Consider the following 57056-nt stretch of genomic DNA (forward strand, 5'->3'; position numbering starts at 1 on the left):
CGCGCCACGCTGCTGGCGGTACTGGCGGCGCTGGGCGTGTATCTGATGGTGACGCTGCTGTCGCTGGGTGTGGTCGCGCGTCCTGAACTGGCCGAAATGCGTAACCCGTCGATGGCGGGCCTGATGGTGAAAATGTTCGGACCGTGGGGTGACGTGGTGATTGCCGCGGGGCTGATTATCTCCGTGTGCGGCGCGTACCTGAGCTGGACCATTATGGCGGCAGAAGTGCCGTTCCTGGCCGCAACGCACAAAGCATTTCCACGCCTGTTTGCTCGTCAAAACAAAAACAGCGCGCCGTCGGCCTCACTCTGGCTGACCAACATCAGCGTTCAGGTCTGTCTGGTGCTGATCTGGCTCACAGGTTCAGACTATAACACTCTGCTGACCATCGCCTCGGAGATGATTCTGGTACCCTATTTCTTAGTGGGTGCATATCTGTTAAAAATCGCCACACGTCCGGCGCACTATGTGGTGGGTGTCGGAGCCTGTATTTACGGCCTGTGGTTGTTGTATGCTTCCGGGCCTATGCATCTGCTGCTGTCGGTGGTGTTGTATGCACCGGGTCTGCTGGTGTTTATCTACGCCCGCCGCACGCATCAGTTAGAGAACGCGCTTAGACGCCGTGAGATGGCCTTAATCGGGCTGTTACTGGTTGCTGCCGTACCGGCAACCTGGATGTTAATGGGATAGAATCGCCTTTCCCATTGTTGAACTGAAAAGGAGAACACGATGGGAAACGCGCAGCAACGCCCAATACTGATTACTGGTGGAGGCCGTCGTATCGGCCTCGCCCTTGCCCATCACTTTCTCAATCTTCGCCATCCGGTCATCATCAGTTATCGCAGCGAATATCCCTCGATTGAGGGGCTACGCAAAGCCGGTGCGATCTGCATTCAGGCCGATTTCTCAACCGATGACGGTATTCTGGCCTTCGCTGATAAAGTGAAATCTACCACCCCCGGGTTGCGCGCCATTATCCATAATGCCAGCGCCTGGCTTCCCGAAAAATCCGGTACGCCACTCAGCGAAACGCTCTCCTGCATGCTGCAGATCCACGTCAATGCGCCCTATCTGCTGAACCATGCCCTGCTCGACCTGCTGCGCGGTCACGGACATGCGGCGGGTGATATTATTCATTTCACCGATTACGTCGTGGAGCGCGGCAGCGACAAGCACATCGCCTATGCGGCCAGTAAAGCTGCACTCGATAACATGACGCGCTCGTTCGCCCGTAAACTTGCCCCTGAAGTTAAGGTGAACGCCATCGCCCCGGCGATGATTTTATTCAACGAAGACGATGATGCGGAGTATCGCCAGCAGGCGCTAAATAAATCGCTGATGAAAATTGCGCCAGGTGAAAAAGAGGTTATCGATCTTATCGATTATCTGCTCACCAGTTGCTATGTCACTGGCAGAACCTTTGCCGTGGACGGCGGTCGACCGCTGCGCTAGTGAAAGCGGCTCCAGAAGAAGATAAGCACCCAGGCGCTGAGCCCCCAGCAGACAACGGCCCCGCTCAGCGCCAGGGGAAGTCGCATAAAACCGGTGAAGTACCACAGCGAAAGCAGATAAAGAAAATAAGGGATGATCGACCACATCCCGAACACGATAGTCGTACGCAATGCTTCCGTGCCTCGTTCTGAGGCGACAATATAGTGCGCTATTAACGCAAAGGTCGGGAAGAGTGGGATCAGCCCGGCAATATAATAATTCCTGGTTTTAGCCAGAACACCAATCAGTAACACCACCAGCGCACCCAACGCGGCTTTTATCACCAGCCCCATCTTTTTCCATATAACAATCAAATAACAATATGAGCCAGAATAACGGAACTGGCGTTAATTATGAAAGATTAATGGAACGTTAAGGTTGTGCAGTGTATGTTGGCTTTTTTCACGATAACAGACGTTGTATGAATAAGATTGTTTATGTTGAAGACGAGCCCGAAGTGGGGCAATTGATCGCCGCCTATTTGGGTAAGCATGATATGGACGTCATTGTTGAGCCTCGTGGCGATCGTGCCGAAGAGGTGGTCTTACGTGAAAACCCGGACCTGGTGCTGCTGGACATTATGCTGCCCGGCAAAGATGGCATGACGGTCTGCCGCGATCTGCGCGCCCGGTGGGAGGGCCCTATCGTGCTGCTGACCTCGCTGGACAGCGACATGAACCATATTTTGTCACTCGAAATGGGTGCCAATGACTACATTCTGAAAACCACGCCCCCTGCCGTCCTCCTTGCTCGTCTGCGCCTTCATTTACGCCAGCGTGCCAGCGTTGAACGAGAAGCGCCTGCTCAGTCGCTGACCCCGCACAAAGCGATGCGTTTTGGTACCTTGTCTATTGATCCGATTAACCGTCAGGTTCTGCTTTCTGGCGAGCTTATCGCCCTTTCCACGGCAGATTTTGACCTGCTCTGGGAACTGGCAACCCACGCCGGGCAGATCATGGATCGCGATGCATTACTGAAAAACCTGCGCGGCGTCAGCTACGACGGAATGGATCGCAGCGTTGACGTGGCTATTTCGCGCCTGCGTAAAAAACTGCAGGATAATGCCACTGAGCCGTACCGCATTAAAACCGTGCGTAACAAGGGCTATCTGTTCGCGCCTCACGCCTGGGAAACCTGATGCCGGTTCCCCGAACGACACTGTTTAAAACATTACGCAGACGAGGTCTGACAGTTGCATAAAATAAGAACACTCAGTCTGATCTGCTGTTTTGGGTTAACCGGATGCGTTGTCGCAGATATGGATTCAAGTCATTATGACTATGTTCCGTATATTCAGACTATCCAGAATCCCAGGACCCCGGGCCATACCAATGTGCAACAACGCCGTGAGGATTTGTACGCCTGCGGCGTTGATCGAAAGTATTCGCTCAATTCATGGGACGAAAACTTCAGTCGTAACCGCCTGCTGCCGGGCGAAACGATAGAACAGCAGGATTCCAGGATCAAAAAAATAGAAGACTGTATGAAATCAAAAGGGTACGTTCTGTGGGATTACTCACAATGCGGGCCCCGTAAAAAACCGAGCGGTATGTGTAACTAGTTTGGGTTTGCGTGTTTGTCTTCGACGCAGGTTGTTAACGTATTGATTTTCGGTGAGATTGAATGAAAAAGCTGTTCGTACAGTTTTACCTCCTGCTGTTTGTCTGCTTCCTGGTGATGACCATGCTGGTTGGACTGGTCTATAAATTCACCGCCGAACGTGCGGGCAGGCAGTCACTGGATGATTTAATGAAAAGCTCGCTCTACCTGATGCGCAGCGAGCTGCGAGAGATCCCGCCACACGACTGGGCCAAGACCTTAAAAGAGCTGGATCTGAACCTGTCGTTTGATCTGCGCATCGAGCCGATGAAGGATTTCGATTTAGAGCCACCCGCCATGCAGCGACTGCGTGACGGGGACATTGTGGCGCTGGATGAGAAATATACCTTTATCCAGCGCATTCCACGGAGCCATTACGTTCTGGCCGTGGGGCCGGTACCTTATCTCTATTATCTGCACCAGATGCGCCTGCTGGACCTTGCCCTGCTGGCTTTCATTGCCATTTCGCTCGCGTTCCCGGTCTTTATCTGGATGAGGCCACACTGGCAGGACATGCTGAAACTGGAATCAGCTGCGCAACGTTTTGGTGACGGGCATTTTACCGAGCGCATTCACTTCGACAGCGGTTCCAGCTTCGAACGTCTTGGCGTGGCGTTTAACCAGATGGCTGATAACATCAATGCGCTGATTATCAGTAAAAAACAGCTCATTGACGGAATTGCTCACGAGCTGCGTACGCCACTGGTACGCCTGCGCTATCGGCTGGAGATGAGCGAAAACCTGACGGAGGCCGAGTCTCAGGCGCTGAACCGCGACATTGGTCAGCTTGAGGGCCTCATTGAGGAGCTCCTGACCTACGCGCGCCTCGATCGCCCGCAAAACGAACTGAACCTCAGTACGCCGGACCTGCCCGGCTGGTTACAAACCCATATCGATGATGTCCAGAGCGTAAACCCGCAACGTACCCTGCTGACACACGTCACGCCCGGCGATTATGGCGCACTGGATATGCGTCTGATGGAACGCGTGCTGGATAATCTGATGAACAACGCCATGCGCTATAGCGAGAGCACGCTGCAGATTGGCTTAGATTTACAGGGTAGTCAGGCCTGTCTGACGGTTGAGGATGACGGACCGGGCATCGCCCCGGAAGCGCGTGAAACGGTGTTTGAGCCGTTTGTACGCCTCGACCCCAGCCGCGATCGTGCCACGGGGGGATGTGGCCTCGGGCTGGCAATTGTTTACTCCATTGCGCAGGCGATGGGCGGCACGGTGCATTGTGAAGAGAGCGCGCTCGGCGGCGCGCGCTTCTGCTTTAGCTGGCCGGTATATCACAACATCACCCTTCCCGTCCCTGCCTGACCTTTATCGCACGCTGGCCTGACCCGGCGTGCTGTGCTATATGTTAAGTATGTTGTAACTAATGAAGAGTTATCATGGCGACGTACGATCTCATCGAAAGGCTGAACAGCACGTTCCGCGACATTGAACACGAGTTACTGACCCTGACCGAACGTTTGCAGACCTGCCGTCTGTTAGCCGCGCGCGTCTTTACCCTGCCGGATGTGGTGAAAGGCGCTGAACACGACCCGCTGGAAACCATAGAGGTACAGCAGCATATCGGCAAAGCGGCGCTGGAACTGACGCTGCGGCACTACCGTCGCCTGTTTATCCAGCAGCAGTCAGAAAACCGCAGCAGTAAAGCGGCCGTTCGTCTGCCGGGCGTAATCTGCCTGCAAACTGATGCAACAACGCGAGAAGCGCTGGAAAACCAGATTGCGCATATCAACACGCTTAAGGCGACGTTTGAAAAGATCATCACTGAAGAGTCGGGTCTGGCCCCTGCCGCCCGTTTTGAATGGGTACACCGACAGCTACCGGGATTAATCACCCTGAATGCCTACCGTACGCTGACGGTACTGCGTCATCCCGCCACGCTTCGCTTCGGCTGGGCCAACAAGCACATCATTAAAAACTTCACCCGGGATGACATTCTGGCACAGCTGGAAAAGAGTCTGAAGGCACCGCGAACTGTCGCACCGTGGTCACGCGAGCAGTGGATTGAACGGCTTGAGCAGGAGTACCACAGCATCGCCTCACTACCGGCGGATACCCGGCTTAAGATTAAGCGTCCGGTGAAGGTGCAGCCTATCGCGCGCGTCTGGTATTCCGGCCAGCAAAAGCAGGTACAGTATGCCTGCCCGACGCCGCTGATCGCACTTTATGATGCCGATCAGGGGGCCATTGTGCCGGATATTGGCGAACTGCTGAATTACGATGCTGAAAATGTCCAGCATCGTTACAGACCTCAGGCGCAACCGCTGCAGCTGATTATTCCGCGGCTGCACCTGTATGTGGCGCAGTGATTATTTCAGGCTGCCGACCATCGATTCCGGGCGTACCCATGCATCAAACTCAGCCTCCGTCAGGTAACCCAATGCCAGAGCGGAGGCTTTCAGCGTCAGCCCCTCTTTATGCGCTTTTTTCGCAATCTCGGCGGCTTTGTCGTAGCCGATATGGGTATTCAGCGCGGTCACCAGCATCAACGACTCATTGAGCAACTGGCTGATGCGCTCGCGGTTTGGCTCAATCCCTGACGCACAGTGCTCGTTGAAACTCTCCATACCGTCCGCCAGCAGGCGTATGGACTGAAGCACGTTGTGAATCACCATCGGGCGATAGACGTTCAGCTCAAAGTTACCGGATGCGCCGCCCATGTTAACGGCAACGTCGTTACCCATTACCTGGCAGCAGAGCATGGTCATGGCTTCACACTGGGTTGGGTTTACTTTGCCCGGCATGATAGAGCTACCCGGCTCGTTTTCCGGAATGCTAATTTCACCGATACCGCAACGGGGACCCGAGGCCAGCCAGCGCACATCATTGGCGATTTTCATCAACGACGCTGCCAGACCCTTGAGGGCTCCGTGGGTATGAACCAGCGCATCACAGGTGGCCAGCGCTTCAAACTTATTCGGCGCCGTGATAAACGTCTGCCCGGTGATGGCCGCCAGCTCGTCGGCAACGCGCACCGCATATTCCGGATGGGTATTTAACCCCGTACCGACCGCCGTTCCGCCCAGCGCCAGCTCTGCAAGATGCGGCAGGCTGTACTCGATGTGCTTGAGGTTATGTTCTAGCATTGCCACCCAGCCGGAAATCTCCTGGCCGAGCGTCAGCGGCGTAGCATCCTGCAGGTGAGTACGTCCTATTTTGACGATATCGCTGAAAGCCTGCGCTTTCTCGCCAAGGGTGGTTTTAAGCACGTTGAGCTGCGGGATCAGCTGTTCACGAAGCGCAATCACCGCCGCCACGTGCATCGCCGTCGGGAAGACGTCGTTCGAACTTTGGCTTTTGTTTACGTCATCGTTCGGGTGAACCTTACGCTCCATACCGCGCACGCCGCCCAGCAGTTCGCTTGCCCGGTTCGCCAGCACTTCGTTCATATTCATGTTGCTCTGGGTGCCAGAACCGGTCTGCCAGATGGCGAGGGGGAATTCATCAGGATGCTTGCCGGCCAGCACTTCATCGGCAGCAGTGATAATCGCGGTGGCCTTTTCTGCCGCCAGCAGGCCTAAATCCTGATTCACTTTGGCTGCCGCACGTTTAGTGAGCGCCAGCGCCTGAATCAGCGAGACGGGCATTTTCTCGGTCGAAATACGGAAATGTTCCAGCGAACGCTGGGTTTGCGCGCCCCATAGCTTGTCAGCCGGGACATCGATCGCGCCCATAGAGTCTTTCTCACGGCGTACCGTAGTCATTACTTTCTCCTTGATAACACTGTCGGGATTGCTCACATGCTTCAGAGATAAGTATTGATTGCTTTACAGAAAAGATATGGCGCTTTGTGCGCTCTTTGATGTGCCGGGTGACGTGAACGCCACCCGGCTATAGTAGATTACTTCACACACGCCGAACATTGAGAGGACTGGATCTGCCTGAAGAAGTCGTTACCTTTGTCATCCACAAGGATAAACGCCGGGAAATCTTCCACTTCAATTTTCCAGATAGCTTCCATACCCAACTCCGGGTATTCAATGCACTCCAGGCTCTTGATGCTGCCCTGCGCGAGTACGGCAGCCGGACCGCCGATGCTGCCCAGGTAGAAGCCACCGTGTTTATGGCAGGCATCTGTCACCTGCTGGCTACGGTTTCCTTTTGCCAGCATGATCATGCTACCGCCGTTGGCCTGCAGCTGGTCAACATACGAGTCCATACGGCCTGCGGTGGTCGGGCCTAACGAGCCAGAGGCGTAGCCTTCTGGCGTTTTGGCCGGGCCTGCGTAGTAAATCGGGTGATCTTTGATGTACTGCGGCAGCCCTTCACCATTGTCCAGACGCTCTTTCAGTTTCGCGTGAGCGATGTCACGACCAACGATGATGGTTCCGTTAAGAGAGAGACGGGTCGACACCGGATACTGAGACAGCTGCGCCAGAATCTCTTTCATCGGACGGTTCAGGTCAACATGAACGGCTTCACCCTCGCCCGCTTTGCGCAACGCTTCAGGAATGTACTTCCCTGGGTTGTTTTCCAGTTTTTCGATCCAGACGCCTTCGCGGTTGATCTTCGCCTTGATGTTACGATCCGCAGAACAGGAGACCCCCATCCCGACCGGGCAGGAGGCGCCGTGGCGCGGCAGACGGATCACACGCACATCATGGGCAAAATATTTACCGCCGAACTGCGCGCCCAGGCCGAGGTTACGCGCTTCTTCCAGCAGTTCCTGTTCAAGCTGAACATCGCGGAACGCCTGGCCGTGCTCGTTCCCTTCGGTAGGCAGGCCGTCGTAGTATTTGGTCGACGCCAGCTTCACCGTTTTCAGGGTGCTCTCTGCTGACGTACCGCCAATCACAAAGGCAATATGGTACGGTGGGCAGGCAGCGGTGCCGAGCGTGCGCATTTTCTCAACCAGGTAATTCTTCAGCTTGCCCGGCGTGAGCAGCGCTTTGGTTTCCTGGTAGAGATAGGTTTTGTTCGCTGAACCGCCACCTTTGGCGATGCAGAGGAATTTGTATTCATCACCGTCCACGCTATACAGGTCAATCTGCGCAGGCAGGTTTGTGCCCGTGTTGACCTCTTTGTACATATCCAGCGCCGCGTTTTGCGAGTAGCGCAGGTTGTCTTCGGTGTAGGTGTTGTACACGCCGTGCGCCAGCGCCGCTTCGTCGCCGCCGCCGGTCCAGACGCGCTGGCCTTTTTTACCCACAATGATGGCCGTGCCGGTGTCCTGGCAGGTAGGTAAAATACCCTTCGCCGCGATATCCGAGTTACGCAGGAACTGCAGGGCGACGTATTTGTCGTTTTCGCTGGCCTGCGGGTCGCTCAGGATATCGGCCACCTGCTGCTGGTGCGCAGGGCGGAGCATAAACGAGGCGTCGTGGAAAGCCTGCTGCGCCAGTAACGTCAGCGCCTGCGGATCGACCTTGAGGATCTCCTGCCCTTCGAATTCAGAGACGGAGACGTGATCGCGGGTTAACAGGTAATATTCGGTTTGATCCTTACTGAGGGGGAAAGGATCCTGATAATGAAAGGGTTTGTTCGACATTGTTCTCTCACTTACTGCTTCAGTCTGATTATTTGGGCAGATGTTCCGCTGCCCGCTTAAAAGCGAGTCAGCTTATCCTACACAATTTTTTAACAAAAACTGAGACTAGTACGACTTTTTACATCCACAGGTTACTTCCATGTGGTTTATTGCTTTAATACCCGGAGTTAACTCCACCATTGAATCAGGGCTTGATAATGCAAAAACTCATTAACTCAGTGCAAAACTACGCCTGGGGAAGTAAAACTGCGTTAACGGATCTCTACGGTATCGCGAACCCAAACAACCTGCCAATGGCAGAGCTGTGGATGGGTGCGCACCCGAAGAGCAGCTCAAAAATTGAAGACGCAAGCGGCCAGGTTCGCTCTCTGCGCGACGTGATTGATGCCGACAAAGCTACCCTGCTGGGTGACAAGGTTGCCAGCCGTTTTGGTGAGCTGCCGTTCCTGTTTAAAGTGCTGTGCGCCGACCAGCCGCTCTCCATCCAGGTTCACCCGAATAAAAAAGCCTCTGAGATGGGCTTTGCGAAAGAGAACGCGGCCGGTATTCCGTTAGATGCGGCCGAGCGTAACTACAAAGATCCTAACCACAAGCCGGAGCTGGTCTTTGCGCTGACCCCCTTCCTGGCGATGAACGCGTTTCGCGAGTTCTCAGAAATTATCTCCCTGCTGCAGCCGGTGGCGGGTGCTAACAACGCGATCGCCCACTTTCTGGAAAACCCGAATGCAGCAGGCCTGAGCCAGCTTTTCGCCAGCCTGCTGAACATGCAGGGTGAAGAGAAATCTCACGCCCTGGCGGTGCTGAAAGCGGCGCTGGACAGCCAGCACGGTGAGCCGTGGGATACCATCCGCCTGATTTCTGAATTCTACCCGGACGACAGCGGCCTGTTCTCCCCTCTGCTGCTGAACGTGGTGAAGCTGAACCCGGGCGAGGCGATGTTCCTGTTTGCTGAAACCCCGCACGCCTACCTGCAGGGCGTGGCGCTGGAGGTGATGGCCAACTCAGACAACGTACTGCGTGCAGGCCTGACGCCGAAATACATTGATATCCCTGAGCTGGTTGCCAACGTGAAGTTTGAGGCGAAGCCTGCGGATCACCTGCTGACTCAGCCTGTTAAACAGGGTGCGGAGCTGGACTTCCCGATCCCGGTGGATGATTTTGCCTTCTCACTGCATGACCTGAGCCCGGCAGAAACCGCCATCGCGCAGGAGAGCGCAGCAATCCTGTTCTGCGTTGAGGGTGAAGCAACGCTGCATAAAGGTGGCGAGCGTCTGGTGCTCAAGCCAGGCGAATCGGCATTTGTAGCGGCAAACGAGTCGCCGGTGAGCGTGAGCGGTACCGGTCGTCTGGCGCGTGTTTTTAATAAGCTATAAGCACTTACTGAATTTTTTAACAACTCTTGCTAAGCTAGTTGAAGACTTTACATCACCGGGCGGTTTCTACCGCCTGGTTTCATTTTAGGGATAGTCGCAATGAAAAAATCGGTCGTAGCGGTAGGAGTGATTGTAGCGTTAGGCGTGGTCTGGACAGGTGCCTCCTGGTTTACCGGGAAACAGCTGGAAAGCCGTCTGGCTGAGATGGTGGCACAGGCTAACGGAGAGCTTAAGCGTGGCGCGCCGGAAGCAGGCGTGGAGCTTGCCTACCAGAACTATCAGCGTGGTGTCTTTACCAGCCATATGCAGGTGGTTGTCAAGCCTGTTGCCGGTAATGAAAATGGCTGGCTGAAACCGGGCCAAAGCGTGGTGCTGGATGAAGTGGTCAGCCACGGTCCGTTCCCGCTGGCACAGTTAACGTCTTTTAACCTGATCCCGTCGATGGCGTCCGTTCATACTGTACTGGTGAATAACGACTTAACCAAACCGCTGTTTGATCTGGCAAAGAATGAGTCACCTTTTGAGGTTAACACCCGCATCAGCTACGCCGGCGACACACGTTCCAGTATCGATCTGAAAGCACTGAACTACGAGAAAGATAACGAGAAAGTGACCTTTAGCGGGGGGAATTTCAAGGTTGATGCTGACCGCGATGGAAATGTCTTCTCCCTGACCGGTGAAGCAGAGAGCGGCCTGATCAATGCCGTCAATGAATACGGTCAAAAGGTTCAGCTGACGTTCAATAACCTGAAAGCCGACGGCGACAGCAAGATGACCGATTTTAAAGAGCGTATCGGTAATCAGAAACTCTCTTTTGACAAGATTGCTATCGCGGTTGAAGGGAAAGAGATGGCCGTGCTGGAAGGCATGGAGGTGGACGGCAAATCCGACGTGTCTAAAGACGGTAAGAGCATCAATACCCAACTGGATTACGCCCTGAAGAGCCTGAAAGTGCAGAACCAGGATCTCGGGACCGGCAAACTGTCGCTGAAGATTGGCAATATCGACGGTCAGGCGTGGCATGAATTTAGCCAGAAATACAGCAAAGAGAGCCAGGCACTGCTGAGCAATGCCGCGCTGCAGCAGAATCCGGAAGTTTACCAGCAGCAGGCCATGGCGGTGCTGATGAACAACCTGCCAATCCTGCTGAAAGGCGAGCCAGTTATCACCGTGGCCCCGCTGAGCTGGAAAAACAGCAAAGGCGAAACCAACTTTAACCTGTCCCTGTTCCTGAAAGACCCGGCAACCGCAACGGGTGAACCTCAGACGCTGGCGCAGGAAGTGGATCGCAGCGTGAAGTCACTCGACAGCAAGCTGACCATCCCTGTGGATATGGCAACCGAGTTTATGACCCAGATTGCGAAGCTTGAAGGGTATGGCGATGAAGATGCCGGCAAGCTGGCGAGCCAGCAGGTGAAAGGCCTGGCGGCAATGGGCCAGATGTTCCGCATCACGAAGATGGAAGACAACACCATTTCCACCAGCCTGCAGTATGCCAACGGTCAGGTCACGCTGAACGGCGATAAAATGCCGCTGGAAGATTTTGTCGGGATGTTTGGTATGCCTGCCCTGGGGATGCCGGAACCGGCTGAACCTGCAGCGCCGGCCGTGCCTGAAGCACCTGCTGCACCACAGCAGTAATCATCAAAACCCCTCTCTGATGAGGGGTTTTTTATTACCGGTTGCAGGTACTCAGCCTGGTGCCACGAATACTATTTCACCGTCACTAACCGTGCCGACACAATCTGGTGCCCGGCCTGCACGTCTGCTTTTTCGATGCGCTGCATAATCCTGTCCGCCAGCGTGTAACCCATCTCCCGGGCAGGTGTGGTGGCCCAGACAATGGGCAGATCGTCCAGCGCGTTTTCACCAACATCTGCAAATGCCCCTAACGCCACCTGGTGGCCGAAGAAGGTTTCAACCCCACCCTCGCCGCTCTGACGCCCGGCGCGGATCAGGCCAAACCAGGCCCCCATCGCAATCACCTCGTTATAGCAAATCACGGCGCTTATCGTCGGGCTACTCCGTAATAACGCGTTTATCGCTTCCGCGGCTTTCTTCTGGCTGGATTCGCATTCCACCACCCATTCGCTGTGGAACGGGAGGCCGTATTTAATCAGCGTCGCGCAGTAACCGCCTACCCGCTCGGCTCGCGTCAGGGACGAGCTTTTTCCGCCAAGCCAGGCAATGCGCTGATGCCCCCGATGAATAAGATGCTCCGTCAACATTTGTGCGGCCTGCATGTTGTCCGGTCGCAGGGTATCGGCTTCGTCCAGATAACTGGCGCGCGAGGCAAACACCAGCGGCACGCCTTTTTCGGCGGCGCGCTCGCACAAGTCATTACTCACACCCGACGCGCCGGCGACGATCACCCCGTCGACGCCCTGCGTAAGCAGCATATCCAGACGGGAAAGGAGCTGATCGGCCTCGCGACCGCCGTGAAGCAAAAAGACCATCCGTCCCTGCGCTTCAAGCGCTTCGGTCAGGCCAGCGGTCAGTTCGGCATAAAAGGGAGAGGTCAGGTCACGCACAATCAAACCGATCACACCGCTTTGGCCGCCGCGCAGCGCTGATGCCTGGCGGTTACGTACAAAGCCCAGTTGCTCAACCGCCTCGTTAACCCGTTGCCCGGTCGCGGGAGAAATGCGTCCTTTCCCGCTGAGCACCAGTGAAACGGTGCTGACGGAAACCCCCGCCGCCAGCGCGACATCGTTGATGGTGATTTTTTTCGCTACAGCCATGTGTCGGCGTGACTCCCTGAAATGAGATCGGTAAAACGTTTTATCAATATGTAATCTTTATACTACCAGTCAAAGCCTGAGAATGTGATTCAGAGCGCACTAAACTTTGATAAAACGTTTTATCTTCTCGCAGCATTGAAGCAGATAAACTGATTTTAACAATAAAGGAGTCGTTTTATGACGGCGAAAGCAGCACAAAAAATATCGCTGTGGGAATTTTTCCAGCAACTGGGTAAAACCTTTATGCTGCCCGTGGCACTCCTCTCGTTCTGCGGGATCATGCTCGGGATCGGCAGTTCATTGAGCAGTAAGGACGTCATCACGCTGATCCCGTTCCTCGGGACACCTGTGCTGCAGGCGATCTTTATCTGGATGAGTAAAGTCGGCTCCTTCGCCTTCAGCTTCCTGCCGGTGATGTTCTGTATTGCTATCCCGCTGGGTCTGGCACGCGAGAACAAAGGCGTGGCCGCCTTTGCCGGGTTTGTCGGTTATGCAGTAATGAACCTTGCGGTGAACTTCTGGCTGACGGCTAAAGGCATTCTGCCCACCACCGATGCCGCCGTGCTTAAAGCGAACAACATTCAGAGCGTTATCGGGATTCAGTCCATTGATACCGGGATCCTCGGCGCGGTGATCGCCGGGGTGATTATCTGGATGCTGCACGAGCGCTTCCACAATATCCGCCTGCCTGATGCGCTGGCGTTCTTCGGGGGCACCCGCTTTGTACCCATTGTAACCCTTGTGGTCATGGGTCTGTTTGGCCTTATTATTCCGCTGATCTGGCCAGTCTTTGCGCTGGGGATTAATGGGATTGGCCGCATCATCAACGGTGCGGGCGATTTTGGTCCGATGATCTTCGGAACCGGCGAACGTCTGCTGCTGCCGTTTGGTCTGCAACATATTCTGGTGGCGCTGATCCGCTTTACCGAAGCGGGCGGCACAATGGAGGTATGCGGACACGATGTGAGCGGTGCGCTGACCATCTTCCAGGCACAGCTGAGCTGCCCGACCACGCACGGCTTCTCTGAAAGTGCGACCCGCTTCCTGTCACAGGGTAAAATGCCGGCCTTCCTCGGCGGCTTGCCGGGTGCGGCGCTGGCCATGTATCACTGTGCTCGTCCGGAAAACCGCCATAAAATTAAAGGGCTGCTGATTTCCGGGGTCATCGCCTGTGTCGTGGGCGGTACAACGGAGCCAATCGAATTCCTGTTCCTGTTTGTCGCGCCAGTGCTGTATCTCATCCACGCGGTACTGACCGGTCTGGGCTTCACCGTGATGGCGGTGCTGGGCGTCACCATCGGGAATACCGACGGCAACGTCATCGACTTTGTGGTGTTCGGGATCCTGCACGGGTTGTCGACCAAGTGGTACCTGGTACCGGTGGTCGCCGCTATCTGGTTCGCGGTGTACTACGGCATTTTCCGCTTCGCCATCACCCGCTTTAACCTCAAAACGCCTGGACGGGATACCGATACCGCCAGCAGCGTTGAGCAGGCTGTTGCAGGTACCGTGGGTAAGTCCGGCTATAACACCCCTGCTATTCTGGCGGCGCTGGGCGGTGCGGATAACATTACCTCTCTGGATAACTGCATCACCCGACTGCGCCTGTCGGTGGCGGACATGTCGAAAGTGGACACCAACGCCCTGAAAGCCAACCGGGCCATCGGCGTGGTACAGTTAAATCAACATAATTTGCAGGTGGTTATCGGCCCGCAGGTCCAGTCAGTGAAAGATGAGCTGGCAACCCTGATGCGTACAGTGGAAGCCTGATGCCTCACCCCCTCGCGCTGAGGGGGTTTTTCTTTAAGGACTTGAGACATGTTCGATTTTTCAACCATCGTGGATCGACACGGCACCTGGTGCACGCAGTGGGACTATGTCGCCGACCGCTTTGGCGCGGCCGATCTGCTGCCCTTCACCATCTCCGATATGGATTTCGCGACCGCGCCCTGCATCACCGAAGCGCTGCACCAGCGTATTCATCACGGGGTGTTTGGCTACAGCCGCTGGAAAAATGAAGAGTTTCTCGCCGCTGTGGCGCACTGGTTCCGGCAGCGCTTTAACAGCCACATTGATACCGAATCGCTCGTGTACGGGCCTTCCGTTATTTATATGGTGTCCGAACTGATTCGCCTCTGGTCAACTCCCGGCGACGGCGTGGTGGTCCATACCCCCGCTTACGATGCGTTCTATAAGGCCATCGAGGGGAATGCCCGCCAGGTGGTCGGCGTGGCGATGGAAAAACATGCCACGGGCTGGCAGGGAAATAGGGCCGCACTTGAGGCGGCGCTGGCAAAACCGGAAAACAAAATTTTGCTGCTGTGCAGCCCGCAAAACCCCACGGGTAAAGTCTGGACGCGTGAAGAGCTGAGTCACATGGCAGAACTGTGCGCCCGTTATGACGTGGCGGTGATCAGCGATGAAATTCATATGGACATGGTGTGGGGAGGCCGTCGCCATACGCCGTGGAATGAAGTGGCACGCGGTAAATGGGCACTTCTGAGCTCTGGTTCAAAAAGTTTTAACATACCGGCGCTCACCGGTGCCTGGGGGCTGATTGGCGATGAAGAGAGCCATAACGGTTACCTCAGCGCATTAAAAGGTCGTGACGGGCTCTCTTCCCCTTCCGTACTGGCGCTGACGGCCCACATTGCTGCCTATCAGCAGGGAGAGCCATGGCTGGATGCATTGCGGGCGTATCTGGAGGAAAATCTGGCGTACATTGCACGCGAATTACACCACACGTTTCCGACGCTCAACTGGCAGCCACCGGAAGCCACGTATCTGGCCTGGATCGATTTACGCCCACTCAACCTTGACGATAAAATGCTACAAAAAGTCCTGATTGAGCAGCAAAAGGTCGCCATCATGCCGGGATACACCTACGGCGAAGAGGGTAGCGGTTTTGTCCGTCTGAACGCGGGATGCCCGCGTAGCAAGCTTGAGCAAGGGGTTCAGCGGCTGATCGCCGGCATAACGACGCTCCTGTAATCAGATTGCGCAACGGAATATTCCCTTGCGCAAATAGCTTTTTACCTCGTTTTGTTTTTATAATATGACGCACTTTAACCAGAAAAGAGTGCGACCATGATTGATACACGCCTGCCACTAACTGATATTCACCGCCATCTTGACGGTAACATTCGTGCCCAAACCATCCTCGATCTTGGCCGCCAGTACAATCTCACGCTCCCTGCACAAACGATTGAGACCCTAATCCCCCACGTTCAGGTCACCTCAAATGAACCGGATCTGGTCAGTTTCCTGAGCAAACTCGACTGGGGCGTGAAGATGCTGGCCTCGCTGGATGCCTGCCGCCGTGTTGCTTTCGAAAATATTGAAGATGCCGCCCGTAATGGCCTGCACTACGTTGAACTGCGCTTTTCGCCAGGCTATATGGCGATGACCCACAACCTGCCCGTTGCAGGCGTGGTTGAAGCGGTAATTGACGGCGTGCGCGAAGGGTGTAAAACCTTCGACGTTCAGGCTCGCCTGATTGGCATTATGAGCCGTACCTTCGGTGAAGCGGCCTGCCTGCAGGAGCTGGAAGGGTTACTGGCACATCGTGATGCGATCGCTGCCGTTGACCTGGCGGGGGATGAACTCGGCTTCCCGGGCAGTTTGTTCCTTTCTCATTTCAACCGCGCGCGTGACGCCGGCTGGCACATTACCGTGCATGCCGGTGAAGCGGCAGGCCCTGAAAGCATCTGGCAGGCCATCCGTGAGCTGGGTGCAGAGCGTATCGGTCATGGTGTCAAAGCCGTTGAAGATCGCGCCCTGATGGATTTCCTTGCCGAGCAGCGTATTGGTATTGAATCGTGTCTGACGTCCAATATTCAGACCAGCACAGTGGCATCACTGGCGCATCACCCGCTGAAAACCTTCCTGGAGCACGGTGTTCTGGCCTCACTGAACACGGACGATCCGGCAGTACAGGGCGTGGATATTATTCATGAGTACACCGTCGCCGCACCGCAGGCTGGCCTGAGTCAGGATCAGATCCGCCAGGCGCAGATTAACGGCCTGGACATCGCCTTCCTGACGCCAGCAGAGAAACAGGCGCTGCGGGATAAGGTCGCCCGCGGCTAAGCCCGTTGCCGGGTGGGGTCGTCCCCTTACCCGGCTTTGCCAGAATCACGCCAGACAGAGCGTTGCGCGGTGTTTGGCTGATTCAATCCCCAGTTCAATCAATTCCATAATCTGAATCGCCTGGCTGGCCGGAACCGGGTTATCCCCCGTCCCGTTTAGCGCATCACGGACAGCGGCATAATACGCCGGATAGTTACCCGGGATCGTCAATAACGTTTCTTCAACCCTCTCCTCGCCTTCCACCCGCGTCACAACCCCGTCCCGCATGTCATAGCCCCAGTCTTCCTGCGGCAAACGCTCGCCGTTTTTCAGGCGTTCTTCCTGAGGATCGAGACCAAACTTCACATAGCTCCCGCGCGTACCGTGAAGGATATAACGCGCTGATTCGGCGGCTGCCACCATTGTCCCGTGCAGTACAATACGCCGCTGCGGGTAACTCAAGATGGCATGAAAGTAGTCGGTGGTTTGCGCTCCGGGTCTGAGCTGGGCCAGATCGACCGTCATGCTGACCGGCAGGCCAAACAAATTTACGGCCTGATCGAGAAGATGCGGCGCTAAATCGTACCAGATGCCGCTGCCCGGCCCGGCTTGCTCACGCCAGCGGTTTCGGACCTGAGGGCGGAACCGGTCAAAGTGCGATTCAAAAAAGAGGATTTCGCCCAGCGTACCTTCATTAAGGAGCGCTTTTACCGTCAGGAAATCACTGTCCCAGCGGCGGTTATGAAATACCGAAAGCACTCTGCCAAAACTTTTTGCCAGCGCATCCAGTTCGCGTGCCTGTGACAACGTCACCGTGAAGGGTTTATCAACAATAACGTGCTTACCGGCTTCCAGTGCGGCCTTTGCCAGCGGAAAATGCGTGTCATTGGGGGTGGGAATGACGATCAGATCAATATTAGGGTCGTTAAAAAGATGCTTAGGTTCAGAAACAACCGGCACGGAGGGCCAGTCGGCATGCACTTTCGTGGCATCGCTACTGGAAACTGCCGCCAGCGCCATGCCCGGCGTCCCGGCAATCAGAGGCGCATGAAAAGTCTTGCTCGCGTACCCGTAACCAATAAGCCCGACGCGGATGCTATCACTCATAATGTTGCCCTCTTTTATGACTATCTTATTTCACACTGGCTACTCTGACGTTCTTACAGATTAATCATGTGCCATATGACGTAAAATAGCAGGCTATGCCAGTTGTTTTTGTTACATAGATTTAACGTTCTGATTTTGTTTAGGGGAACCGTTCCCAAAGCACTTGCCGCGGGGGAAACGGCGCTGTAACATTTGCAACCTGTATTTATGGATAAATTACACGTACCAGTCATGACGTCAATTATTAATCGAATCATTGAATTAGCGGCATGGATTGTCCTTGGGGTATCGGTCATTTTGCTTGGCGTTGCCAGCCATATCGATAACTACCAGCCGCCGGAGCCTGTCACCGTCGCCCAACCTAAGTAACCGGTTACCGCAATAAAGAGTGACATAATATGTCAGTTACTTATTGCCAGCCCTGGTGAACACGGTTAACCTTCTCTTCCAGGCATCGTCTGATGCCTGTACTTTCAGCAAAGAAAACTCCTAATTTAGTCGCGTTATCTGAGTGGGCTGTTTACGTCTTTATTAATCCGTTTATTATTCGGACGAATTACCTTAACTGGTATTACTCACTTTTATATGGAAACTTATTAATATGACAGTTCAGGACTATTTATTAAAATTTCGCAAGATCAATTCGCTTGAGAGCCTGGAAAAACTGTTTGACCATCTGAACTACACGCTGTCGGATAATCAGGAAATCATCAATATGTATCGCGCCGCTGACCACCGCCGTGCGGAGCTGGTCTCCGGTGGCCGTTTGTTCAACGTCGGTGAAGTGCCTAAGTCTGTATGGCGCTACGTTTTATAAGAAAGTAGCCATCCGCGCGAAATGTTATATACTCTCCGCCCTGCAAACTGGCTGTACAACATTTCGCGCAGATTATGGGAGAGTTCATGACCGCAACGCCTGGAGAACGAATTGGAGGCTGGTTAATCGCCCCACTGGCATGGCTGCTGGTTGCCTTATTAAGCGCATCACTTGCGCTGCTGCTTTATACCACCGCACTGATTACACCTCATGCAATCCAGACCCTGATGTCGCAAAGTGTGCTTAATATTACGATGTGGTTTGTGTCGTTCGTTTTTGCGATCGGGATGTGGTACTACACGCTATGGCTGACCATTGCCTTCTTTAAGCGCCGTAAGGGTGTCCCTAAACACTACATTATCTGGCTGCTGATTTCGGTCCTGCTGGCGGTGAAAGCCTTTGCTTTTTCGCCAGTTTCTGATGCCCTGGCCGTTCGCCAGCTGCTTTTTCCGTTACTGGCTGCGGCGCTGCTGGTGCCCTATTTCAAGCGTTCGACGCGGGTGAAGAACACCTTTGTGAACCCGTAATAACCTTACAGATAACCTGTTGTCGCCTGCGGTGGTTTGTCCGATAATAGGCGGCTTTTTTATTTCAGGCTAAATAATGACCGATTACTTACTGCTCTTTGTCGGCACTGTGCTGGTTAACAACTTCGTCCTGGTGAAGTTCCTTGGCCTGTGTCCATTTATGGGGGTTTCCAAAAAGCTGGAAACTGCAATGGGCATGGGGCTGGCAACCACCTTCGTGATGACGATGGCGTCTATCTGCGCGTGGTTGATTGATAACTGGATCCTCATCCCGCTGGATTTAATCTATCTGCGTACGCTGTCCTTTATTCTGGTCATCGCGGTGGTAGTGCAATTCACAGAAATGGTGGTACGTAAAACCAGCCCGGCTCTCTATCGCCTGCTGGGTATCTTCCTGCCGCTGATTACCACCAACTGTGCAGTACTTGGCGTGGCGCTGCTGAACATCAACCTTGGGCATAATTTCATGCAATCGGCGCTGTACGGTTTTTCTGCCGCCGTCGGTTTCTCTCTGGTGATGGTGCTGTTCGCCTCGATTCGCGAGCGTCTGGCAGCAGCGGATATCCCTGCGCCATTCCGCGGTAACGCGATCGCCCTGGTGACAGCAGGTTTAATGTCTCTGGCCTTTATGGGCTTTAGTGGTCTGGTGAAGTTGTAATGAGTACTATCTGGATAGCCATCGCCTCTATCAGCGTGCTGGGGTTGGTGTTTGGCCTTATTCTGGGTTACGCCTCCCGCCGTTTCGCGGTAGAGGACGATCCTGTTGTAGAAAAAATCGATGAGCTTCTGCCGCAAAGCCAGTGCGGGCAGTGTGGCTATCCTGGCTGCCGCCCCTATGCCGAAGCGGTAGGCGTGCAGGGTGAAAAAATTAACCGCTGCGCACCCGGCGGTGAAGCGGTAATGCTGAAAATAGCCGCCCTGCTTAACGTTGACCCGCAACCTGTTGACGGCGATGAAGATGTGCAGGAGCCGGTTCGCGCCCTCGCCGTGATTGACGAAGCGAACTGCATCGGCTGCACAAAATGCATTCAGGCATGCCCTGTCGACGCCATCGTTGGCGCAACCCGTGCCATGCACACCGTCGTGGCGGATCTGTGCACCGGCTGTAACCTCTGCGTGGCACCCTGCCCGACGCAATGTATCGCGTTGCGCCCGGTTGAACCGACTACCGAAAGCTGGAAGTGGGATCTTCAAACCATTCCGGTTCGCATCATTCCTGTGGAACAACATGCTTAAGTTATTTTCTGCTTTCAGAAAAGAGAAGATTTGGGACTTTGACGGTGGTATCCATCCACCTGAAATGAAAACCCAGTCCAACGGCACGCCGCTGCGCCAAATTCCGCTGGCGTCCCGTTACGTCATGCCACTGAAACAGCATATCGGTGCTGAGGGTGAACTGTGCGTGAAAGAAGGGGATACCGTCCTTCGCGGCCAGCCGTTAACATTCGGTCGCGGACGTATGCTGCCGGTCCACGCTCCGACGTCCGGTACAGTGGTGGCGATCGCCCCCCATACCGTTGCACACCCCTCTGCGCTCTCCGAGCTGAGCGTCATTATTGAAGCCGACGGAGAAGACCGCTGGATCGACCGTGACGGCTGGAGCGACTACCGCAACCGGAGCCGCGAAGCGCTTATCGAGCGTATTCATCAATTCGGCGTTGCCGGCCTGGGCGGCGCAGGGTTCCCTACCGGCGTCAAACTGCACGGCGGCGGCGATAAAATTCAGACTCTGATCATCAATGCAGCAGAATGTGAACCCTACATCACCGCCGACGATCGTCTGATGCAGGACTGCGCCGCGCAGGTCGTGGAAGGGATCCGCATTCTTGCCCATATTCTGCAGCCACGCGAAGTGCTGATTGGCATTGAAGATAACAAGCCACAGGCTATTTCGATGCTGCGCGCCGTCCTCAACGGCAGCCACGATATCGGCCTGCGCGTTATCCCAACCAAGTACCCCTCTGGCGGCGCCAAACAGCTGACGCAAATTCTGACCGGCAAGCAGGTTCCGCATGGCGGACGCTCTTCGGACATCGGGGTGCTGATGCAAAACGTCGGGACAGCCTACGCCGTGAAACGTGCGGTGGTGGACGGTGAACCGCTGACCGAGCGCGTGGTTACGCTGACCGGTGAATCTGTCGCACGTCCGGGCAACGTCTGGGCGCGTCTGGGTACGCCGGTTCGTCATCTGCTGGAACAGGCTGATTTTTGCCCGGGCAGCGACCAGATGGTGATCATGGGTGGCCCGCTGATGGGCTTTACCCTGCCGTGGCTCGATGTCCCGGTAGTAAAAATCACAAACTGCCTGCTTGCCCCCTCCCCGACCGAAATGGGTGAAGAGCAGGAGGAGAAAGGCTGTATCCGCTGCAGCGCCTGTGCCGATGCCTGTCCGGCGGATTTACTTCCGCAACAGTTGTACTGGTACAGCAAAGGTCAGCTGCACGATAAAGCGCAGGCCCATAACCTGGCCGACTGCATCGAATGCGGTGCCTGCGCCTGGGTCTGCCCAAGTAACATTCCTCTGGTGCAGTACTTCCGCCAGGAGAAGGCTGAGATTTATGCCATCTCCATGGAAGAGAAACGCGCAGCCGAAGCGAAAGCACGTTTTGAAGCGCGTCAGGCGCGTCTGGAGCGTGAAAAACTGGCCCGTCAGGCGCGTCACAAACAGGCAGCAGTTCAGCCCGGCGAAAAAGACCAGGATGCGATTAATGCCGCACTGGCACGCGTGCGGGAGAAAAAAGCGACGGCAGCCCAGACCGTGGTGATCCCGGCCGGTGAAAAACCGGATAACAGCGAAGCGATTGCCGCCCGCGAAGCGCGTAAAGCGGCTGCGCGCGCCCGTCAGGCAGAAAAAGCACAGTCAGCCTCCTCTGACGCTGAGATCGATCCGCGTAAAGCCGCCGTTGAAGCCGCCATTGCCCGCGCCAAAGCCCGTAAGGCCGGCGAGCAAAACGAGGTAGTTGAACAAGACGCGGAGGCCGTAGATCCCCGTAAAGCGGCTGTTGAAGCGGCGATCGCTCGCGCCAAAGCGCGTAAGGCCGGCGAACAAAACGTGGTGGTTGAGCAAGAAGTGGAGGCCGTAGATCCCCGTAAAGCGGCTGTTGAAGCGGCGATCGCGCGCGCTAAAGCGCGCAAAGCAGCGGCGCAGACTGAAACCGCTACGCCTGAAGCCCCCGTCGACCCGCGTAAAGCGGCTGTCGAAGCCGCCATTGCCCGTGCCAAAGCGCGTAAAGCGGCGGCGCAGCCTGAAGCCGCTGCGCCTGAAGCACCTGTCGACCCGCGTAAGGCGGCTGTCGAAGCCGCCATTGCCCGCGCCAAGGCCCGCAAAGCAGCACAGCAGGAAGAACAGCAACCGGCCGCAAACGACGACCCACGTAAAGCCGCAGTCGCCGCCGCCATTGCGCGCGTTCAGGCGAAGAAAGCCGCACAGCAAGCAGTTAACGAGGATTAAATGGTTTTCAGAATCGCAAGTTCCCCTTACACCCATAATCAGCGCCAGACATCACGCATCATGATTCTGGTGTGCCTGGCGGCGCTGCCGGGCATTGCCGTACAGTGCTGGTTTTTCGGCTGGGGAACGCTGTTCCAGATAGTGCTGGGCTGTGCCAGCGCCTTAGGGGCAGAAGCCCTGGTGCTTAAACTGCGTAAGCTGGCGGTTTCCCGCATCCTTGCCGATAACTCAGCACTGCTGACTGGCCTGTTGCTGGCAATCAGTATTCCGCCGTTTGCCCCGTGGTGGATGGTGGTGCTCGGTACGGTGTTTGCAGTCATTATTGCCAAACAACTTTATGGTGGGCTGGGCCATAACCCGTTCAACCCGGCGATGATTGGCTACGTCGTACTGCTGATCTCCTTCCCGGTTCAGATGACCAGCTGGTTGCCGCCGCATGACATTGCCGCGACGGTACCCGGCTTTATGGATGCCCTGCACGTTATCTTTACCGGCCATACCGCGCTCGGTGCGGATATGAACGCGCTGCGTATGGGCGTGGATGGCATCAGCCAGGCCACACCACTCGATACGTTTAAAACCTCCCTGCATGCCGGGCACTCCGTCGATCAGATTATGAAATCTGCTATCTTCAGCGGCATGCTGGCGGGCGCGGGCTGGCAGTGGGTGAACCTTGCTTATTTGCTGGGCGGGCTGTTCCTGCTGCAGCAGAAAGCGATCCGCTGGCATATTCCGGTCAGCTTCCTCGTGACGCTGGCGGTCTGCGCCACACTGGGATGGGTGTTCTCGCCAGAATCGCTCGCCAGCCCACAGATGCATCTGCTCTCGGGTGCAACCATGCTGGGTGCGTTCTTTATCCTGACCGATCCGGTAACGGCATCTACCACGAACCGTGGTCGCCTGATCTTCGGTGCGCTGGCTGGCTTGCTGGTGTGGCTCATCCGCAGCTTTGGCGGTTACCCGGACGGTGTGGCATTCGCGGTTCTGCTTGCAAACATCACCGTTCCGCTCATCGACTACTACACGCGTCCGCGCGTGTACGGCCACCGTTAAGGGTTTCGCGATGCTGAAAACAATGCAAAAACACGGTGTCACGCTGGCCATTTTCGCCGCGGTCCTCACCGGACTGACGGCCCTGGTGAACAACCTGACCAAATCGACCATCGACGAACAGGCGGTGAAGCAGCAAAAAGCCCTGTTCGATCAGGTGATCCCCCCTGATTTCTACGATAATGACCTGCAGAAAAGTTGCTTCGTGGTCCAGGCACCTCAGTTAGGCAAAGGCCCGCACCGCGTCTTTATTGCCCGTAAGGGGGATAATGCGGTAGGCGCGGTGATGGAAGCGACGGCGCCCGATGGCTACTCCGGGGCGATTCAACTGCTGGTCGGCAGCGATTTCTCCGGTACCGTGTTGGGTACGCGCGTGACGGAACATCATGAGACGCCAGGCCTGGGGGATAAAATTGAAACCCGTCTGAGCGACTGGATTTTGCATTTTGCCGGAAAAGTGATCCACGGCGAAGCGGATCCTGCGTTTGCTGTGAAAAAGGATGGCGGCGAGTTTGACCAGTTCACGGGGGCAACCATTACCCCACGGGCCGTGGTCAATGCCGTTAAACGAGCCGGGCTGTATGCGGAAACGCTGCCCGCGCAGATGAACAATCTTCCGGCCTGTGAGGAGTAATCATGAGCCAGGTTAAAGAGGTTATCGTCCAGGGATTGTGGAAGAACAACTCCGCGCTGGTACAGCTGCTGGGGATGTGCCCGCTGCTGGCGGTGACATCCACCGCCACCAACGCGCTGGGTCTGGGGCTGGCAACCACGCTGGTTCTCACCCTGACCAATCTGTCCATCTCTGCCCTGCGCCGCTGGACGCCATCGGAAATCCGTATTCCGATTTACGTCATGATCATCGCGTCGGTGGTGAGTATCGTCCAGATGCTGATTAACGCTTATGCGTTCGGTCTGTATCAGTCGCTCGGGATCTTTATTCCCCTCATCGTAACCAACTGTATTGTGGTCGGGCGCGCGGAAGCTTTTGCCGTGAAAAACAGCCCGGCGATGTCGGCTCTGGATGGTTTCTCTATTGGTATGGGGGCAACCGGTGCCATGTTCGTGCTCGGCTCAATGCGTGAGATCCTGGGTAACGGAACGCTGTTTGATGGCGCAGATGCGCTGCTCGGCGGCTGGGCTAAAGCGCTGCGCATCGAAGTCTTCCACACCGATACGCCGTTCCTGCTGGCCATGCTGCCGCCAGGCGCGTTTATTGGCCTCGGCATGATGCTGGCGATAAAATACCTGATAGATGAAAAACGTAAGCGCCGCGCGGCTGAGCGCAGCGTACAGGAAGGGATACCCGAGAAGGCCTCATGAATAAAGAAAAGCGCATTGCGATCCTGACCCGTCTGCGGGATGAGAACCCACACCCGACGACGGAGCTGAATTTTAACTCCCCGTTCGAGCTATTGATCGCCGTGCTGCTCTCTGCGCAGGCTACCGACGTGAGCGTTAATAAGGCGACCGCCCTGCTTTATCCGGTCGCCAACACGCCAAAGGCGATGCTGGAGCTGGGCGTGGACGGGGTGAAGTCCTATATCAAAACCATCGGTCTGTTTAACAGCAAGGCTGAGAACGTGATCAAAACCTGCCGGATCCTGCTGGAACAGCACGGGGGTGAAGTGCCGGAAGATCGCGCCGCGCTGGAAGCATTACCCGGCGTGGGACGTAAGACTGCGAATGTGGTACTTAACACCGCGTTTGGCTGGCCGACTATCGCCGTTGATACCCATATTTTCCGCGTCTCTAACCGCACGAACTTCGCACCGGGCAAGAATGTCGAGCAGGTTGAAGAGAAACTGCTAAAAGTGGTTCCCGCCGAATTTAAGGTGGATTGCCATCACTGGCTCATTCTCCATGGCCGTTATACCTGTATTGCCCGTAAGCCTCGCTGTGGCTCCTGTATTATCGAAGATCTCTGCGAGTACAAAGAGAAAGTGTATCCCTGATATCTTCCGCTTTTCGTTTTCTGACGCAACGCCAATTCCTTACCAAGAGAGGGTCTACCAGAAGACCTTCTTTTGACCATAATTTATCCGCCTTCCTTACCGCTTCCCTTATCACTTGTTCGAGCCTTTAACGCTCAAACAGGTTAATACTTTTTTCATAGCCGAAAATTTCTATACATATGTGATCAAGATCACCCTGATAACTTCGTGTTGAATTTTTGTTGTTAAAAGCGGCGTAAACCCTTTGCCAGACAAGATCAAACTCATCACGAGCAACACATAAGACCAGCTATTTTTCAGAATATGGGCTATATCACTGCAATAAACCTCAAATAGCAGAACATATCGCCATTGAGGGCAAATTATGGGTGAATGCCAGTCAAAAAAACTCCCTTTACAGATCGTATGAAATTTAACGCTGAATAACATTTGTATGAACCGCCGATTATAGCGGCCCAGTTATATGTAACAGATTATTACAAACGTATTGCCAGACGGTGCAGGATAGTGAACATTACCCGCCGTTTCTCCTCCCAATATAACTATAAGGCGGATGGACTACGGCCATCACGCGATGAACACCCCCGTTAATATGGGATGTAAAAAAAGAGGTATATGTGTCGACTGCAAACAATAAACCAACAGATGAAAGCGTAAGTCTTAACGCTTTTAAACAACCTAAAGCGTTCTATCTCATCTTCTCTATCGAGTTATGGGAGCGTTTTGGTTATTACGGCCTGCAAGGGATCATGGCGGTTTACCTGGTAAAACAGCTGGGTATGTCCGAAGCAGATTCCATTACGCTGTTCTCCTCTTTCAGTGCCCTGGTGTACGGTCTGGTCGCTATCGGCGGCTGGCTGGGCGATAAAGTCCTCGGGACTAAACGTGTCATTATGCTGGGTGCGATTGTCCTGGCCGTTGGCTATGCGCTGGTTGCATGGTCTGGTCACGATGCCGCTGTGGTGTATATGGGTATGGCGACTATCGCCGTCGGTAACGGTCTGTTCAAAGCGAACCCGTCTTCCCTGCTCTCTACCTGTTACAACAAAGATGACCCGCGTCTGGACGGTGCATTCACCATGTACTACATGTCCGTGAACATCGGCTCCTTCTTCTCCATGCTGGCAACCCCGTGGCTGGCCGCTAAATTCGGCTGGAGCGTTGCGTTCTCCCTGTCCGTTGTCGGTATGCTGATCACCGTGGTTAACTTTGCCTTCTGCAAACGCTGGGTGAAAGACTACGGCTCCAAACCAGACTTCGAACCGGTTCACATTGGCAAACTGCTGGCGACCATTGTCGGCGTGGTGATCCTCGCGGCAATCGCGACCTGGCTGCTGCATAACCAGGGCATCGCGCGTGCCGTTCTGGGTGTGGTTGCGCTGGGTATCGTGATCATCTTCGCGAAAGAAGCCTTCGCCATGCAGGGTGCCGCTCGTCGTAAGATGATTGTGGCCTTCATCCTGATGCTGGAAGCGATTATCTTCTTCGTTCTGTACAGCCAGATGCCAACGTCTCTGAACTTCTTCGCTATCCGTAACGTTGAGCACTCAATCCTGGGTATCGCGTTCGAGCCGGAACAGTATCAGGCCCTGAACCCGTTCTGGATCATGATTGGTAGCCCGATTCTGGCTGCTATCTATAACAAGATGGGCGACCGTCTGCCGATGCCGCACAAATTTGCTATCGGTATGCTGCTGTGTTCTGGCGCATTCCTGGTACTGCCGCTGGGTACGAAATTTGCGACTGACGCCGGTATCGTCTCCGTTAACTGGCTGATCCTGAGCTACGCGCTGCAGTCTATCGGTGAACTGATGATCTCCGGTCTGGGCCTGGCGATGGTTGCACAACTGGTTCCTCAGCGTCTGATGGGCTTCATCATGGGTAGCTGGTTCCTGACCACTGCGGGTGCCGCCATCATCGCAGGTAAAATTGCAAACCTGATGGCCGTGCCGGATAACGTGACTGACCCACTGGTCTCTCTGAACGTCTACGGTACCGTGTTCATGCAGATTGGTATTGCTACTGCGGTTATCGCGGTTCTGATGATGCTGACTGCGCCGAAGCTGAATCGCATGACTCAGGACGACGACAAGACGGCGAAAGCGACCGAAACCGCTACCGCATAATGTCACTGAGAAACGACTGAACAGAAGCCGCTAATGTATTAGCGGCTTTTTTTTTACCCGTTCGCGCACTAACATAGCTGAAACCTCAGCAAAAAGGAGTTACCGATGAAACTGTTCTACAAACCGGGCGCGTGCTCTCTTGCTTCCCACATTACCCTGCGCGAGAGCGGCAAAGATTTCACGCTGGATGGCGTTGACCTGATGAAAAAACGCCTGGAAAACGGCGATGATTTTTTTGCTATTAACCCGAAGGGACAAGTTCCGGCTCTGCTGCTGGATGACGGTACCCTGCTGACCGAAGGCGTGGCGATTATGCAGTTCCTCGCCGATAGCGTGCCCGACCGGCAATTGCTGGCACCGGTAAGCACGGTTTCTCGCTACAAAACGCTGGAGTGGATGAACTACATTGCGACCGAGCTGCACAAAGGCTTTACGCCGCTGTTCCGTCCGGAGACGCCGGAAGAGTACAAACCGACCGTACGTGCTCAGCTGGAGAAAAAACTGCAGTACGTTAACGCATCGCTGAAAGACGATCAGTGGATTGGGGGCGCGCGCTTTACGATTGCCGATGCCTATCTGTTCACCGTGCTGCGCTGGGCGCGGGCCATTAAGCTCAACATGGACGGGCTGGACCACATTGCATCGTACATGGATCGCGTAGCCGCGCGTCCTGCGGTGGCTGCAGCGCTTAAAGCAGAAGGGTTGAACTGACCGGCGCACTGTATGGCCGGGTGGCGCTGTCGCTACCCGGCTGACTGGAACGTGAACCGTTATAACCGGGTCGCGCTGAAGTAATGCTCCGGTTTCGCGATACGATCCTGTGCCGCGACCACCTGCAGTTCATACTCCTGCATCTCTTTTGTCGCCTTCATGATTTCGTACACCGCAGCAGTTACATGCTCAAGCGCATCCCGCAGTGTGGCCCCCTGAAGTAATTTCACCAGCAGCAAACCGCTTGTCACATCACCGACACCCACCGGCTGACGCATGCCGAAGTCCACCAGCGGGCGGCTGATATGCCAGGCTTCGTCTTTCGTCACCAGCAGCATCTCAAAACGGTCCCTGCTCAGCCCTGCGCGCGCGAGATGTTTCACCAGGACAATCTCCGGCCCCTGGGCTATTAGCTCGCGAGAAGCGCTTACCGCCTCTTCTACGCTATTCACCGGATGCTCGCAGAGAATTTCCAGCTCAATGAGGTTCGGCGCAATAATATCGCTGGCCGGCAGCGCGTGACGCACATGGAATTCAGCCACGCCGGGGGCCACGATACAGCCTTTCTCCGGATGCCCCATAACAGGATCACAAAAGTATTTCGCCGCCGGGTTTGCCGCTTTCACCTGGCGGACAATGCCCAGGATATGCTCTCCCTGCTCTGCCGAACCGAGATATCCGCTCAGTATCGCATCACAGCGTTTTAGCTGATCGATATTGGCAATGCCCTGCACAATGTCGGTGAGGTGCGAAGGCGGCATCACGCAGCCGGTCCATTGGCCGTATTGTGTATGGTTTGAGAACTGCACGGTATTGAGGGGCCAGACGTTGGCACCGAGGCGGCGCATCGGAAATTCCGCGGCGCTGTTGCCAGCATGCCCAAAGACAACGTGGGACTGAATGGCGAGGATGTTCTTCATTTTTACTTACCAAACCCTGAAAAAACAAAAGGGGCGTGGTTTCCCACGCCCCTGGATACTTTTAATTATTTCCAGCAGACCAGACAGTAGTTTTTCTTACCACGACGCAGAAGCGTGTAGCGGCCATACAGACGATCGCTGTCAGCGAAGGTGTATTCCGGGTCGGCCTGTTTTTCACCGTTAATGGTGATAGCGTTCGAGGCGATGGTTTTACGCGCCTGACCGCGGGATGGCTGCAGCTCGGAGTCCACCAGCGCCTGCATCAGGTCGGCACCTTTTTCCATCTCAACCATCGGCACGCCATCCTGCGCCAGTTGTTCGAAGTCCGCTTCGCTCAGATCGCTCAGCGTCCCGTTGAACAGGCTTGCAGTAATGCGTTTTGCCGCGGCCAGACCTTCTTCACCGTGAACCAGTTTGGTCACTTCATCAGCCAGTACGTACTGAGCGCGTGGTGCTTTACCGCTGGTTTTGTCTTCTTCTTCCAGAGCATTGATCGCCTCAATGTCCATAAAGGTGAAGAACTTCAGGAAGCGATAAACATCGGCATCCGCCGTGTTAATCCAGAACTGGTAGAATTTGTACGGGCTGGTTTTCTTCGGATCAAGCCATACCGCGCCGCCTTCGGTTTTACCAAATTTGGTGCCGTCGGCTTTGGTGATCAGTGGAACGGTCAGACCGAAGACCTGGTTCTGGTGCAGACGACGCGTCAGATCGATACCCGACGTGATGTTGCCCCACTGGTCAGAGCCGCCAATCTGCAGGCAGACGCCGTGCAGTTTATTCAGGCAAGCAAAGTCATAACCCTGCAGCAGGTTGTAGGAGAACTCGGTAAAGGAGATGCCCTGGTCGTCACGGTTCAGACGCTGCTTCACCGCTTCTTTGTTAATCATCTGGTTAACAGAGAAGTGTTTGCCAATGTCGCGCAGGAAGGTCAGCACGTTCATGCCGCCAAACCAGTCATAGTTATTGGCCGCAATCGCAGAATTGTCACCGCAGTTAAAGTCGAGGAAAGGCGCAACCTGTTTGCGGATCTTATCCACCCACTCCTGCACGGTGTCTTCGGTGTTCAGTTTACGCTCGGCAGCTTTAAAGCTTGGGTCGCCAATCAGACCGGTCGCGCCGCCAACCAGTGCGACAGGCTTGTGGCCCGCCATCTGGAAGCGTTTCAGGCATAACAATGGAACAAGATGCCCCAAATGCAAGCTGTCAGCGGTAGGATCGAAGCCGCAATAGAGCGCGATCGGGCCTTGCGCCAGTCGCTCTGCTAACGCTTCCTCGTCCGTCACCTGAGCCACAAGGCCCCGCTCTTGCAATTGTTTAATCAAGTTACTGCTTGCCATCAAATTCTCCATGTATAAACGACTGCACCTTTGCCGGTACACGACTTTTCGCCTGATGCGAAAGGTACATAGAATAAAGCGCAAGCGCGGCCTGCGCTAGCGCTTAAATCAACAAATTTCGGCGATTACGGTGCCAGCCTGTCGATTTTCCAGCCGCCATTTTCACGCTGGTATAAAAAGCGGTCATGCAGACGGTGTTCGCCGCCCTGCCAGAATTCCATCTGCTCGATCGGAATGCGGAAGCCCCCCCAGAAACTGGGCAACGGAACTTCGCCCTGCTGGAATTTCTGCTTCAGTTCGAGGAATTTGCTTTCAAGCACGCCACGCGCCGAAATGCGGCTGGACTGTTTTGAGACCCAGGCACCAATCTGGCTGTCACGCGGACGGCTGTGGAAATACTTCACCACTTCCAGCGTGGAGAGACGCTCTGCTTTGCCGGTGACCATCACCTGACGCTCCAGCATATGCCACGGGAACAGCAGGCTGATACGAGGATTGTTTTCTAAATGGTGTGCCTTACGACTGCCCAGGTTGGTGTAAAACACCAGGCCTTTCTCGTCATAATGTTTGAGCAGGACGATACGCTGATACGGTTGACCGTTTTCATCTACCGTTGCGACAACCATTGCCGTTGGGTCGGCGAGTTTCGCTTCGCAGGCCTGTTTCAGCCAGCGTTCAAAAAGCACGAGGGGTTCGGCGGGAAGATCCTGGCGACGCAGGCCGCCTTTGGTGTATTCACGGCGCAGATGCGCAATTTGCTGCAGTTCGTCGTTATCTGACATGGCGTTAGCTGACATTGACATTGGGTGGCGCTATTGTGCGCCGCCCCTGTAAAAATCTCAACGCTTCGGATTTTCGAGCTGGCAATTGTTCAGCACAATACGGTCGCGTTTGTAGACGGTGGCACTGTCGCCTTTCGACCAGAAGACATAAATTCCGTCCGTGTAGCGTGCGCCGGAGGCAGAAATGCCCTGCTTGAGGGTGAGCAATTTGTTGTCGTAGACAAAACTGGCTTCCTGACGCGGATTGTTCAGCTTAACGGTCAGCGGTTTTTCATCACAGCGATACTCCAGGGTATCGGTCTGCATGCGATCAAGGAACTGGTTGTAGACGCTGCATCCTGACAGCAATAAAGGCGCGGCAATAAGAAGAAGTTTTTTCATGGGCGTATTCCGAAGACTTTCCTGGTCCTGGAGGGCATGGCTGCCCTCCTGTTTCATTCCATTCTAACGACCACACGCCGCGCTGAATTTCAGTTAACTCTGATTATGACGTGGATTCGCCGGGAAAATGGCCCCGAGGACGCTGGCCTCACGTGCGCCAGTCACCGACGGCAAATTGCCCGGAAGCCCGGCAATGGTGCGCCAGGCAAGCCAGGCAAAGGCCAGCGCTTCCATATCATCGCCGCTGATGCCGGCTTCATCGGTGGTCGTCACCTCGGTACCCGGCAATAACCCGGCAAGACGTGCCATCACCAACGGGTTACGGCTGCCACCGCCGCACACCAGCAGGCGTTCACATCCACCGCTGAGAAGAACCTGTTCCGATATCGAAACCGCCGTTAACTCGGCGAGCGTCGCCTGGACATCCTGCGGTGCAAGTGCCGGGAACTGCGCCAGCTGACGTTCGAGCCAGCCATAGTTGAAATATTCGCGCCCCGTGCTTTTGGGCGCCGGTAGGGCGAAGTACGGATCGCTTAGCATGGACTGCAACAGCGGGATGATCACTTTGCCTTCGCTGGCCCACTGCGCGTCTTTATCATACGCCTGACCACGCTGACGCCAGATCCAGGCATCCATCAGCATGTTACCCGGGCCGGTGTCATAGCCGCGTACGGGTTGATCCGGGATAAGCAGAGACAGGTTGGCAATACCGCCAACGTTCAGCACCATTCGTCGCTCTGTCGGATGGGTCAACAATGCCTGATGAAAAGCGGGCACCAGTGGCGCGCCCTGCCCGCCAAGCGCAATATCGCGACGCCGAAAATCACCGACTACGGTTACGCCCGTCTTCGCCACAATCTGGTTATTGTCGCCGATTTGCAGGGTATGCGGTGCATCGCCGACCGGCTCATGCCAGACCGTTTGTCCGTGACAGCCGATAGCGACAACATCCTGCGGGCGAAGCTTTTCTTTATGCATCAGGGCCAGTACCGCATCGGCAAACAGCGCCCCCAGCCGCACATCAAGCTGACCAAGCTGAGAAAGCGTCAGTTGCTGCCCCTGACAGACACTGAGAATGTCCTCTTTCAGCGCCCGGGGGATAGGCCAGGTCAGGCTCGCCTGCTGTGCCACCATGTTTTCATCAATAGCGGCCAGAACGACGTCTACGCCATCCAGACTGGTACCCGACATCACACCAATGTAGCGACCCGATTTCATGCGCTTTCCTTACGTTGCGTGGGCTAATGCTCTCCACTCAACCATAAACAGCGCCGCTTTGCTATCCGGCGATAATATTTTTTAACAATCTCAGGCAGGTAACCTGCCGGGTGCCCGTTTATGTCTCGTTAAGTTAAATTCAAGTACAATTTTCTTATTGTTAGTGCAAAGATATGAACTATGGCCCCTTATGCCATATAATTTAGCCATAACGGATGCCCGCCATCGGGCGTTTTTGGTGAACAGGAGATTCAAATGATTTTACGTGTACTGGGCGTTTCGCTGATCGGTTTAACCCTTGCAGGCTGTGTGAATGACAGTTCACTTTCTGGCGACGTGTACAGCGCTTCTGAAGCCAAACAGGTTCAGAGCGTCACTTACGGTACCGTTGTTAACGCACGCCCTGTACAAATTCAGGGTGGCGATGACAGCAACGTGATGGGTGCCATCGGCGGTGCTGTGCTGGGTGGCTTCCTCGGTAATACCGTAGGCGGTGGCACGGGCCGTTCGCTGGCCACGGCAGCAGGTGCCGTTGCGGGTGGTGTTGCAGGCCAGGGCGTTCAGGGTGCAATGAACAAAAGCCAGGGCGTAGAACTGGAAATCCGTAAAGATGACGGCAGCACCATCATGGTAGTACAGAAACAAGGTAATACCCGTTTCTCTGCCGGCCAGCGCGTTGTTCTGGCGAGCAACGGAAGCCAGGTCACCGTTTCTCCACGCTAATTCAAACTGGATGTGGTCATCAGACCACATCCATTTAACAAATCCATTTAGCAAAGCCATTTAGCAAAGCCCGTAAACAAATCTATTTACATATAATATAATTATCAGCAATATATTTACAAAAAACATTCCCGCCATGAATCATTAAGCGCGGTATATCTTGTTCCTGCGCAAAGTATTTACTCTCCACGCCTGTTACTCTCTTTCTTACTTTACATTTTTTAATTTTATTATTCCGTCAAATCCCTATGCTTGCACTACAACGATATTTTAAGAACCCTTATATTACATTCTGTTTTGGATGCATCGTCGTCGTTGGAATATTACAAGGTCTCTTTGTAAAACTGGTCGAATTAGTCCCTTCATTCTCACCGCTGCTATTCCCGACACTTACCATATTTTTGCTGGTATTCCACCTGTTTATTGCCTGCTTCATGGTCATGAAATACTGGTGCGACAGACGGCGGTTGTACCTTATCGCCCTCGCCTCGGCCTTTGCCGGGTCGACGATGCTGATGGCCGGTACCCTGTCCAGCTTCCCGTCATGGCTGGATCTCTATCAGTTCAATGTTGTCGACTATAACGACGCCATGATCTTCTTTATGTTCCGTCATATTCTTATGGCGGTGCTGATAATAGTCTCAGCGTTACTCTATTCCATTCGGGATTATCCCCTTTCACGCCCCGCGCATATTGCCGTGGTTATCGGTACAATGCTGTTTACGGTTTCTATGGTCGCCCTGGCCTGGTTCTGCTCCAGCCACTCAGCACTGATAACGCTGGATCTGGTGGATAATGAAACCCGGCAATTTATGGTTCTCTGGAGCCAGGTCATAAATATCTTTTTGATTCTTCTCTGGGTTGTGGCATTAGCAACGTTAATGACGATTACCCGGGTGCGGAATCTTTTTTGGGTTGGCGGTAATTTCTTATGTGTCTGTTATGTCCTGACGCTCTCATTACTGTTAGCCGGCGGGCATGCTGAGGACACGTCCTGGTATCACGCTCGCTTATTCGAAACCGTGGCGACGCTGATGATTATTTTTGTCCTGCTGTACGACGTCTTTAACCTGTATCGCGACTCGCACATAAAGTATCAGCAGTCTTATCAGAACTCGATCCGCGACCCGCTGACGCGCCTTTACAACCGCAGTTATTTTTACGACGCCTTAAATCAGGCACTCAGCATCAGCAAAGCCAACCACCCTGTGTCGGTTATCGTAAGCGATCTCGACCGTTTTAAGCGCATCAACGACTGCTACGGCCATCTGCAGGGAGACAAAGTATTGCAGTTTGTCGCCAACCTGCTGATGGATTCCGTCCGCCCGCAGGACATCGCGGCACGTATTGGCGGGGAAGAATTTGTCCTGATGCTGACCAATACTTCGTCGGAAGCAGCGTACCAGGTGGCTGAACGCATACGGCTAAAGCTGAGCAGTTTTGATAAGGTCAGCAGCGGGGGTCAGTTACCTGAATCCATCACGATTAGCATGGGGGTGTTTACCGCCACCTCTCCGACGACGACCGCTGAAGCGTGCGTGGAGAATGCTGACAAGGCGATGTATGAAGCAAAAGAGACCGGGCGTAACCGCGTCGTTGTGTCGAGGTAAAAAAGGCCTTGCTGCTGCAAGGCCTTGTGATGGTGTCAGTCGCGTGACTGCAGCTCATGGATGTTCTGCTCAAGGCGTCCAATGAGGCTGATGAGCAGTTCAAGCTCTGCGGGTGAAACCCCGGAAAGGATTTCGCCGCGCGTTTTGGTGATAACGGCTTCCATTTCAGTAATGATAGGGGCCGCTTTCTCAGTGAGCTTAATCCGCTTAGCGCGACGATCGCTGGCGCAGGTTTGCCGGGAGATGAGTCCTTTCTCTTCCAGTTGGTCAAGCGTACGTACCAGTGATGGTTGCTCAATGCCGATCGCTTTTGCCAGTTGAATTTGTGACTGGTCGGGTGGCAGCTGATGAATGTTATGCAGCGTGACCCAGTGCGTCTGTGTCAATTCCAGAGGTTTCAGGCGATGGTCAATCAGAGCACGCCAGACGCGTACCAACCTTGCCAGATCAGAACCTAATGGCGATTCCAATTTCATCTCCTTATAATTAGCTTGCTAAGTTATTATACTGATTTTAGAATAGTGTGCAGCATTTGTATTGGCAAAACAAATGCAATACTGCATTCATCGAACTTAAAAGGATGACTTACACTGAATTGTGATGTTCCATCAGATTAAGACTCGCCCTCGCGGCATTTTGTTCACTGCAAAGGATCTCTGCCCGTGACGTTTTTTCAAAGCTCCGTGGGACTCCCCCTTCAGGACCTGATTTTCGGTGCGTCAGTCTACTTTCCGCCCTTGTTTAAGGCCGTCCTGGTCGGCTTTATGATTTGGCTCATAGCCCATCGCCTGCTTCGCGACTGGATGTACTCCGGCGAGATTTGGCACCCCATGTTAATGGACCTCTCCCTGTTTGCCCTTTCCGTATGTCTGGGCCTTGCTGTCTTGATTGTGTGGTGAATATGCCCCTGAAAACGCTGAAGTACTTTTCCACGCTGATTGTTCTTGCCCTGGCCCTGGTTGCCGGGTGGTGGCTCTGGAATTTTTATATGCAGTCACCCTGGACACGTGACGGCAAAGTGCGGGCTGAGCAGGTCAGCATTACCCCACAGGTGTCGGGCAGCATTACGACGCTTGTCGTGAAAGATAACCAGTACGTTAAAAAGGGTGACGTGTTATTCCGTATCGACGACACCCCCTATCATATTGCGATCCTTAACGCCCAGGCACAGCTGGCGAAGGCCCAGTCTGATTTAGCAAAAGCCAATAACGAAGCCAATCGCCGCCGGCACTTGTCGCGCAGCTACATTTCCGCAGAAGATTTAGATACTGCCAATATCAACGTTAAGGCCATGCAGGCGAGCGTGAACGTCGCGGAGGCGACGCTCAAACAGGCGCAGTGGGAGCTGACACAAACCGTTATTACCGCGCCAGTCGATGGATGGATCACCAACCTGTCAGCCCGCGTGGGGAATTATGCCACCGCCGGGCAACCCGTTTTCGCCCTTGTCGACAGCCACTCGTTCTATGTGGTGGGTTATTTTGAAGAGACCAAGCTTCGCCATATTCGCGAAGGGTCTCCCGCTACCATTACGCTTTACAGCGGCTCGCAAAAGTTACAGGGTCACGTCTCCAGCATTGGCCGCGCCATTTACGATCAGAGTGTTGAAATGGATTCAGGCCTGGTACCGGACATCAAACCGAACGTGCCGTGGGTACGTCTGGCCCAGCGCGTACCGGTTCGTGTGGAGTTTGACCATTTACCGCAGGGCATAACGCTGGTCTCCGGCACAACCTGCACCGTCGCCATCGGGACCCGTTGATGAACCTGCAGGCCTTCTCCTGGCGAAATACGCCGTGGATGAAAGCGACACGTCCGCAGTGGCGCTATGCGCTGCGTAATGGCATTGCGATGTGTCTGGCGCTGACTGTCGCCTATTACCTCAACCTTGATCAGCCCTACTGGGCAATGACCTCTGCCGCGGTGGTGAGTTTCCCCACCGTCGGCGGGGTGATCAGCAAGAGTCTTGGACGTATTGCCGGCAGCCTGTTGGGTGCCACCGCAGCGTTAATCATTGCAGGTCATACGCTGAACGATCCGTGGCTTTTTTTGTTGAGCATGGCGATATGGCTGGGCTTTTGTACCTGGGCCTGCGCGCATTTTACGAATAACGTTGCCTATGCCTTCCAGCTGGCCGGCTATACCGCTGCCATTATCGCCTTTCCGGTGGTGAATGTGCTCGATACCACCGAGCTGTGGGACATCGCACAGGCGCGCGTCTGCGAAGTGATTGTCGGTATTCTGAGCGGCGGTTTCATGATGATGATACTGCCGAGCACTTCCGATGGCACCGCGCTTATTACCGCCCTGAAGACCATGCATACCCGTTTACTGGAGCACGCAAGCCTGCTCTGGCAACCGGATACCAACGACGACATCCGTCTCGCGCACGAAAAGGTGATCGGCCAGATCCTGACCATGAATCTGTTACGCATTCAGGCCTTCTGGAGCCACTATCGCTTTCGTCGTCAGAACACCCTGCTGAACTATCTGTTGCATCAGCAGCTGCGTATGACCAGTTCAATCTCCAGTCTGCGCCGGATGCTGCTCAACTGGCCCACACCCCCTGCACATACGCGCGCCGTGATTGAAACGCTGCTCGCGGCGCTTGCACGCCCGGATGCCGACATCTACACCGTCGCGAAGATTATCGCCCCGCTCGCGCCAGTAGATGAGTACGATTACCGTCACCGCGCCTTCTGGCAGCGTCTCAACTATTTTTGCCGGTTGTATCTGCGCAGCAGCCGCTGGATTAACGCCGTGGAAAATGCCACCCCGGTCACCGAGTTCGCTGTCCCCGGTAGTCCGGCACTGGCACGACACACAGACTCGATGGAGGCACTGTGGAGTGGTTTTCGTACCTTTTGCGCGCTCACGCTGGTTGGCGCGTGGAGTATCACCACCCAGTGGGAGTCAGGCCCTGCGGCCCTGACGCTTGCGGCTATCAGCTGCGTGCTGTACTCCGTCGCCGCGTCACCGTTCAACTCCCTCACGCTGCTGCTGCGCACCCTGGTGCTGCTCTCGCTATTTAGTTTTGCCGTGAAGTTTGGGTTGATGGTGCAGATAAGCGACCTGTGGCAGTTCCTTCTGTTCCTGTTCCCGCTGTTAACCACCATGCAGCTGCTGAAGCTGCAAATGCCCAAACTCGCGGGGCTGTGGGGACAGCTGATTGTATTTATGGGCTCGTTTATCTCCGTCACTAACCCGCCGGTTTATGACTACGCCGATTTTCTCAATGATAATCTGGCGAAGATCCTTGGCGTTGGGCTGGCGTGGCTGGCATTTGCGGTGTTACGTCCGGGTTCAGATGCGCGCAAGAGTCGCCGGCATATCCGCGAGTTACGCAGAGGTTTTGTCGATCAGTTGAGTCGAAAACCGCATTTACGTGAAAGTGAGTATGAATCGCAGGTCTATCACTATGTCAGCCAGCTCAATAACAGCCAGGACTCCCTTTCGCGCCGCTGGCTGTTGCGCTGGGGTGTGGTGCTGTTGAACTGCTCTCACGTGGTCTGGCAACTTAGGGCATGGGAAACACGGTCCGACCCGCTGTCGCAGGTTCGTGATGTCTGCATCACCCTGCTACGCGATGTCATGAGCGAACGCGGTGTCCAGCAGCGTCCACTGGAAACCACGCTTGCTGAACTTCAGCGAATTTGCGATACCCTTGCGCACCACCACTCGCCTGCAGCACGAGATTTAGCCTCGATAATCTGGCGCCTGCACTGCTCGCTGTCGCAGCTGGAACAGGCACCGGCTCCGGGTACAATTGGGGATCACATCACCCCGCAGGCATAGCGAGCCCCGCCACCGCCAAGCGGTTTTGGCTGATCGGACATATTGTCGCCGCCGACGTGGATCATCAGCGCCTTGCCTTTCACTTCATCCAGCTTTTTCAGCCGCGGCGCGACAACGGGATCCGTGGCTTTGCCGTCGTTATTCACCACCAGCACCGGCAAATCGCCCAGATGTCCCATACCGTCAGGACCTTCATGCTTACCGGTATGTTGTGGGTCGAGGTGGCCGCCTGCCGCCTCCGCAGCCGAGGCTTTACCCTCTTTTAAGGCGGGCTGACAGCTACCGTTAGCATGGACATGGAAACCATGTTCGCCAGGAGGAAGGGCTTTGAGATTGGGCGCGAATTCCAGTCCCTTGTCGGTTTCAGTGATTTTCACCGTGCCGATGGACTGACCTACACCCTGAGAGGTGACGAGATTCATTTCCACTTCATCACTGGCCGCCTGCGCACCTGCACAGACCACCAGCGTGACGAGAGCCAGAGTAAAACGCTTCATATGACCTCCACGGGTTGTTTTTTGCCCCTTAAGTTTATACCAGGGGCAAAGATTTCACCGGAAAGTCACGTTTTACCGGTTACGGGACGTCGTAACCCAGCGCCGCTTTGCGGATGCGGAACCACTGCTGACGGGTCATCTGCAACTCTTCCGCGGCAATGGCGGCGCGTACGCGTTCAATTTTGCCCGAGCCAATGATTGGCAGTGGTTTTGACGGCAGACGCAGGATCCACGCGTACACCACCTGTTCGATGCTTCCGGCATTCAGTTCGCGGGCAATGGTCTCAAGCTCAGTCCGCAGCGGCTGGAATTCATCATCATTAAACAGACGTCCGCCGCCCAGACACGACCACGCCATCGGACGGATACGCAACTGCTGAAGCTGATCGAGCGTGCCATCCAGCAGCAGCGGCTGATGAACCGGAGAAATTTCAACCTGGTTGGTGGCCAGGGTAAACGGCAGACGAGACTGCAGCAGCGCAAACTGTGCAGGGGTAAAGTTTGATACGCCGAAATGACGCACTTTGCCACTTTGATGCAGATTCAAAAACGCTTCGGCCACCTCATCGGCATCCATCAACGGATCGGGGCGGTGGATCAGTAGCAGATCGATATGATCGGTCGCCAGGTTAACCAGCGACTGTTCGGCGCTCTTAATGATGTGCGCGCTGTCGGTAATGTAATGGCCGAGAGCATGTTCCGGTTTTGCCGTCGTGGCAATCCCGCATTTGGTGACGATCTCCATGCGTTCGCGTAACGCAGGAACCAACTTGAGTGCCTCGCCGAACGCGGCTTCACACTGATAGCCACCGTAAATATCAGCGTGATCGACCGTGGTGATCCCTAAGTCGAGATGCTCTTCAATAAAGCTTGCCAGCTGGAGGGGGGACATATTCCAGTCCATCAGGCGCCAGTAGCCCATCACAAAGCGGGAGAATTCTGGCCCCTGGGGGGCAAGGGTAATTCGCTGAACCATAACATTTTCCTCAAGGACGTGATGTCATGAGTATACGCAATTACCGTGTTAAAACAGTGAAGGTTGCTGGGGTTCTTCGGTGTCACCGGCTTTGTTTGCGCGTATTTTGCGCAGAAGTCGCTGTCGACAGAGACGGAGCACCTCCTGTTTCTGCGTGTCGCTGAAGTGTTGCCAGTTAAAACGCTCATCGCGCGTGCGCATGCAGCCACGGCAATATCCGCGTTCATCCACCTGACAAATACCCCGGCACGGGCTCTGGATGGGGAAAAACTCCAGTTGCTCTGCCACACTCACCTCCCGATAACGACTATCACCTACAGTGAAGACGCTAAACGTCCCGCGTGCAAGGGCTTTACCACAGTTTTGTGGCATTAAGGTTTCACTAATCTTCGTTCTCTATACTCGCCCCATCATTAAAATTGCAGGTTTTCTGATCGATGTGGCTAATCAAAAAGTTACAATGTAACGACATAAAATTTACTCTGGGCTGTGCACTTTTCTTTACCGTATTAAACGCGCTGTTTATTCAGCGTAGCTGGGCTATTATCGCGCCCGCGCATATCCATGACGTCCTCTTTGCCGCGTCCGTTCCACTGGTGCTGTTTTGCGGCTGGGTCATAGTTTTTAGTCTGCTTAATATCCCGTTTATTCGTAAACCGCTGCTGATTGTCTTGACCGTCGGATGCGCCGCCGCGACCTACTTTATGTATACCTACGGCGCGGTTATCGATCAGAACATGATTGTTAACGTGTTCGAAACCAACTCTCAGGAAGCCACCGCCCTGGTGACGCCGCAGATGATCCTGTGGATTGTCGTTGCCGGTCTTGTTCCGTCCGTGGTGCTGGCCATGATCCGCATTCGCACCGGGAAATGGTGGTACGCCCTGCTGACCCGTTTTGCCGCAATGCTCGGCGCCCTGCTGGTTATCATCCTCATCGCCGCCCTGTTTTATAAAGACTACGCGTCGCTGTTTCGCAATAACAAAAGCATCGTCAAAATGGTGACCCCCGCAAACTATGTCAGCGCGATGGTCAAATACAGCAAAATGCGCTGGTTTGCAGGCGATCAAACACTGGTCCGGATCGGTGAAGATGCCCATAAAGGGCCGCTGATTGCAGGCCAACAAAAGAAAACCGTTCTGGTGCTGGTCATCGGCGAAGCGTCACGTGCCGCGAACTACTCGTTGAATGGCTACGGGCGTGAAACAAACCCCGAGCTGAAAAAGCAGGATGTGATTAACTTCCCGCAGGCCTCCTCCTGCGGCACCGAAACGGCCGTTTCCGTGCCCTGCATGTTCTCCGGTATGACGCGCAGTAAATACGATGCCGATCTGGCCCATCACCAGGAAGGGTTGCTGGACGTGCTCGCCCATGCGGGGATCAATATGCTGTGGCGTGACAATGATGGCGGTTGTAAAGGCGCCTGCGATCGCGTTCCCCATACCGACATGACCCAGTGGAAACTCGATCAGTTCTGCAAAGACAACTCCTGCATTGACGATGTGAACTTCACCCGTCTGGACAATGTTCTGGATGGCCTGAAGCAGGACTCCGTACTGGTCATCCACCTGATGGGCAGCCACGGCCCGGCATACTATCGCCGTTATCCGGATAATTTCCGCAAATTTACGCCAACCTGCGATACCAATGAAATTCAGGATTGCGATCACCAGGCGCTAATGAATACCTATGACAACACCATCCTGTATACCGACAGCATGGTCAGTAAAACCATCGATGCCCTGAAAGCGCGTCAGGCGAGCATGAATACCGCCCTGATTTACCTTTCGGATCACGGGGAGTCGCTGGGCGAAAGCGGGATTTATCTGCACGGCACGCCGTATCTGCTGGCACCAGAGCAACAAACGCACATTCCGTTTATGTTCTGGTTATCACCAGACTATGCGAAAAATTTCGGCGTCAACGAGCAATGTTTACGTGACCATGCAGCAAAAAATGCGGTTTCGCAGGACAATTTGTTCTCTACCGTATTGGGTATGATGGACATTAAATCAAAGGTTTATCAACAACAGCTGGATATTCTGAACGCATGTCGCCACTGAACACGCTTGCAATAGACCGAACGGTCTATTAGAGTGCGGCCATGAGCAGAAATACAGAACACGATACCCGAGAACATTTACTGGCGACCGGCGAGCGACTTTGCATGCATCGCGGGTTCACCGGTATGGGGTTGAGCGAGTTATTAAAAACCGCTGAGGTACCGAAGGGGTCGTTTTATCACTACTTCCGGTCCAAAGAGGCGTTTGGCGTGGCAATGCTGGAGCGGCACTATGCCAGCTACCATCAGCGCCTGGCAGCGCACTTTGCCACGGGCGAAGGTAATTATCGCGATCGTGTTCTGCACTTCTATCAGGAAACGCTGAACCAGTTCTGTCAGCAGGGCATCATCAGCGGTTGCCTGACGGTAAAACTTTCTGCCGAAGTGTGCGATCTTTCAGAAGATATGCGCACAGCAATGGATAAAGGGGCCCGCGGGGTTATCGCCCTCATGGCACAGGCGCTGGAGAAAGGCCGCGATGAAAAAACGCTGACTTTTCCTGGCGAACCTTTAACCCAGGCGCAGGTTTTATACGCCCTCTGGTTAGGCGCGAACCTGCAGGCCAAGATTTCACGCAGTGCGGTGCCGCTTGAAAGCGCACTGGCACATGTAAAAAGCAGCATTACTACGCCTCGCGTATAGCAGGCGTTTTTATTTACGTAATTACTAGACGACTGGTCTACTCAGGAGCCTTTATGTCCGCTGAAAAATTATTTACCCCCTTGAAAGTGGGTGCCGTTACCGCGCCAAACCGTGTGTTTATGGCCCCGCTTACCCGTCTGCGCAGCATTGAGCCGGGTGATATCCCTACCCCGTTGATGGGTGAATATTACCGTCAGCGCGCAAGCTCTGGCCTGATCATCACCGAGGCCACCCAGATTTCTGCTCAGGCTAAGGGTTACGCTGGCGCACCAGGTCTGCACAGCCCGGAACAGATTGCCGCGTGGAAAAAAATCACGGCTGGCGTTCACGCTGAAGAGGGTCGTATTGCCGTCCAGCTGTGGCATACCGGTCGCATCTCTCACAGCAGCATCCAGCCTGGCGGTCAGGCACCGGTTTCCGCCTCTGCCCTGAGCGCGAACACCCGCACCTCGCTGCGTGATGAAAACGGCAATGCGATCCGCGTTGATACGTCTATGCCGCGCGCTCTTGAACTGGACGAGATCCCGGGGATTGTTAACGATTTCCGCCAGGCCGTGGCGAATGCGCGTGAAGCCGGTTTCGACCTGGTTGAACTGCACTCCGCGCATGGCTATCTGCTGCACCAGTTCCTGTCACCGTCCTCTAACCATCGTACCGACCAGTACGGCGGCAGCGTTGAAAACCGTGCGCGCCTGGTGCTGGAAGTGGTGGATGCCGTATGTCAGGAGTGGAGCCCGGACCGCATTGGTATCCGCGTGTCCCCGATTGGTTCTTTCCAGAACGTTGATAACGGCCCGGACGAAGAAGCGGATGCCCTTTATCTGATTGAAGAGCTGGCAAAACGGGGTATCGCGTATCTGCATATGTCCGAGCCAGACTGGGCCGGTGGTCAGCCTTACACTGAAGCCTTCCGTCAGAAAGTACGCGAACGCTTCCACGGTGTGATCATCGGTGCAGGGGCATATACCCCTGAGAAAGCTGAAGATCTGATTAGCAAAGGTTTGATCGACGCCGTTGCATTTGGTCGCGATTTTATCGCTAACCCTGATCTGGTCGCCCGTCTGCAGCAGAAAGCCGCGCTGAACCCTCAGCGTCCGGAAAGCTTCTACGGCGGCGGCGCTGAAGGTTATACCGACTACCCTACCCTGTAATCTCTTCATTGCTCATTGATAGCGGCGACCTTTCGCCGCTATACTAAAACATCGTTTCTGTTCAAATAGATATTCTATTCCATTGGTTAATGAGGAAATTATGCGCCTACTTCACACCATGCTGCGCGTTGGCGATCTGCAACGTTCTGTCGATTTCTACACTAACGTACTGGGTATGAAACTGCTGCGCACCAGCGAAAACCCGGAATATAAATACTCGCTGGCGTTTGTGGGTTACGGCCCGGAAACGGACGAAGCGGTCATCGAACTGACCTACAACTGGGGCGTGGACAGCTATGAGCTGGGCACCGCTTATGGTCATATCGCGCTGGAAGTGGACAACGCAGCCGAAGCCTGTGAACGTATTCGCAGCAACGGCGGTAACGTGACGCGTGAAGCTGGCCCGGTCAAAGGCGGCACCACGGTGATCGCGTTTGTTGAAGATCCGGACGGCTACAAAATCGAGCTGATTGAAGCCAAAGACGCTGGTCGCGGTCTGGGCAACTGATCCCGCAGGGCGCAACATGCGCCCGTACTTTTACTGCATCCCCATCCAAAATTTGCCATAATGCGCACTGCTTTTTTCCCCATGTAAGAGACCCTGATGTCCGATAACGCTCAATTTAGCGGTCTGTGCGACCGTTTTCGTGGTTTTTATCCTGTTGTGATCGATGTTGAAACAGCCGGATTTAACGCTAAAACCGATGCGCTGCTTGAAATTGCCGCCATCACGCTGAAGATGGATGAACAGGGATGGCTTACACCGGACACCACGCTGCATTTCCACGTTGAACCGTTTGAAGGGGCCAACTTACAGCCCGAAGCGCTGGCCTTTAACGGCATCGATCCGCATAACCCGCTGCGTGGTGCGGTAAGTGAATATGACGCGCTGCACGCCATTTTTAAAATGGTGCGTAAAGGTATGAAAGAGAGCAACTGCAGCCGCGCCATTATGGTGGCGCATAACGCCACGTTCGATCACACCTTTACGATGGCCGCAGCCGAGCGCGCGTCGCTCAAGCGTAACCCTTTCCACCCGTTTGTGACCTTCGATACCGCGGCACTGAGCGGTCTGGCGTTGGGACAAACGGTATTATCAAAGGCATGTATTACGGCAGGCATTGAGTTTGACGGCACGCAGGCGCATTCCGCGCTTTATGACACCGAGCGGACGGCGGAGCTGTTTTGCGAAATTGTGAACCGCTGGAAGCGTCTGGGCGGCTGGCCGCTGCCAATGGGTGACAGTGAAGAATAAAAAAAAAGCGACCTCATGAGGTCGCTTTTTTGTCTTCACAGATAACTTACTCCGCGTCTGGCTCTTCCGTTTTGTACTTCGCAGCCGTTTCTTTGATCAGCTGCTGCAGTTCACCGCGCTGATACATTTCGATCAGGATATCGCAACCGCCGACCAGCTCACCGTCTACCCACAGCTGTGGGAACGTCGGCCAGTTAGCGTATTTAGGCAGCTCAGCGCGGATGTCCGGGTTCTGCAGGATATCAACGTAAGCAAAACGCTCACCACAGGCAGACAGCGCCTGAACCGCTTGCGCGGAGAAGCCACAGCTTGGCAGCTTCGGAGAACCTTTCATATACAGCAGAATCGGGTTTTCAGCGATCTGGCGCTGGATTTTTTCAATAGTGGTGCTCATGTCTTGCTTCCTTTAACTTCTGTTACGGCATTCGTCTGTCATTGTAGCGGTTCAGACTGCCATCGGAAAATAACATTTTTGTCACGTCTTTCTTATTTTACCGCGAGTGATGAAAAGTTGCATTGCAAATGGTGTTTAACCCTGCGGCACTCAGGGTTTTGTTTAGGGAGTGAACAATAGTGCGACAGATTGATGAATTTTTTTGCACTTGCTAACGAAACAGGATTGTAGATTGAAAAATGCTATTAACTTATCGGGTTTTTATAGATTAGAATCGACGGGCTTTGTAAATCATTCGCGGGTATTATTGATGACCTGCATTTATCAGGGGACTGCCCAGTGGCGCGGATAAATAAAATCTCGATCACGCTCTGTGCTTTACTGTTTACAACACTCACTTTCACGCCAGTGGCGAACGCCTCTCAACAGGCGCGGCACTCTGCTGTACAAAAAACGCATCTGGCCAAAACCACAGACCGTAAGAAAAAAACCACCAGCAAGAACGACAAGAAAAAGACCACCACCCAGACTAAAAAGACCGCCTCCAGCAAGACGAAAACAAAACCTTCCCGCACTGCCCACGCAACCAAAAGTAAAGCCTCGCAAACTGCAGCTAATCTCGTGACGGAAAAATGCATCCCCCGCAAAGGTCATAAAGCGAAATGCACGAAGGTCACGAAAATAGCGGAAGTGCATAAGGTTCGCGTGCAGAAAGCGCAAAAAACGGCGTTGAATAAACTGATGGGGCAGATCGGCAAACCCTATCGCTGGGGCGGCAGCTCACCGCGTACCGGTTTCGACTGCAGCGGCCTCGTCTATTACGCCTACAAAGATCTGGTGAAGTTCCGAATTCCACGTACCGCCAATGAGATGTATCACCTGCGCGACGCGTCACCGGTCAACCGCGGTGAACTGGAGAATGGCGATCTCGTCTTCTTCCGCACTCAGGGGCGCGGCACGGCTGACCACGTTGGCGTATATGTAGGCAACGGGAAATTTATCCAGTCCCCACGTAGCGGCCAGGACATCCAGATAACCTCTCTCAGTGAAGACTACTGGGTACGTCACTATGTCGGCGCACGCCGCGTGATGACGCCAAAAACCATTCGCTAACCCCTGCCCTGCCACAGCCGTGGCAGGGTAAGTTCCTCTTTTGCATACCCTTTCAATTTGCTATTCTGTCCCTGTTGTCTGTGTGGTTATTGGCAACATAAAAAACAATAAGGAGAGAAGCAATGTCGTTCGAATTACCTGCACTACCATATGCAAAAGACGCCCTGGCCCCGCACATTTCAGCGGAAACCCTGGAGTATCACTACGGCAAACATCACCAGACGTACGTCACCAATCTGAACAACCTGATCAAGGGCACCGATTTTGAAGGCAAAACGCTGGAAGAGATCGTCCGCAGTTCAGAGGGCGGTGTCTTTAACAATGCCGCTCAGGTGTGGAATCACACCTTCTACTGGCACTGTCTGGCACCGAATGCAGGCGGCGAACCTACGGGTGAACTGGCTGGCGCGATTAACGCGGCATTTGGCAGCTTTGCTGATTTTAAAGCGAAGTTTACGGATGCTGCAGTCAAGAACTTCGGTTCTGGCTGGACGTGGCTGGTGAAAGACGCGGATGGCAAACTGGCTATCGTTTCCACCTCGAACGCGGGTACGCCACTGACCACCAGCGCAACGCCGCTGATGACCGTGGACGTCTGGGAACACGCTTACTACATTGATTACCGTAACGCGCGCCCGAACTACCTGGAGCACTTCTGGGCACTGGTTAACTGGGCGTTTGTGGCGAAGAACTTCGCCGCGTAAGAGACACGCAGAAGGGTTTGCCCTTCTGCGTTTTTTAATTATTCAGCAGCGCACGCTGCTTCCGGCTGTTTACGGCCAGACATCATCACTAACAGCAGGCCGAGCGCGGCAATTATCGCCCCCATCACCGGCACAAAGCTGTATCCCAGGCCACCAGAAATGACGGCACCACCGGCAGCGGCACCGAGCGCATTGCCAAGGTTAAACGCGCCAATATTGACCGACGACGAGAGACCCGCCGCCTCATGAGCAACGCGCATCACGCGCATCTGCAGCGGCGGAACCACGGCAAAGGTCGCAGCCCCCCAGACAACCATCGCCATCGCCGCCCCGACTTCATTACGCGCCAGCCACGGAATGGCGATCATGATGACAATCAGCAGCGTTAAAAAGCCTTTCAGCGTCCCGCTCACGGAACGATCGGCGAATTTCCCGCCGAGATAGTTGCCAATAGAGAACCCGACACCAATCAGCACCAGCATCGCGGTCACAAAGAGAGGCGTCGCGTGGGTGATATCGTGCAACACCGGTGAAATATAGGTGTACAGGGTAAACATGGCGCCCGCCCCCAGTACGGTGGTCAACAGCGCGGAGAGCACCTGCGGGCGCATCAGTACCGACAGCTCTTTGCGGACGTCAGGACGTTCACCAGCGCTGCCTTTCGGCAAGGAGAAGTACAACGCCACCATGGCGATAACACCCAGCACGGCCGTCGCCAGGAACGACATGCGCCAGCCGATCGCCTCACCCAGCCAGGTTGCGGCAGGTACACCGCCAATGTTGGCAATCGTCAGACCCATAAACATGGTTGCCACGGCACTCGCCTGCTTGTGTTTTGGCACCACGCTTGCGGCCACAACCGATCCCAGCCCAAAGAACGCGCCGTGGTTAAGACTGGTCAGAATGCGGGACAACATCAGGGTGGTGTAATCCGGAGCAATCGCGGAGAGCACGTTGCCCAGCGTAAATATCGCCATCAGGAAAATCAGCGCATTGCGGCGCGCGCGGTGTGAAAGCAGAAGCGTCATGAGCGGTGCCCCCACCATCACGCCAATGGCGTAGGCGCTGATGAGCATCCCGGCCGCCGGGATAGAAACATCCACGCCCCGGGCGATAACAGGCAGTAACCCCATCGGGGAGAATTCAGTGGTGCCAATCCCAAAAGCGCCAATCGCCAGGGCAAGCAGGGGAAAATTGATTTTCATGCGTCAACTCCGGATGCCGTGTCATGTCGTGACACAGAACAAAGAAGCCGAAAGCATGACATCAATCACAAAAAATGAGAAGTTAACAAATTGGCAAAAGATTTTTGCCGCAGGCGTAACAATCAGGAAAACTGAGAGGGAGAGAGCTCTCCCTCCGTGTAAATCAGTGCAATGCAGCCGTCAGACCCGCCGCAACAATCAGAGCCAGTACAATAACGGTGGTCACCAGCGAAAACTTCAGATCGTAGCTCATCAATTTTTCTCCTTTTAATCTCCCCACGAAAAGTGAGCCTGCTCATTTTTACACAGTTTAGTTCAAAAATCTTCCTGGATTTAAACTGATAACCACTTTAGCTCTTCCCCTTTTCATCAAGATAGGACAAAATTCCACGCTAAATTTATTAGCGTACCGGCCATTGACCCCCTCCTGACGTCCTGTGTCGTTTTCCCGGCGTGCCGCAATTCAAGATTGCGTGATAAGGGTGAGAGAAGGCAAACGTTTACCTTCAAGTTTTTCAGGAGTTTAGGATATGGTCTGGAGTGACATTTAATGGCAACAATTAAAGACGTAGCAAAACGCGCAAACGTTTCCACTACAACCGTATCACATGTAATTAACAAAACTCGCTTTGTGGCGGAAGAGACGCGCAACGCCGTCTGGGCGGCAATCAAAGAATTACACTATTCACCGAGTGCGGTGGCGCGTAGCCTCAAAGTTAATCACACCAAATCCATTGGTTTGCTGGCAACCAGCAGTGAAGCGGCCTATTTTGCCGAGATCATTGAAGCAGTCGAGAAAAACTGCTTCCAGAAAGGCTATACCCTGATTCTGGGCAACGCGTGGAACAGCATTGAAAAACAGCGCGCTTATCTCTCCATGATGGCGCAAAAGCGTGTGGATGGCCTGCTGGTGATGTGTTCAGAGTATCCGGAATCCGTGCTTTCCATGCTGGAAGAGTACCGCCATATTCCTATGGTGGTCATGGACTGGGGCGAAGCACGTGCAGACTTCACCGACTCCGTCATCGATAACGCGTTTGAAGGCGGCTATATGGCAGGCCGTTATCTGATTGAACGCGGTCACCGCGAGATTGGTGTGATCCCGGGTCCACTGGAGCGCAACACCGGTGCCGGACGTCTGGCCGGGTTTATGAAAGCAATGGAAGAGGCGCTGATTACCGTGCCGGAAAACTGGATCGTGCAGGGTGACTTTGAACCGGAATCCGGTTACCGCGCGATGCAGCAGATTGTCTCCCAGTCGCATCGCCCGACAGCCGTTTTCTGTGGCGGTGACATTATGGCGATGGGTGCTCTCTGTGCCGCCGATGAACTGGGTCTGCGCGTGCCGCAGGACATTTCCGTGATCGGGTATGACAACGTACGCAACGCGCGCTTCTTTACCCCGGCGCTGACCACCATCCACCAGCCAAAAGACTCGCTGGGTGAAACGGCCTTCAATATGCTGATGGACAGGATCGTCAACAAGCGTGAAGAGTCTCAGTCCATTGAAGTTCACCCGCGTCTTATCGAACGCCGTTCCGTTGCGGATGGTCCGTTCCGCGACTATCGTCGTTAATCTTTTACGGGGCCAGTTATACTGGCTCCCGTAGCCATTCCCGGTTAAGCGTCTCACTGTCTCCCAGGTAATCCAGAAGCCAGGCCATTGCGGGCGACACATCATTTTGTTGCCAGGTGAGACAACAGGCCGCATCCGGAAAAGGATTTTCCAGCGTCAGTTCAACCCATTCACCGGTGTCGATTCGGGGCCGTGCAAAATGGCCAGGGACCATGGCAACGCACAGCCCGGCGCTGAGGCATGTTGCTGAGGATTCCCAGTCCGGCGCAACCACCCGTCGCTGGTTATCCAGCAGCCAGGTAATGCGTTTGGGCAACGAACGCGAGGTATCTTCCAGCACCAGCGAGGGCCAGTTACGGAGCGTTTCGTCGCTGAGCGGCCCGTCCAGGTCAGCCAGCGGATGATCGCTTGCCACCACACATTTCCAGTTGAGCATGCCCATGTCGCGAAAGGCAAAGCGTCCCCCAACCGGGATCGCCTGCGTGGCACCGATCGCCATCTCTGCCCTGCCATCTGCCAGCGCATCCCAGACGCCGTTAAACACTTCCTGGGATACCCGCAATTCGACATCCGAGAAATGGCGATAGAAATCGACAATCATCTGCCGGGTACGTTCTGGTTTTACGATGTTATCCACGGCAATGGAAAGATGTCCTCGCCAGCCGTTAGCGATCTGCTGACACTGTTCGCGGGTGATCTGCATTTTTTTGATAACAGAACGCCCTTCTTTCAAAAACCATGCCCCGGCGGGCGTTAATTCCACATCACGGTGACGCCGTTCAAACAGCGGAACGGCCAGCCACTCCTCAAGCTGACGCACCGTATAGCTGATTGCCGAGGGGACGCGGTGCAACTCCTGCGCTGCACCGCTAAAGCTGCCGTTGCGCGCAACAGCATCGACCACTTCAAGAGAATAATCTGACCACATTTTCTGCCTGCAAAAATTTTGAATGCACTCGCCAAATATTAGCGTTTCACAAGCTGCTTTGCACTCCCTACACTCTGCGCAAACATAGACCTGCCTCCCTCAGGAGAAAAAAACAATGCAACCCAGGAAAGGATTTTTAGTCTGGCTCGGTGGTTTAAGCGTGCTGGGCTTTTTAGCCACTGATATGTACCTGCCCGCCTTCGCCGCAATGCAGGAAGATTTACAGACCCCGGCGGCAGCCATCAGCGCCAGCCTGAGCTTATTCCTCGCGGGCTTTGCCTTCGCGCAGCTGCTCTGGGGGCCTCTCTCTGACCGCTTTGGTCGTAAACCGGTGCTGTTGCTGGGGCTGGCTATCTTTGCCGTCGGCTGTCTGGGTATGTTATGGGTACGCGATGCAACCTGGCTGCTGGTGCTGCGCTTCGTGCAGGCCGTTGGCGTCTGTGCTGCTGCGGTGACCTGGCAGGCGCTGGTAACCGACTACTATCCGGCCAACCGGACAAACCGCATTTTCGCCACCATTATGCCGCTGGTAGGGCTTTCACCTGCCCTCGCCCCGCTGCTCGGGAGCTGGATCCTGGCACATTTCGACTGGCAGGCCATTTTCGCTACGCTGTTTGCCATCACGCTGGTCCTGATGATCCCGGCATTCACACTCAAAGCGGCACATAAGAAAGAGACGCCTGCCGACACGACACCGGTGACCTTCACCTCTCTGCTGAGCACCAAAGCGTACCGCGGTAATGTCCTGATTTATGCCGCCTGCTCGGCGAGTTTCTTCGCGTGGCTGACCGGTTCACCGTTCATTCTTCACGATATGGGTTACAGCCCGGCCGCCATTGGTCTGAGCTATGTCCCGCAGACCATCGCGTTTCTGGTCGGGGGCTATGGCTGTCGCGCGGCGCTGCAAAAATGGGAAGGTCAGCAGATGCTGCCCTGGCTGCTGGTGCTCTACGCGCTGAGCGTGATCGCCACCTGGGCTGTGGGCTTTATCCCGGGCGCAGGTCTGGCAGAAATTCTGATTCCATTCTGCGTGATGGCCGTGGCGAACGGTGCGATTTACCCTATCGTGGTAGCCCAGGCGTTACGTCCGTTCCCACAGGCAACAGGTCGTGCGGCCGCGCTTCAGAATACCCTGCAGCTGGGTCTGTGCTTCCTGGCAAGCCTGGTGGTCTCTGCGCTGATTGCCACGCCGCTCCTGACCACCACCAGCGTCATGCTGGTTACGGTTGCGCTGGCCCTTCTGGGATACCGTATGCAGTCTGCGGCACAACGTGAGCAGGATGACCGCGCAGAGGTGAAAACCTCGCATGCATAATCGCGCCAGAAATTATGTTAAATATCAGTGATTAGGTTGCTAAGAATTTTCTATTGAATCACCAAATTTTGAGGCCTATACTAAATTTGGTTCGATTAAATACGATAAATATTAAGTGTTAACGGGAGCCGGAGCGCTCCCGTTTTACCATGGAAGGCATTTCGGCAAGGGTTATCTCCCTTCCTCTGTTCTACGTCGGATACTAGCCTCACGGGGAAATACCGTGAGATTTCTCACAAACCATAAAAAGCGTCTACGCTGTTTGAAGGTTCTGATCACAGTAAGGTGATGGAGAAGCTATGAGTTCATCGTGTATAGAAGAAGTCAGCGTTCCGGACGATAACTGGTCCCGGATCGTCAGTGAACTGTTAGGTCGTGCAGGCATCACTATTAATGGATCTTCGCCATCCGATCCACAGGTTAAGCATCCCGACTTTTTTAAACGCGTATTGCGGGAGGGATCGTTAGGCCTGGGGGAAAGTTATATGGACGGCTGGTGGGAGTGTGAACGGCTGGATATGTTTTTCTCCAGCGTGTTACGCGCCGGTCTGGAAAACCAGCTCCCCCGCAATCTGAAAGATACGTTACGTGTCGCCTCCGCCCGGCTGTTTAATCTGCAAAGCAAAAAACGGGCGTGGATCGTCGGCAAGGAGCATTACGACCTCGGTAATGACCTGTTCAGCCGCATGCTCGATCCTTTCATGCAATATTCCTGCGCCTACTGGAAAGAGGCCTCAACCCTTGAAGAAGCACAGCAGGCTAAGCTGCGTCTGATTTGTGAAAAACTGCAGCTACAGCCGGGCATGCGTGTGCTGGATATCGGTTGTGGATGGGGTGGTCTGGCCTATTTTATGGCGAAGCATTATGGTGCCAGCGTGGTCGGTGTGACCATTTCAGCTGAACAGCAAAAAATGGCACGGGAGCGCTGCCAGGGCCTTGATGTGGATATTCGCCTTCAGGATTATCGCGACCTGAACGAGCAGTTTGATCGCATAGTCTCCGTCGGCATGTTCGAACACGTGGGGCCGAAAAACTATGACACCTACTTCAGCGTGGTGGACCGTAACTTGAAACCTGACGGCATCTTCCTGCTGCACACCATTGGTTCTAAGCGCACCGACAATAACGTCGATCCGTGGATCAACAAATACATCTTTCCGAATGGCTGTTTGCCGTCCGTTCGCCAGATTGCTAACGCCAGTGAACCTCATTTCATTATGGAAGACTGGCATAACTTTGGCGCGGATTATGACACCACGTTGATGGCATGGCATTCACGTTTCCAGGAAGCCTGGCCAGAAATTGCGGACAACTATTCTGAACGGTTTAAACGGATGTTCAGCTATTATCTCAATGCCTGCGCAGGCGCCTTTCGCGCGCGTGATATTCAACTTTGGCAGGTTGTTTTCAGCCGAGGGATAGAACACGGTTTGCGGGTCGCACGCTAAAAAAAACCCCGGATATCCGGGGTTCATTTTATTCTTCTTCTGCGGTCTTTATTATTGCGGCTTCTTTTGCCGCCAACAGCCGCTCAACGGTATCCACAACCGCCTGAGTCTGCGGATCGATTTCGATATTAACCCGATGCCCCAGTTTTTTCGCCCCCAGGGTTGTACGCTGGAGAGTTTCAGGAATTAAATGCACGCAGAAACGGGTCGGCGTCACTTCCCCAACCGTCAGGCTAATCCCATCAATACCAATAAATCCTTTATACAGGATGTATTTCATTAATGAAGGATCCTGCACTTTAAACCAGATTTGACGGTTATTTTCCGAGGTGACAATCTTCGCCACTTCCGCGGTGGTCATAATATGGCCTGACATCAGATGGCCGCCAATCTCATCGCTAAACCTGGCCGCACGCTCTACGTTTACGGTATCCCCCACCACCAGCTCGCCCAGGTTGGTGATGCGCAGCGTCTCTTTCATTAAATCAAAGCTAATCTGGTTACCGTTAATTTCGGTTACCGTCAGGCAACAGCCGTTATGTGCAATCGAGGCGCCAGTTTCAATGCCATCAAGCATATATTCCGGAAGCTCAACCACATGAGTTCGGAAATTAGGTTTTTCATCAATGGACACCACTTTGGCGGTGCCCTGCACAATACCAGTAAACATGCTTACAACTCCTGTTTTTTCCGGACGGTGGTGACACCGTTTAATCCCACCACAATAACAGTTGGAAAAACAGGTTGCCAGCGGAGCGCATTTTGTGGCGATTTTTTCACTAGATAAATAGCTAAACCCCGCTACAATAGCTGGCACCCCCCTGCATTTTCTTCTTGCTGCCAGTTACGGCGGCCTTTTTAGTCTCTCAAATAACTAGAATATAAAGGTGTTCACGTGCAGAAGTACATGAATGAAGCGCGCCAGTTATTGGCACTGGCTATACCAGTGATCATCGCGCAAGTAGCCCAGACCGCAATGGGATTTGTGGATACGGTAATGGCGGGTGGCTACAGCGCCACCGATATGGCCGCCGTGGCAATAGGCACCTCGATCTGGCTTCCGGCCATCCTGTTTGGCCACGGCCTGCTGCTCGCCCTCACCCCGGTTATCGCTCAGCTAAATGGCTCAGGGCGACGTGAACGTATTGCCCATCAGGTTCGACAGGGGTTCTGGCTGGCAGGATTTGTCTCCGTGCTGATAATGGTTGTGCTGTGGAATGCCGGTCATATCATCCGCGCCATGCATAATATTGACCCGGCACTGGCTGACAAAGCCGTCGGCTATCTGCGGGCCCTGCTGTGGGGTGCGCCAGGCTATCTGTTCTTCCAGGTCGCGCGTAACCAGTGTGAAGGCCTGGCGAAAACCAAGCCCGGAATGGTGATGGGCTTTATCGGCTTGCTGGTGAATATTCCGGTGAACTACATCTTCATCTATGGTCACTTCGGTATGCCGGAGCTCGGCGGCGTCGGCTGCGGCGTGGCGACGGCTGCCGTCTATTGGGTGATGTTCTTCAGTATGATCTCCTATGTGAAACGTGCCCGTTCAATGCGCGATATCCGCAATGAAGGTTCGTTCAGCACGCCGGACTGGAACATCATGACGCGTCTGGTGCAGTTAGGCCTGCCGATTGCGCTGGCGCTGTTCTTTGAAGTGACGCTGTTTGCCGTGGTCGCCCTGCTGGTTTCTCCGCTCGGCATTGTGAACGTAGCCGGTCACCAGATTGCGCTGAACTTCAGTTCCCTGATGTTCGTATTGCCGATGTCGCTGGCCGCAGCGGTGACCATTCGCGTGGGCTTTCGTCTGGGGCAAGGTTCGACGCTGGATGCGCAAACGGCGGCCCGCACAGGGCTTGGCGTCGGTGTCTGTATGGCCATCTGTACGGCACTGTTTACCATCACGCTGCGTGAGCAAATTGCCCTGCTTTACAACGACAACCCGGAAGTGGTGGCCCTGGCCTCCCATCTGATGTTGCTTGCCGCGGTGTACCAGATCTCCGACTCCATACAGGTGATTGGCAGCGGCGTACTGCGTGGGTATAAAGATACGCGTTCGATCTTCTTTATCACCTTCATCGCTTACTGGGTGCTGGGTCTGCCGTGTGGTTATATCCTGGCGCTTACCGACCTGGTGGTTGTCCGCATGGGGCCGGCAGGATTCTGGATGGGCTTTATCATCGGCTTAACCTCTGCGGCAATTATGATGATGCTGCGCATGCGCTTCCTGCAACGCCAGTCATCCTCGGTAATATTGCAACGCGCTGCACGTTAAATACGCAGTAGCCGCCAGCTGGCGGCTACTTTCTCTTCACTTTGCGCGGTAATAAAGCAATCGCGTGAAATCAGAGAGAAAAATGCATTTTCCCTCTTGCCTCAACGATGCTGTGCCGCTAATATTCGTCCCCGTTGTCACCGACAACACGTTGCGTTCATAGCTCAGTTGGTTAGAGCACCACCTTGACATGGTGGGGGTCGTTGGTTCGAGTCCAATTGAACGCACCA

General features: G+C 54.5%; 57 protein-coding genes and 1 tRNA gene (1 of these 58 cut by a window edge). 39 read left to right on the forward strand and 19 right to left on the reverse strand.

All coding sequences use genetic code 11. The features are described 5' to 3' along the window. Together QLG09_RS19930 and folM are read left to right on the forward strand one after the other, a co-directional pair. Positions 1-690, forward strand: the final stretch of a protein-coding gene (locus tag QLG09_RS19930) for an amino acid permease (protein ID WP_020884310.1). It extends 693 nt beyond the left edge of the window; only the last 690 of its 1383 coding nucleotides appear in the window; its start codon lies off the left edge, out of view; it ends in the stop codon at positions 688-690. A gap of 39 nt (positions 691-729) precedes the next feature. Then, complete coding sequence (folM, locus tag QLG09_RS19935) at positions 730-1452, forward strand: dihydromonapterin reductase (RefSeq protein WP_020884311.1); 723 nt, start codon at positions 730-732, stop codon at positions 1450-1452. Here folM and QLG09_RS19940 read toward each other — a convergent pair. Beyond that, positions 1449-1784 (reverse strand): GlpM family protein, encoded by a 336-nt coding sequence (locus tag QLG09_RS19940; RefSeq protein WP_025204336.1) that lies wholly within the window; start codon positions 1782-1784, stop codon positions 1449-1451. The genes folM and QLG09_RS19940 overlap by 4 nt on opposite strands. A gap of 128 nt (positions 1785-1912) precedes the next feature. On the opposite strand from QLG09_RS19940, the gene rstA reads away from it, so the two are divergent. From rstA to tus, 3 genes are all read left to right on the forward strand, one after another. Then, the gene (gene rstA / locus QLG09_RS19945; RefSeq protein ID WP_025204337.1) at positions 1913-2629 is read left to right on the forward strand and encodes a two-component system response regulator RstA; all 717 of its coding nucleotides are present in this window, start codon (positions 1913-1915) and stop codon (positions 2627-2629) included. 485 nt (positions 2630-3114) lie between these two features. Beyond that, entirely contained in the window at positions 3115-4413 is a 1299-nt protein-coding gene (gene rstB / locus QLG09_RS19950) for a two-component system sensor histidine kinase RstB (protein WP_014169816.1), read from the forward strand. Positions 4414-4487: 74 nt separating this feature from the next. Further along, positions 4488-5417 (forward strand): DNA replication terminus site-binding protein, encoded by a 930-nt coding sequence (gene tus, locus QLG09_RS19955; RefSeq protein ID WP_014169815.1) that lies wholly within the window; start codon positions 4488-4490, stop codon positions 5415-5417. Here tus and fumC read toward each other — a convergent pair whose 3' ends face one another. Together fumC and fumA are read right to left on the reverse strand one after the other, a co-directional pair. Beyond that, the gene (gene fumC, locus QLG09_RS19960) at positions 5418-6812 is read right to left on the reverse strand and encodes a class II fumarate hydratase (RefSeq protein WP_049022134.1); all 1395 of its coding nucleotides are present in this window, start codon (positions 6810-6812) and stop codon (positions 5418-5420) included. It abuts the gene before it with no gap. Between the two features lie 137 nt (positions 6813-6949). After that, positions 6950-8596 carry a class I fumarate hydratase FumA gene (gene fumA / locus QLG09_RS19965; protein ID WP_025204339.1) on the reverse strand — a complete coding sequence of 549 codons (1647 nt, stop codon included), beginning with the start codon at positions 8594-8596 and terminating at the stop codon, positions 6950-6952. Between the two features lie 197 nt (positions 8597-8793). On the opposite strand from fumA, the gene manA reads away from it, so the two are divergent. Together manA and QLG09_RS19975 are read left to right on the forward strand one after the other, a co-directional pair. Next, positions 8794-9969 (forward strand): mannose-6-phosphate isomerase, encoded by a 1176-nt coding sequence (gene manA / locus QLG09_RS19970; protein WP_049022014.1) that lies wholly within the window; start codon positions 8794-8796, stop codon positions 9967-9969. A gap of 99 nt (positions 9970-10068) precedes the next feature. Beyond that, positions 10069-11610 (forward strand): YdgA family protein, encoded by a 1542-nt coding sequence (locus QLG09_RS19975; RefSeq protein WP_047357348.1) that lies wholly within the window; start codon positions 10069-10071, stop codon positions 11608-11610. Positions 11611-11681: 71 nt separating this feature from the next. Here the strand turns inward: QLG09_RS19975 and QLG09_RS19980 are convergent, their stop codons facing one another. Continuing rightward, entirely contained in the window at positions 11682-12710 is a 1029-nt protein-coding gene (locus QLG09_RS19980; RefSeq protein WP_014169810.1) for a Mal regulon transcriptional regulator MalI, read from the reverse strand. Positions 12711-12887: 177 nt separating this feature from the next. On the opposite strand from QLG09_RS19980, the gene malX reads away from it, so the two are divergent. The 3 genes from malX to add all read left to right on the forward strand — a co-directional run bounded on the left by malX (position 12888) and on the right by add (position 16799). Then, the gene (gene malX / locus QLG09_RS19985) at positions 12888-14480 is read left to right on the forward strand and encodes a maltose/glucose-specific PTS transporter subunit IIBC (RefSeq protein WP_014169809.1); all 1593 of its coding nucleotides are present in this window, start codon (positions 12888-12890) and stop codon (positions 14478-14480) included. Between the two features lie 48 nt (positions 14481-14528). Continuing rightward, positions 14529-15701 carry a MalY/PatB family protein gene (locus QLG09_RS19990; protein ID WP_282489327.1) on the forward strand — a complete coding sequence of 391 codons (1173 nt, stop codon included), beginning with the start codon at positions 14529-14531 and terminating at the stop codon, positions 15699-15701. A gap of 96 nt (positions 15702-15797) precedes the next feature. Then, positions 15798-16799: an adenosine deaminase gene (add, locus tag QLG09_RS19995; protein ID WP_014169807.1), complete on the forward strand. Its 1002-nt coding sequence runs from the start codon at positions 15798-15800 to the stop codon at positions 16797-16799. 45 nt (positions 16800-16844) lie between these two features. On the opposite strand, the gene QLG09_RS20000 is transcribed toward add, so the two are convergent. Further along, positions 16845-17885, reverse strand: a complete 1041-nt coding sequence (locus QLG09_RS20000) for an oxidoreductase (RefSeq protein WP_149376613.1) — start codon at positions 17883-17885, stop codon at positions 16845-16847. 243 nt (positions 17886-18128) lie between these two features. On the opposite strand from QLG09_RS20000, the gene blr reads away from it, so the two are divergent. From blr to gstA, 12 genes are all read left to right on the forward strand, one after another. Next, the gene (blr, locus tag QLG09_RS20005; protein WP_282489355.1) at positions 18129-18254 is read left to right on the forward strand and encodes a division septum protein Blr; all 126 of its coding nucleotides are present in this window, start codon (positions 18129-18131) and stop codon (positions 18252-18254) included. A gap of 232 nt (positions 18255-18486) precedes the next feature. Beyond that, on the forward strand, positions 18487-18702 hold the full coding sequence (ydgT, locus tag QLG09_RS20010; RefSeq protein ID WP_006174966.1) for a transcription modulator YdgT: 216 nt from the start codon (positions 18487-18489) through the stop codon (positions 18700-18702). A gap of 86 nt (positions 18703-18788) precedes the next feature. Beyond that, a complete protein-coding gene (locus QLG09_RS20015; RefSeq protein ID WP_025204344.1) occupies positions 18789-19229 on the forward strand; it encodes a DUF2569 domain-containing protein in 441 nt (146 codons plus the stop codon). 76 nt (positions 19230-19305) lie between these two features. Then, complete coding sequence (gene rsxA / locus QLG09_RS20020; protein WP_014169803.1) at positions 19306-19887, forward strand: electron transport complex subunit RsxA; 582 nt, start codon at positions 19306-19308, stop codon at positions 19885-19887. Further along, positions 19887-20465, forward strand: a complete 579-nt coding sequence (gene rsxB / locus QLG09_RS20025) for an electron transport complex subunit RsxB (RefSeq protein WP_049022026.1) — start codon at positions 19887-19889, stop codon at positions 20463-20465. Before rsxA ends, rsxB begins: the two co-directional genes overlap by 1 nt. Further along, on the forward strand, positions 20458-22680 hold the full coding sequence (gene rsxC / locus QLG09_RS20030; RefSeq protein ID WP_063435087.1) for an electron transport complex subunit RsxC: 2223 nt from the start codon (positions 20458-20460) through the stop codon (positions 22678-22680). Before rsxB ends, rsxC begins: the two co-directional genes overlap by 8 nt. Further along, complete coding sequence (gene rsxD / locus QLG09_RS20035) at positions 22681-23733, forward strand: electron transport complex subunit RsxD (protein ID WP_049023474.1); 1053 nt, start codon at positions 22681-22683, stop codon at positions 23731-23733. A gap of 10 nt (positions 23734-23743) precedes the next feature. After that, complete coding sequence (gene rsxG / locus QLG09_RS20040) at positions 23744-24364, forward strand: electron transport complex subunit RsxG (RefSeq protein ID WP_020884325.1); 621 nt, start codon at positions 23744-23746, stop codon at positions 24362-24364. A gap of 2 nt (positions 24365-24366) precedes the next feature. Beyond that, positions 24367-25053: an electron transport complex subunit E gene (locus tag QLG09_RS20045; RefSeq protein WP_020884326.1), complete on the forward strand. Its 687-nt coding sequence runs from the start codon at positions 24367-24369 to the stop codon at positions 25051-25053. After that, positions 25050-25685 carry an endonuclease III gene (gene nth, locus QLG09_RS20050; RefSeq protein ID WP_014169797.1) on the forward strand — a complete coding sequence of 212 codons (636 nt, stop codon included), beginning with the start codon at positions 25050-25052 and terminating at the stop codon, positions 25683-25685. Before QLG09_RS20045 ends, nth begins: the two co-directional genes overlap by 4 nt. A 617-nt stretch (positions 25686-26302) precedes the next feature. Continuing rightward, positions 26303-27811, forward strand: coding sequence for a dipeptide/tripeptide permease DtpA (dtpA, locus tag QLG09_RS20055; protein ID WP_014169796.1), 1509 nt, complete (start codon positions 26303-26305; stop codon positions 27809-27811). A 105-nt stretch (positions 27812-27916) separates the two neighbouring features. Then, on the forward strand, positions 27917-28522 hold the full coding sequence (gstA, locus tag QLG09_RS20060) for a glutathione transferase GstA (protein WP_014169795.1): 606 nt from the start codon (positions 27917-27919) through the stop codon (positions 28520-28522). 59 nt (positions 28523-28581) lie between these two features. Here the strand turns inward: gstA and pdxY are convergent, their stop codons facing one another. From pdxY to anmK, 5 genes are all read right to left on the reverse strand, one after another. Continuing rightward, the gene (gene pdxY, locus QLG09_RS20065; protein WP_014169794.1) at positions 28582-29442 is read right to left on the reverse strand and encodes a pyridoxal kinase PdxY; all 861 of its coding nucleotides are present in this window, start codon (positions 29440-29442) and stop codon (positions 28582-28584) included. 65 nt (positions 29443-29507) lie between these two features. After that, positions 29508-30782 (reverse strand): tyrosine--tRNA ligase, encoded by a 1275-nt coding sequence (gene tyrS / locus QLG09_RS20070; protein ID WP_025204348.1) that lies wholly within the window; start codon positions 30780-30782, stop codon positions 29508-29510. A 125-nt stretch (positions 30783-30907) separates the two neighbouring features. Next, positions 30908-31564 (reverse strand): pyridoxamine 5'-phosphate oxidase, encoded by a 657-nt coding sequence (gene pdxH, locus QLG09_RS20075; RefSeq protein ID WP_025204349.1) that lies wholly within the window; start codon positions 31562-31564, stop codon positions 30908-30910. 57 nt (positions 31565-31621) lie between these two features. Next, the gene (gene mliC / locus QLG09_RS20080) at positions 31622-31945 is read right to left on the reverse strand and encodes a C-type lysozyme inhibitor (protein WP_020884329.1); all 324 of its coding nucleotides are present in this window, start codon (positions 31943-31945) and stop codon (positions 31622-31624) included. Positions 31946-32038: 93 nt separating this feature from the next. Next, positions 32039-33163 (reverse strand): anhydro-N-acetylmuramic acid kinase, encoded by a 1125-nt coding sequence (gene anmK, locus QLG09_RS20085; RefSeq protein WP_063435086.1) that lies wholly within the window; start codon positions 33161-33163, stop codon positions 32039-32041. Positions 33164-33418: 255 nt separating this feature from the next. Here anmK and slyB point away from each other — a divergent pair, with 255 nt between their 5' ends. Together slyB and QLG09_RS20095 are read left to right on the forward strand one after the other, a co-directional pair. After that, entirely contained in the window at positions 33419-33886 is a 468-nt protein-coding gene (gene slyB, locus QLG09_RS20090) for an outer membrane lipoprotein SlyB (protein WP_014169789.1), read from the forward strand. Positions 33887-34134: 248 nt separating this feature from the next. Beyond that, entirely contained in the window at positions 34135-35496 is a 1362-nt protein-coding gene (locus QLG09_RS20095; RefSeq protein ID WP_047744553.1) for a GGDEF domain-containing protein, read from the forward strand. 35 nt (positions 35497-35531) lie between these two features. Here QLG09_RS20095 and slyA read toward each other — a convergent pair whose 3' ends face one another. After that, positions 35532-35972, reverse strand: a complete 441-nt coding sequence (slyA, locus tag QLG09_RS20100) for a transcriptional regulator SlyA (protein ID WP_014169785.1) — start codon at positions 35970-35972, stop codon at positions 35532-35534. 186 nt (positions 35973-36158) lie between these two features. Between slyA and QLG09_RS20105 the strand changes: the two genes are divergently transcribed. The 3 genes from QLG09_RS20105 to QLG09_RS20115 are packed head-to-tail and all read left to right on the forward strand — an operon-like array spanning position 36159 to position 39291. After that, positions 36159-36395 carry a DUF1656 domain-containing protein gene (locus QLG09_RS20105; protein ID WP_020884333.1) on the forward strand — a complete coding sequence of 79 codons (237 nt, stop codon included), beginning with the start codon at positions 36159-36161 and terminating at the stop codon, positions 36393-36395. Between the two features lie 2 nt (positions 36396-36397). Further along, the gene (locus QLG09_RS20110) at positions 36398-37258 is read left to right on the forward strand and encodes an HlyD family secretion protein (RefSeq protein WP_244048000.1); all 861 of its coding nucleotides are present in this window, start codon (positions 36398-36400) and stop codon (positions 37256-37258) included. Continuing rightward, positions 37258-39291: an FUSC family protein gene (locus tag QLG09_RS20115; RefSeq protein WP_244047907.1), complete on the forward strand. Its 2034-nt coding sequence runs from the start codon at positions 37258-37260 to the stop codon at positions 39289-39291. Before QLG09_RS20110 ends, QLG09_RS20115 begins: the two co-directional genes overlap by 1 nt. Here the strand turns inward: QLG09_RS20115 and sodC are convergent. The 3 genes from sodC to QLG09_RS20130 form a co-directional block, all read right to left on the reverse strand. Then, entirely contained in the window at positions 39270-39788 is a 519-nt protein-coding gene (gene sodC, locus QLG09_RS20120) for a superoxide dismutase [Cu-Zn] SodC (protein WP_020884336.1), read from the reverse strand. The genes QLG09_RS20115 and sodC overlap by 22 nt on opposite strands. 79 nt (positions 39789-39867) lie before the next feature. Further along, on the reverse strand, positions 39868-40764 hold the full coding sequence (locus QLG09_RS20125; protein WP_014169781.1) for an aldo/keto reductase family oxidoreductase: 897 nt from the start codon (positions 40762-40764) through the stop codon (positions 39868-39870). A gap of 48 nt (positions 40765-40812) precedes the next feature. Continuing rightward, positions 40813-41052: a DUF1289 domain-containing protein gene (locus QLG09_RS20130; protein ID WP_020884337.1), complete on the reverse strand. Its 240-nt coding sequence runs from the start codon at positions 41050-41052 to the stop codon at positions 40813-40815. Positions 41053-41201: 149 nt separating this feature from the next. Between QLG09_RS20130 and eptA the strand changes: the two genes are divergently transcribed. From eptA to rnt, 5 genes are all read left to right on the forward strand, one after another. Next, entirely contained in the window at positions 41202-42827 is a 1626-nt protein-coding gene (gene eptA / locus QLG09_RS20135; protein ID WP_223398050.1) for a phosphoethanolamine transferase EptA, read from the forward strand. A 41-nt stretch (positions 42828-42868) separates the two neighbouring features. Continuing rightward, entirely contained in the window at positions 42869-43468 is a 600-nt protein-coding gene (locus QLG09_RS20140) for a TetR/AcrR family transcriptional regulator (protein ID WP_014169778.1), read from the forward strand. A gap of 53 nt (positions 43469-43521) precedes the next feature. Further along, positions 43522-44619, forward strand: coding sequence for an alkene reductase (locus QLG09_RS20145; protein ID WP_020884339.1), 1098 nt, complete (start codon positions 43522-43524; stop codon positions 44617-44619). Positions 44620-44719: 100 nt separating this feature from the next. After that, positions 44720-45127, forward strand: a complete 408-nt coding sequence (gene gloA, locus QLG09_RS20150) for a lactoylglutathione lyase (RefSeq protein ID WP_020884340.1) — start codon at positions 44720-44722, stop codon at positions 45125-45127. A gap of 96 nt (positions 45128-45223) precedes the next feature. Beyond that, positions 45224-45874: a ribonuclease T gene (rnt, locus tag QLG09_RS20155; RefSeq protein ID WP_014169774.1), complete on the forward strand. Its 651-nt coding sequence runs from the start codon at positions 45224-45226 to the stop codon at positions 45872-45874. A gap of 46 nt (positions 45875-45920) precedes the next feature. Here rnt and grxD read toward each other — a convergent pair whose 3' ends face one another. Next, positions 45921-46268, reverse strand: a complete 348-nt coding sequence (gene grxD, locus QLG09_RS20160) for a monothiol glutaredoxin 4 (RefSeq protein ID WP_003832760.1) — start codon at positions 46266-46268, stop codon at positions 45921-45923. Positions 46269-46607: 339 nt separating this feature from the next. Between grxD and QLG09_RS20165 the strand changes: the two genes are divergently transcribed. Together QLG09_RS20165 and sodB are read left to right on the forward strand one after the other, a co-directional pair. Beyond that, positions 46608-47381, forward strand: coding sequence for a C40 family peptidase (locus QLG09_RS20165; protein WP_014169773.1), 774 nt, complete (start codon positions 46608-46610; stop codon positions 47379-47381). Between the two features lie 122 nt (positions 47382-47503). Next, a complete protein-coding gene (gene sodB, locus QLG09_RS20170; RefSeq protein WP_020884341.1) occupies positions 47504-48085 on the forward strand; it encodes a superoxide dismutase [Fe] in 582 nt (193 codons plus the stop codon). A 38-nt stretch (positions 48086-48123) separates the two neighbouring features. Here the strand turns inward: sodB and QLG09_RS20175 are convergent, their stop codons facing one another. Together QLG09_RS20175 and QLG09_RS20180 are read right to left on the reverse strand one after the other, a co-directional pair. Further along, a complete protein-coding gene (locus tag QLG09_RS20175) occupies positions 48124-49290 on the reverse strand; it encodes an MFS transporter (protein WP_282489331.1) in 1167 nt (388 codons plus the stop codon). Positions 49291-49453: 163 nt separating this feature from the next. Then, positions 49454-49543: a YnhF family membrane protein gene (locus tag QLG09_RS20180; protein WP_032670423.1), complete on the reverse strand. Its 90-nt coding sequence runs from the start codon at positions 49541-49543 to the stop codon at positions 49454-49456. 297 nt (positions 49544-49840) lie between these two features. Here QLG09_RS20180 and purR point away from each other — a divergent pair, with 297 nt between their 5' ends. Beyond that, complete coding sequence (purR, locus tag QLG09_RS20185; RefSeq protein WP_014169769.1) at positions 49841-50866, forward strand: HTH-type transcriptional repressor PurR; 1026 nt, start codon at positions 49841-49843, stop codon at positions 50864-50866. A gap of 16 nt (positions 50867-50882) precedes the next feature. Here the strand turns inward: purR and punR are convergent, their stop codons facing one another. Then, complete coding sequence (gene punR / locus QLG09_RS20190) at positions 50883-51794, reverse strand: DNA-binding transcriptional activator PunR (protein WP_014169768.1); 912 nt, start codon at positions 51792-51794, stop codon at positions 50883-50885. 115 nt (positions 51795-51909) lie between these two features. Between punR and punC the strand changes: the two genes are divergently transcribed. Both punC and cfa read left to right on the forward strand, forming a co-directional pair. After that, on the forward strand, positions 51910-53109 hold the full coding sequence (gene punC, locus QLG09_RS20195) for a purine nucleoside transporter PunC (protein ID WP_014169767.1): 1200 nt from the start codon (positions 51910-51912) through the stop codon (positions 53107-53109). Between the two features lie 299 nt (positions 53110-53408). Continuing rightward, the gene (gene cfa, locus QLG09_RS20200) at positions 53409-54557 is read left to right on the forward strand and encodes a cyclopropane fatty acyl phospholipid synthase (protein ID WP_014169766.1); all 1149 of its coding nucleotides are present in this window, start codon (positions 53409-53411) and stop codon (positions 54555-54557) included. A 28-nt stretch (positions 54558-54585) separates the two neighbouring features. On the opposite strand, the gene QLG09_RS20205 is transcribed toward cfa, so the two are convergent. Then, positions 54586-55227: a riboflavin synthase gene (locus QLG09_RS20205; RefSeq protein ID WP_020884345.1), complete on the reverse strand. Its 642-nt coding sequence runs from the start codon at positions 55225-55227 to the stop codon at positions 54586-54588. Positions 55228-55452: 225 nt separating this feature from the next. Here QLG09_RS20205 and mdtK point away from each other — a divergent pair, with 225 nt between their 5' ends. Together mdtK and QLG09_RS20215 are read left to right on the forward strand one after the other, a co-directional pair. Next, positions 55453-56826: an MdtK family multidrug efflux MATE transporter gene (mdtK, locus tag QLG09_RS20210; protein WP_282489332.1), complete on the forward strand. Its 1374-nt coding sequence runs from the start codon at positions 55453-55455 to the stop codon at positions 56824-56826. A 153-nt stretch (positions 56827-56979) separates the two neighbouring features. Beyond that, positions 56980-57056, forward strand: a tRNA-Val gene (locus QLG09_RS20215).

Source organism: Enterobacter sp. V89_11 (genome assembly GCF_029967775.1).
Taxonomy (GTDB): Bacteria; Pseudomonadota; Gammaproteobacteria; order Enterobacterales; family Enterobacteriaceae; genus Enterobacter; species Enterobacter ludwigii.

Bases quoted from the DNA above. Each gene is read 5' to 3' on its own strand.
- folM (WP_020884311.1), top strand. From the start codon at position 730: ATGGGAAACGCGCAGCAACGCCCAATACTGATTACTGGTGGAGGCCGT.
- QLG09_RS19940 (WP_025204336.1), bottom strand. From the start codon at position 1,784: ATGGGGCTGGTGATAAAAGCCGCGTTGGGTGCGCTGGTGGTGTTACTG.
- rstA (WP_025204337.1), top strand. From the start codon at position 1,913: ATGAATAAGATTGTTTATGTTGAAGACGAGCCCGAAGTGGGGCAATTG.
- rstB (WP_014169816.1), top strand. From the start codon at position 3,115: ATGAAAAAGCTGTTCGTACAGTTTTACCTCCTGCTGTTTGTCTGCTTC.
- tus (WP_014169815.1), top strand. From the start codon at position 4,488: ATGGCGACGTACGATCTCATCGAAAGGCTGAACAGCACGTTCCGCGAC.
- fumC (WP_049022134.1), bottom strand. From the start codon at position 6,812: ATGACTACGGTACGCCGTGAGAAAGACTCTATGGGCGCGATCGATGTC.
- fumA (WP_025204339.1), bottom strand. From the start codon at position 8,596: ATGTCGAACAAACCCTTTCATTATCAGGATCCTTTCCCCCTCAGTAAG.
- manA (WP_049022014.1), top strand. From the start codon at position 8,794: ATGCAAAAACTCATTAACTCAGTGCAAAACTACGCCTGGGGAAGTAAA.
- QLG09_RS19975 (WP_047357348.1), top strand. From the start codon at position 10,069: ATGAAAAAATCGGTCGTAGCGGTAGGAGTGATTGTAGCGTTAGGCGTG.
- QLG09_RS19980 (WP_014169810.1), bottom strand. From the start codon at position 12,710: ATGGCTGTAGCGAAAAAAATCACCATCAACGATGTCGCGCTGGCGGCG.
- malX (WP_014169809.1), top strand. From the start codon at position 12,888: ATGACGGCGAAAGCAGCACAAAAAATATCGCTGTGGGAATTTTTCCAG.
- QLG09_RS19990 (WP_282489327.1), top strand. From the start codon at position 14,529: ATGTTCGATTTTTCAACCATCGTGGATCGACACGGCACCTGGTGCACG.
- add (WP_014169807.1), top strand. From the start codon at position 15,798: ATGATTGATACACGCCTGCCACTAACTGATATTCACCGCCATCTTGAC.
- QLG09_RS20000 (WP_149376613.1), bottom strand. From the start codon at position 17,885: ATGAGTGATAGCATCCGCGTCGGGCTTATTGGTTACGGGTACGCGAGC.
- ydgT (WP_006174966.1), top strand. From the start codon at position 18,487: ATGACAGTTCAGGACTATTTATTAAAATTTCGCAAGATCAATTCGCTT.
- QLG09_RS20015 (WP_025204344.1), top strand. From the start codon at position 18,789: ATGACCGCAACGCCTGGAGAACGAATTGGAGGCTGGTTAATCGCCCCA.
- rsxA (WP_014169803.1), top strand. From the start codon at position 19,306: ATGACCGATTACTTACTGCTCTTTGTCGGCACTGTGCTGGTTAACAAC.
- rsxB (WP_049022026.1), top strand. From the start codon at position 19,887: ATGAGTACTATCTGGATAGCCATCGCCTCTATCAGCGTGCTGGGGTTG.
- rsxC (WP_063435087.1), top strand. From the start codon at position 20,458: ATGCTTAAGTTATTTTCTGCTTTCAGAAAAGAGAAGATTTGGGACTTT.
- rsxD (WP_049023474.1), top strand. From the start codon at position 22,681: ATGGTTTTCAGAATCGCAAGTTCCCCTTACACCCATAATCAGCGCCAG.
- rsxG (WP_020884325.1), top strand. From the start codon at position 23,744: ATGCTGAAAACAATGCAAAAACACGGTGTCACGCTGGCCATTTTCGCC.
- QLG09_RS20045 (WP_020884326.1), top strand. From the start codon at position 24,367: ATGAGCCAGGTTAAAGAGGTTATCGTCCAGGGATTGTGGAAGAACAAC.
- nth (WP_014169797.1), top strand. From the start codon at position 25,050: ATGAATAAAGAAAAGCGCATTGCGATCCTGACCCGTCTGCGGGATGAG.
- gstA (WP_014169795.1), top strand. From the start codon at position 27,917: ATGAAACTGTTCTACAAACCGGGCGCGTGCTCTCTTGCTTCCCACATT.
- pdxY (WP_014169794.1), bottom strand. From the start codon at position 29,442: ATGAAGAACATCCTCGCCATTCAGTCCCACGTTGTCTTTGGGCATGCT.
- tyrS (WP_025204348.1), bottom strand. From the start codon at position 30,782: ATGGCAAGCAGTAACTTGATTAAACAATTGCAAGAGCGGGGCCTTGTG.
- pdxH (WP_025204349.1), bottom strand. From the start codon at position 31,564: ATGTCAGATAACGACGAACTGCAGCAAATTGCGCATCTGCGCCGTGAA.
- mliC (WP_020884329.1), bottom strand. From the start codon at position 31,945: ATGAAAAAACTTCTTCTTATTGCCGCGCCTTTATTGCTGTCAGGATGC.
- anmK (WP_063435086.1), bottom strand. From the start codon at position 33,163: ATGAAATCGGGTCGCTACATTGGTGTGATGTCGGGTACCAGTCTGGAT.
- slyB (WP_014169789.1), top strand. From the start codon at position 33,419: ATGATTTTACGTGTACTGGGCGTTTCGCTGATCGGTTTAACCCTTGCA.
- QLG09_RS20095 (WP_047744553.1), top strand. From the start codon at position 34,135: ATGCTTGCACTACAACGATATTTTAAGAACCCTTATATTACATTCTGT.
- slyA (WP_014169785.1), bottom strand. From the start codon at position 35,972: ATGAAATTGGAATCGCCATTAGGTTCTGATCTGGCAAGGTTGGTACGC.
- QLG09_RS20110 (WP_244048000.1), top strand. From the start codon at position 36,398: ATGCCCCTGAAAACGCTGAAGTACTTTTCCACGCTGATTGTTCTTGCC.
- QLG09_RS20115 (WP_244047907.1), top strand. From the start codon at position 37,258: ATGAACCTGCAGGCCTTCTCCTGGCGAAATACGCCGTGGATGAAAGCG.
- sodC (WP_020884336.1), bottom strand. From the start codon at position 39,788: ATGAAGCGTTTTACTCTGGCTCTCGTCACGCTGGTGGTCTGTGCAGGT.
- QLG09_RS20125 (WP_014169781.1), bottom strand. From the start codon at position 40,764: ATGGTTCAGCGAATTACCCTTGCCCCCCAGGGGCCAGAATTCTCCCGC.
- eptA (WP_223398050.1), top strand. From the start codon at position 41,202: ATGTGGCTAATCAAAAAGTTACAATGTAACGACATAAAATTTACTCTG.
- QLG09_RS20140 (WP_014169778.1), top strand. From the start codon at position 42,869: ATGAGCAGAAATACAGAACACGATACCCGAGAACATTTACTGGCGACC.
- QLG09_RS20145 (WP_020884339.1), top strand. From the start codon at position 43,522: ATGTCCGCTGAAAAATTATTTACCCCCTTGAAAGTGGGTGCCGTTACC.
- gloA (WP_020884340.1), top strand. From the start codon at position 44,720: ATGCGCCTACTTCACACCATGCTGCGCGTTGGCGATCTGCAACGTTCT.
- rnt (WP_014169774.1), top strand. From the start codon at position 45,224: ATGTCCGATAACGCTCAATTTAGCGGTCTGTGCGACCGTTTTCGTGGT.
- grxD (WP_003832760.1), bottom strand. From the start codon at position 46,268: ATGAGCACCACTATTGAAAAAATCCAGCGCCAGATCGCTGAAAACCCG.
- sodB (WP_020884341.1), top strand. From the start codon at position 47,504: ATGTCGTTCGAATTACCTGCACTACCATATGCAAAAGACGCCCTGGCC.
- QLG09_RS20175 (WP_282489331.1), bottom strand. From the start codon at position 49,290: ATGAAAATCAATTTTCCCCTGCTTGCCCTGGCGATTGGCGCTTTTGGG.
- QLG09_RS20180 (WP_032670423.1), bottom strand. From the start codon at position 49,543: ATGAGCTACGATCTGAAGTTTTCGCTGGTGACCACCGTTATTGTACTG.
- purR (WP_014169769.1), top strand. From the start codon at position 49,841: ATGGCAACAATTAAAGACGTAGCAAAACGCGCAAACGTTTCCACTACA.
- punR (WP_014169768.1), bottom strand. From the start codon at position 51,794: ATGTGGTCAGATTATTCTCTTGAAGTGGTCGATGCTGTTGCGCGCAAC.
- punC (WP_014169767.1), top strand. From the start codon at position 51,910: ATGCAACCCAGGAAAGGATTTTTAGTCTGGCTCGGTGGTTTAAGCGTG.
- cfa (WP_014169766.1), top strand. From the start codon at position 53,409: ATGAGTTCATCGTGTATAGAAGAAGTCAGCGTTCCGGACGATAACTGG.
- QLG09_RS20205 (WP_020884345.1), bottom strand. From the start codon at position 55,227: ATGTTTACTGGTATTGTGCAGGGCACCGCCAAAGTGGTGTCCATTGAT.